The 56,670-nt window shown below is 65.2% G+C and carries 53 protein-coding genes and 1 tRNA gene (2 of these 54 running past the window's edge); 33 read left to right on the plus strand and 21 right to left on the minus strand.

Features of this window, described 5'->3' with window-relative positions; genetic code table 11:
- On the minus strand, positions 1-525 hold the 5' end (the start) of the coding sequence (locus JQ639_RS23795; RefSeq protein WP_211967636.1) for an acyl-CoA dehydrogenase family protein. Its footprint begins 528 nt before the window's first position; 525 of the gene's 1,053 nt are visible here — the first part of the coding sequence; its start codon is at positions 523-525; its stop codon lies off the left edge, out of view.
- Positions 526-789: 264 nt separating this feature from the next.
- Here JQ639_RS23795 and JQ639_RS23800 point away from each other — a divergent pair, with 264 nt between their 5' ends.
- Entirely contained in the window at positions 790-1,572 is a 783-nt protein-coding gene (locus JQ639_RS23800; RefSeq protein WP_211967634.1) for an SDR family NAD(P)-dependent oxidoreductase, read from the plus strand.
- A gap of 48 nt (positions 1,573-1,620) precedes the next feature.
- On the opposite strand, the gene JQ639_RS23805 is transcribed toward JQ639_RS23800, so the two are convergent.
- Together JQ639_RS23805 and JQ639_RS23810 are read right to left on the minus strand one after the other, a co-directional pair.
- Complete coding sequence (locus tag JQ639_RS23805) at positions 1,621-1,902, minus strand: GlsB/YeaQ/YmgE family stress response membrane protein (protein WP_211967632.1); 282 nt, start codon at positions 1,900-1,902, stop codon at positions 1,621-1,623.
- Between the two features lie 100 nt (positions 1,903-2,002).
- Entirely contained in the window at positions 2,003-2,641 is a 639-nt protein-coding gene (locus tag JQ639_RS23810) for a YidB family protein (protein WP_211967631.1), read from the minus strand.
- Positions 2,642-2,849: 208 nt separating this feature from the next.
- Between JQ639_RS23810 and JQ639_RS23815 the strand changes: the two genes are divergently transcribed.
- Complete coding sequence (locus JQ639_RS23815) at positions 2,850-3,857, plus strand: 2-dehydropantoate 2-reductase (protein WP_211967630.1); 1,008 nt, start codon at positions 2,850-2,852, stop codon at positions 3,855-3,857.
- A 10-nt stretch (positions 3,858-3,867) separates the two neighbouring features.
- Here the strand turns inward: JQ639_RS23815 and JQ639_RS23820 are convergent, their stop codons facing one another.
- The 7 genes from JQ639_RS23820 to JQ639_RS23850 all read right to left on the minus strand — a co-directional run bounded on the left by JQ639_RS23820 (position 3,868) and on the right by JQ639_RS23850 (position 13,345).
- Positions 3,868-4,212: a GrlR family regulatory protein gene (locus tag JQ639_RS23820; protein WP_211967959.1), complete on the minus strand. Its 345-nt coding sequence runs from the start codon at positions 4,210-4,212 to the stop codon at positions 3,868-3,870.
- 175 nt (positions 4,213-4,387) lie between these two features.
- Positions 4,388-5,962, minus strand: coding sequence for a GNAT family N-acetyltransferase (locus JQ639_RS23825; protein ID WP_211967629.1), 1,575 nt, complete (start codon positions 5,960-5,962; stop codon positions 4,388-4,390).
- Positions 5,963-5,982: 20 nt separating this feature from the next.
- Complete coding sequence (locus JQ639_RS23830) at positions 5,983-7,365, minus strand: HlyD family type I secretion periplasmic adaptor subunit (protein WP_211967628.1); 1,383 nt, start codon at positions 7,363-7,365, stop codon at positions 5,983-5,985.
- Between the two features lie 26 nt (positions 7,366-7,391).
- Positions 7,392-9,362 (minus strand): type I secretion system permease/ATPase, encoded by a 1,971-nt coding sequence (locus JQ639_RS23835; protein ID WP_371745144.1) that lies wholly within the window; start codon positions 9,360-9,362, stop codon positions 7,392-7,394.
- A gap of 220 nt (positions 9,363-9,582) precedes the next feature.
- Positions 9,583-11,514, minus strand: coding sequence for an autotransporter outer membrane beta-barrel domain-containing protein (locus JQ639_RS23840; RefSeq protein ID WP_211967627.1), 1,932 nt, complete (start codon positions 11,512-11,514; stop codon positions 9,583-9,585).
- Between the two features lie 140 nt (positions 11,515-11,654).
- Positions 11,655-12,497, minus strand: a complete 843-nt coding sequence (locus JQ639_RS23845) for a hypothetical protein (RefSeq protein ID WP_211967626.1) — start codon at positions 12,495-12,497, stop codon at positions 11,655-11,657.
- Positions 12,498-12,793: 296 nt separating this feature from the next.
- The gene (locus JQ639_RS23850) at positions 12,794-13,345 is read right to left on the minus strand and encodes a hypothetical protein (RefSeq protein WP_211967625.1); all 552 of its coding nucleotides are present in this window, start codon (positions 13,343-13,345) and stop codon (positions 12,794-12,796) included.
- A 147-nt stretch (positions 13,346-13,492) separates the two neighbouring features.
- On the opposite strand from JQ639_RS23850, the gene JQ639_RS23855 reads away from it, so the two are divergent.
- Together JQ639_RS23855 and JQ639_RS23860 are read left to right on the plus strand one after the other, a co-directional pair.
- Complete coding sequence (locus JQ639_RS23855) at positions 13,493-14,023, plus strand: hypothetical protein (RefSeq protein ID WP_211967624.1); 531 nt, start codon at positions 13,493-13,495, stop codon at positions 14,021-14,023.
- Positions 14,024-14,308: 285 nt separating this feature from the next.
- Positions 14,309-15,385 carry a LuxR C-terminal-related transcriptional regulator gene (locus JQ639_RS23860; RefSeq protein WP_249123796.1) on the plus strand — a complete coding sequence of 359 codons (1,077 nt, stop codon included), beginning with the start codon at positions 14,309-14,311 and terminating at the stop codon, positions 15,383-15,385.
- Positions 15,386-15,439: 54 nt separating this feature from the next.
- On the opposite strand, the gene JQ639_RS23865 is transcribed toward JQ639_RS23860, so the two are convergent.
- The gene (locus JQ639_RS23865; RefSeq protein WP_211967619.1) at positions 15,440-15,718 is read right to left on the minus strand and encodes a PepSY domain-containing protein; all 279 of its coding nucleotides are present in this window, start codon (positions 15,716-15,718) and stop codon (positions 15,440-15,442) included.
- A gap of 93 nt (positions 15,719-15,811) precedes the next feature.
- A complete protein-coding gene (locus tag JQ639_RS23870; protein WP_211967618.1) occupies positions 15,812-16,237 on the minus strand; it encodes a DUF1810 domain-containing protein in 426 nt (141 codons plus the stop codon).
- A gap of 153 nt (positions 16,238-16,390) precedes the next feature.
- Between JQ639_RS23870 and JQ639_RS23875 the strand changes: the two genes are divergently transcribed.
- On the plus strand, positions 16,391-16,813 hold the full coding sequence (locus JQ639_RS23875) for a CAP domain-containing protein (protein WP_349644565.1): 423 nt from the start codon (positions 16,391-16,393) through the stop codon (positions 16,811-16,813).
- 20 nt (positions 16,814-16,833) lie between these two features.
- Here JQ639_RS23875 and JQ639_RS23880 read toward each other — a convergent pair whose 3' ends face one another.
- Entirely contained in the window at positions 16,834-17,343 is a 510-nt protein-coding gene (locus tag JQ639_RS23880) for a hypothetical protein (protein ID WP_371745143.1), read from the minus strand.
- Between the two features lie 707 nt (positions 17,344-18,050).
- Here JQ639_RS23880 and JQ639_RS23885 point away from each other — a divergent pair.
- The 8 genes from JQ639_RS23885 (at position 18,051) to JQ639_RS23920 (ending at position 23,691) form a co-directional block, all read left to right on the plus strand.
- Complete coding sequence (locus JQ639_RS23885) at positions 18,051-18,884, plus strand: cytochrome c oxidase subunit II (RefSeq protein ID WP_211967617.1); 834 nt, start codon at positions 18,051-18,053, stop codon at positions 18,882-18,884.
- A gap of 78 nt (positions 18,885-18,962) precedes the next feature.
- Positions 18,963-20,738, plus strand: coding sequence for a cytochrome c oxidase subunit I (ctaD, locus tag JQ639_RS23890; RefSeq protein ID WP_211967616.1), 1,776 nt, complete (start codon positions 18,963-18,965; stop codon positions 20,736-20,738).
- Positions 20,735-21,439 (plus strand): cytochrome c oxidase subunit 3, encoded by a 705-nt coding sequence (locus JQ639_RS23895; RefSeq protein ID WP_211967615.1) that lies wholly within the window; start codon positions 20,735-20,737, stop codon positions 21,437-21,439. The genes ctaD and JQ639_RS23895 overlap by 4 nt, the downstream gene beginning before the upstream one ends.
- A gap of 19 nt (positions 21,440-21,458) precedes the next feature.
- Entirely contained in the window at positions 21,459-22,181 is a 723-nt protein-coding gene (locus tag JQ639_RS23900) for a heme-copper oxidase subunit III family protein (protein ID WP_211967614.1), read from the plus strand.
- 9 nt (positions 22,182-22,190) lie between these two features.
- On the plus strand, positions 22,191-22,565 hold the full coding sequence (locus JQ639_RS23905) for a cytochrome C oxidase subunit IV family protein (RefSeq protein ID WP_211967613.1): 375 nt from the start codon (positions 22,191-22,193) through the stop codon (positions 22,563-22,565).
- A gap of 92 nt (positions 22,566-22,657) precedes the next feature.
- Positions 22,658-23,077, plus strand: coding sequence for a c-type cytochrome (locus JQ639_RS23910; protein ID WP_211967612.1), 420 nt, complete (start codon positions 22,658-22,660; stop codon positions 23,075-23,077).
- Positions 23,078-23,138: 61 nt separating this feature from the next.
- On the plus strand, positions 23,139-23,330 hold the full coding sequence (locus JQ639_RS23915) for a hypothetical protein (RefSeq protein ID WP_211967611.1): 192 nt from the start codon (positions 23,139-23,141) through the stop codon (positions 23,328-23,330).
- A gap of 112 nt (positions 23,331-23,442) precedes the next feature.
- Positions 23,443-23,691, plus strand: a complete 249-nt coding sequence (locus JQ639_RS23920) for a hypothetical protein (RefSeq protein ID WP_249123294.1) — start codon at positions 23,443-23,445, stop codon at positions 23,689-23,691.
- A gap of 121 nt (positions 23,692-23,812) precedes the next feature.
- Here the strand turns inward: JQ639_RS23920 and JQ639_RS23925 are convergent, their stop codons facing one another.
- Positions 23,813-24,988 carry a beta-propeller fold lactonase family protein gene (locus JQ639_RS23925; RefSeq protein ID WP_211967610.1) on the minus strand — a complete coding sequence of 392 codons (1,176 nt, stop codon included), beginning with the start codon at positions 24,986-24,988 and terminating at the stop codon, positions 23,813-23,815.
- A gap of 150 nt (positions 24,989-25,138) precedes the next feature.
- On the opposite strand from JQ639_RS23925, the gene JQ639_RS23930 reads away from it, so the two are divergent.
- The 8 genes from JQ639_RS23930 (at position 25,139) to JQ639_RS23965 (ending at position 35,396) form a co-directional block, all read left to right on the plus strand.
- Positions 25,139-26,017, plus strand: a complete 879-nt coding sequence (locus tag JQ639_RS23930; protein ID WP_211967608.1) for an FkbM family methyltransferase — start codon at positions 25,139-25,141, stop codon at positions 26,015-26,017.
- Positions 26,018-26,231: 214 nt separating this feature from the next.
- Entirely contained in the window at positions 26,232-27,470 is a 1,239-nt protein-coding gene (locus JQ639_RS23935; RefSeq protein WP_211967606.1) for a metallophosphoesterase family protein, read from the plus strand.
- 260 nt (positions 27,471-27,730) lie between these two features.
- Positions 27,731-29,518 (plus strand): hypothetical protein, encoded by a 1,788-nt coding sequence (locus JQ639_RS23940; protein ID WP_211967604.1) that lies wholly within the window; start codon positions 27,731-27,733, stop codon positions 29,516-29,518.
- Positions 29,519-29,740: 222 nt separating this feature from the next.
- Positions 29,741-31,381 carry a rhomboid family intramembrane serine protease gene (locus tag JQ639_RS23945; RefSeq protein ID WP_211967602.1) on the plus strand — a complete coding sequence of 547 codons (1,641 nt, stop codon included), beginning with the start codon at positions 29,741-29,743 and terminating at the stop codon, positions 31,379-31,381.
- Between the two features lie 100 nt (positions 31,382-31,481).
- Complete coding sequence (locus JQ639_RS23950; RefSeq protein WP_249123293.1) at positions 31,482-32,195, plus strand: GNAT family N-acetyltransferase; 714 nt, start codon at positions 31,482-31,484, stop codon at positions 32,193-32,195.
- A 204-nt stretch (positions 32,196-32,399) separates the two neighbouring features.
- Positions 32,400-32,996 carry an SH3 domain-containing protein gene (locus JQ639_RS23955; protein ID WP_211967600.1) on the plus strand — a complete coding sequence of 199 codons (597 nt, stop codon included), beginning with the start codon at positions 32,400-32,402 and terminating at the stop codon, positions 32,994-32,996.
- Between the two features lie 278 nt (positions 32,997-33,274).
- A complete protein-coding gene (locus JQ639_RS23960; RefSeq protein WP_211967598.1) occupies positions 33,275-34,579 on the plus strand; it encodes a zinc ribbon domain-containing protein in 1,305 nt (434 codons plus the stop codon).
- Positions 34,580-35,319: 740 nt separating this feature from the next.
- Positions 35,320-35,396 (plus strand) — tRNA-Arg (locus JQ639_RS23965).
- 84 nt (positions 35,397-35,480) lie between these two features.
- Here the strand turns inward: JQ639_RS23965 and JQ639_RS23970 are convergent.
- Complete coding sequence (locus JQ639_RS23970) at positions 35,481-36,179, minus strand: GntR family transcriptional regulator (RefSeq protein WP_211967596.1); 699 nt, start codon at positions 36,177-36,179, stop codon at positions 35,481-35,483.
- A 194-nt stretch (positions 36,180-36,373) separates the two neighbouring features.
- Here JQ639_RS23970 and JQ639_RS23975 point away from each other — a divergent pair, with 194 nt between their 5' ends.
- The 7 genes from JQ639_RS23975 to JQ639_RS24005 all read left to right on the plus strand — a co-directional run bounded on the left by JQ639_RS23975 (position 36,374) and on the right by JQ639_RS24005 (position 46,342).
- Positions 36,374-37,282 carry a dihydrodipicolinate synthase family protein gene (locus JQ639_RS23975; RefSeq protein ID WP_211967594.1) on the plus strand — a complete coding sequence of 303 codons (909 nt, stop codon included), beginning with the start codon at positions 36,374-36,376 and terminating at the stop codon, positions 37,280-37,282.
- A 108-nt stretch (positions 37,283-37,390) separates the two neighbouring features.
- Positions 37,391-38,701 (plus strand): MFS transporter, encoded by a 1,311-nt coding sequence (locus JQ639_RS23980; protein ID WP_211967592.1) that lies wholly within the window; start codon positions 37,391-37,393, stop codon positions 38,699-38,701.
- A 280-nt stretch (positions 38,702-38,981) separates the two neighbouring features.
- Entirely contained in the window at positions 38,982-39,239 is a 258-nt protein-coding gene (locus tag JQ639_RS23985) for a hypothetical protein (protein WP_249123292.1), read from the plus strand.
- Between the two features lie 249 nt (positions 39,240-39,488).
- On the plus strand, positions 39,489-41,813 hold the full coding sequence (locus tag JQ639_RS23990; protein ID WP_211967590.1) for a xanthine dehydrogenase family protein molybdopterin-binding subunit: 2,325 nt from the start codon (positions 39,489-39,491) through the stop codon (positions 41,811-41,813).
- A 189-nt stretch (positions 41,814-42,002) separates the two neighbouring features.
- Complete coding sequence (locus tag JQ639_RS23995) at positions 42,003-42,623, plus strand: hypothetical protein (RefSeq protein WP_211967588.1); 621 nt, start codon at positions 42,003-42,005, stop codon at positions 42,621-42,623.
- 234 nt (positions 42,624-42,857) lie between these two features.
- Positions 42,858-44,480 carry an inorganic phosphate transporter gene (locus JQ639_RS24000; protein ID WP_211967586.1) on the plus strand — a complete coding sequence of 541 codons (1,623 nt, stop codon included), beginning with the start codon at positions 42,858-42,860 and terminating at the stop codon, positions 44,478-44,480.
- A 236-nt stretch (positions 44,481-44,716) separates the two neighbouring features.
- The gene (locus tag JQ639_RS24005; protein WP_211967584.1) at positions 44,717-46,342 is read left to right on the plus strand and encodes an FMN-binding glutamate synthase family protein; all 1,626 of its coding nucleotides are present in this window, start codon (positions 44,717-44,719) and stop codon (positions 46,340-46,342) included.
- Between the two features lie 13 nt (positions 46,343-46,355).
- Here JQ639_RS24005 and JQ639_RS24010 read toward each other — a convergent pair whose 3' ends face one another.
- From JQ639_RS24010 to JQ639_RS24025, 4 genes are all read right to left on the minus strand, one after another.
- Positions 46,356-46,709 (minus strand): VOC family protein, encoded by a 354-nt coding sequence (locus JQ639_RS24010; protein ID WP_211967582.1) that lies wholly within the window; start codon positions 46,707-46,709, stop codon positions 46,356-46,358.
- A gap of 74 nt (positions 46,710-46,783) precedes the next feature.
- Positions 46,784-48,754: a carbohydrate porin gene (locus JQ639_RS24015; RefSeq protein ID WP_211967580.1), complete on the minus strand. Its 1,971-nt coding sequence runs from the start codon at positions 48,752-48,754 to the stop codon at positions 46,784-46,786.
- A 359-nt stretch (positions 48,755-49,113) separates the two neighbouring features.
- Positions 49,114-49,380, minus strand: a complete 267-nt coding sequence (locus JQ639_RS24020) for a hypothetical protein (RefSeq protein WP_211967578.1) — start codon at positions 49,378-49,380, stop codon at positions 49,114-49,116.
- A gap of 147 nt (positions 49,381-49,527) precedes the next feature.
- The gene (locus JQ639_RS24025) at positions 49,528-50,355 is read right to left on the minus strand and encodes a creatininase family protein (protein WP_211967576.1); all 828 of its coding nucleotides are present in this window, start codon (positions 50,353-50,355) and stop codon (positions 49,528-49,530) included.
- A 186-nt stretch (positions 50,356-50,541) separates the two neighbouring features.
- On the opposite strand from JQ639_RS24025, the gene JQ639_RS24030 reads away from it, so the two are divergent.
- The 5 genes from JQ639_RS24030 to JQ639_RS24050 all read left to right on the plus strand — a co-directional run bounded on the left by JQ639_RS24030 (position 50,542) and on the right by JQ639_RS24050 (position 54,908).
- Positions 50,542-51,561, plus strand: coding sequence for an ABC transporter substrate-binding protein (locus JQ639_RS24030; protein WP_211967575.1), 1,020 nt, complete (start codon positions 50,542-50,544; stop codon positions 51,559-51,561).
- A gap of 5 nt (positions 51,562-51,566) precedes the next feature.
- The gene (locus JQ639_RS24035; RefSeq protein WP_211967574.1) at positions 51,567-52,382 is read left to right on the plus strand and encodes an ABC transporter ATP-binding protein; all 816 of its coding nucleotides are present in this window, start codon (positions 51,567-51,569) and stop codon (positions 52,380-52,382) included.
- 71 nt (positions 52,383-52,453) lie between these two features.
- Positions 52,454-53,215: an ABC transporter permease gene (locus JQ639_RS24040; protein ID WP_249123334.1), complete on the plus strand. Its 762-nt coding sequence runs from the start codon at positions 52,454-52,456 to the stop codon at positions 53,213-53,215.
- Positions 53,215-54,186, plus strand: a complete 972-nt coding sequence (locus tag JQ639_RS24045) for a 2-hydroxyacid dehydrogenase (RefSeq protein ID WP_211967572.1) — start codon at positions 53,215-53,217, stop codon at positions 54,184-54,186. The genes JQ639_RS24040 and JQ639_RS24045 overlap by 1 nt, the downstream gene beginning before the upstream one ends.
- A gap of 2 nt (positions 54,187-54,188) precedes the next feature.
- A complete protein-coding gene (locus tag JQ639_RS24050; RefSeq protein WP_211967571.1) occupies positions 54,189-54,908 on the plus strand; it encodes an AprI/Inh family metalloprotease inhibitor in 720 nt (239 codons plus the stop codon).
- Positions 54,909-54,935: 27 nt separating this feature from the next.
- Here JQ639_RS24050 and JQ639_RS24055 read toward each other — a convergent pair whose 3' ends face one another.
- Entirely contained in the window at positions 54,936-55,994 is a 1,059-nt protein-coding gene (locus JQ639_RS24055; RefSeq protein WP_211967570.1) for a class I SAM-dependent methyltransferase, read from the minus strand.
- A 167-nt stretch (positions 55,995-56,161) separates the two neighbouring features.
- Positions 56,162-56,670 carry the 3' end of an MFS transporter gene (locus JQ639_RS24060; RefSeq protein ID WP_211967568.1) on the minus strand. Its footprint extends 952 nt past the window's final position, so 509 of the gene's 1,461 nt are visible here — the last part of the coding sequence; its start codon lies beyond the right edge, outside the window; it ends in the stop codon at positions 56,162-56,164.

Here is a 56,670-nt window from a genome sequence, read left to right on the forward strand (position 1 = left end):
TCCATCGAAGACGACCGTGCTGGATGGCTCGCCGGCGAGATTTTCGCCTTCGGTCACGCGGCAGGCGGATGTCGCGACAAGCGCGATCGCCGGACCGTCGGCCAACACCGCGATATGCCCGGAATCTCGTGCGAACGGCACCCGACGGGCGCGGCCGCTGAGCGTGCCGTCGCGTGCGATGGCGATCCGGTCGCCTGGCGTCGCCGGCGCGACCGTCATGGCACCGGATGGCGATGCGAGCCCAGCCTGCGCGAGCAGCCAGCCGGCAATGAGCGTTTCCGCAAGCGGCACGGCGAGCGCGGCGCGGCCGGCGGCCTGGATCACGCCAAATCCGTCGGCGAGATCGGCACCCGATCCGCCGCAGTTCTCCGGCACCCACGCGAGGGTGAGACCGGCGTCGCTCAGGGCCTGCCACAGCGGCTGCGTCCAGCGCGCATCGCGCGCCTGGATGATGCTCTGCGCATCAGCGAGATCGTTGAAGATGCGTGTCGCCGTATCGACGACGATGTTCTCTGGCTCCGGCACGAATCCTCCGACAGGAGACGTTCATCCGTCCCGTCGGGACGTCGTCTCCATTGTGTTGCCGGCATGATGCGGAAAAGCCCGGGAGCTGACAAGCACGGCGGATCGCAACGCCACCTGCACTGCGGACATGAGCGAATTCCGCGTGCGGGGCATATTCCGCCGAGCGGTTTGGCAAGGGGGCTGTTCCTGCCGCTGTCCGGACGCTAGCCTGGTGTGATCATCACAAGGCGCGTGCGAAGCGCGGGATTTTCGGGAGTTGGGTGAATGTCGACAGACGGATTGCGGGCGATCGTGACGGGCTCGGCATCGGGCCTCGGTGCGGCCTCGGCGCTGAAGCTGGCGCAGACCGGCGCGCGTCTCGTGATCAACTATGCATCGAGCCGCAGCGAGGCGGAGCAGACCGCGGAGGCGTGTCGCGCCGCGGGCGCCGAAGTGGTCGTGGTGCAGGGCGACGTGTCGCGCGACGAGGATTGTGTGCGGATCGCGCAGGCGGCGGCGCCGTGGGGCGGTCTCGATGTGCTGATCAACAATGCGGGCACCACCAAGCATGTCGAACATGCGCTGCTCGATCAGCTGTCGGCGGACGACTTCCAGCGCATCTACGGCGTCAACACCATCGGGCCATTCCAGATGGTGCGGGCCGCGCGGGGGCTGCTGGAAGCCGCAGCGCATGAACGCCAGCGCGCGTCGGCGGTGGTGAACGTGTCGTCGATCGCGGGGCTCACCGGCATCGGTTCGTCGCTGGCCTATGTCGCGAGCAAGGGTGCGCTGAATGCCATGACCCTGTCGCTGGCGCGGGCACTCGCGCCGCTGATCCGCGTCAACGCGGTGTGTCCGGGCTATATCGATACGCCGTGGTTCGAGAAGGGGCGCGGCGCGGAGGGTGCCCAGCGCGTGCGCGACATGGTCAAGCAGAAGGTTCCGCTGCGTGTCGCGTCCAGCCCGCAGGATATCGCCGAACTGGTGTGTTTCCTGGCGGGACCTCAGTCCGGGCATATGACCGGCGAACTGGTGCGCATGGACGCCGGCATGCATCTGGCCACATGACACCAGTCGTGCCGACGCGCCCTGAGGGGCGCGTCGGGCTCGATCGGGTCAGCGCGAACCGGTGCGGTCGGGGATCACGCCCGCGGCGACCAGCCGGTTCCAGATGAACAGCACGACAATGGCGCCGATGGTTGCGGTGATGAAGCCGGCGCCCTGATCGGGGCCATAGTGGCCGATCCACTGGCCGACGGCGGTGGCGAGAAACGCGCCGACGATGCCGAGCACGGTGGTGAGAATGAAGCCCGACGGATTGTTGGGGCCGGGCGACAGCAGCCGCGCGATAATCCCGGCGACGAAGCCGACAATGACGATCCAGATAATGCCGCCCATGGTGATGCCTCTCCTGTCGAGGAAGTCGGGTGCGAAATGGTCTCGGGGAATACGGTAGCCGACCGGCGCTGGCGCAGTTCCTGCGCCGGTCGGCAAGTTGTTACCAGTGCGACGCCTCGTCCGACGTCGGCAGCCGGCCGTTCGGCGTGAGCTGATTGATGACTTCGGGCAGGTGCTGGCTGAGACCCTGAAGCAGGTCTTCGCGAGACAGGCCGGTCTGCGAGCTGAGCTCGCTGATCTGGTCGGCGCCGAGGGCGTTGGCAAGGTCGCCCGGCGAGATCGCCTTGTTGGGGCCTGCGCTCACCCACGAATTTGCGGTGTCGCCGTGGCCATTGTCCTGGAACTGCTTGAGCAGATCGCCGAGACCGCCGCTGAGAACTGTGCCGGCCGCGCCGCCGGCCAGCAGGCCACCGAGACCACCCTTCAACAGGTCGCCGAGACCGCCGCCACTGCCGCCAAGTGCACCGCCGAGCGCACTGCCAAGTCCGCCACCGAGTCCGCCACCGAGTCCGCCCGCGTTACCGCCGGGCAGGGAGGCCGGGGTCGGTGCGGGCGGTGCGCCGGCAGGTGCCGCTGTCGAATGGCCGCCACTGATCGACTTCACGGCCTTGTAGGCCAGAAGGCCGAGAATCGCCATGGTCAGCGGCGACATGCCGCCGCTGCTCTTGCCGGGATCACTGGGGCTGCTGGGGCCGCGAGGGCCATTCTGCATGCCGTTCAGAATGTCGAGTAAGCCCATGATGCTCTCCTGTGTCGGTCATCAGCCCTTGGACCGAAAGAGTAGTAAGCTCGCGTGAAGGTGACAAGACGGGCCGGCGGGGGGATATTTTGCGGCGAATCGGCCGTTGTTTGGCTGGCGTTCAGGTTGGTTCCGAAGCCGTGGCGCCTCCGCCGATCAATGCGGCCGGCGCGGCTGGCGGTCCGGGCGGCAAGGGGAGTTGGGCAGGATGGCGGCTGCAGACGGGATCGTGATCGCCGGCGCGGGCAGCATCGGCTGCTATGTCGGTGGCATGCTGGCGGCGTCTGGGCTCCGGGTCGGACTGCTCGCCCGGCCGCGTCTTGTCGACGAGATCGCGGCGCAGGGGCTCTGGCTGACGAGCTTCGACGGCGGCGACCGGCGGGTCGCCGCGCGCGAGATCAAGGTGTCGGACGATGCCGCGATCCTGCGTGAGGCGGCCATCATTCTGGTGTGCGTCAAGAGTGCGGACACCGCCGGCATGGCGATCACTGTTGCCGCTCATGCGCGGCCGGATGCCGTGGTCGTCAGTCTCCAGAATGGCATCGCCAATACGCCGGTGCTGGCGCAGCGCCTCAAACAGCCCGTGCTCGCGGGCATGGTGCCGTTCAACGTGGTGGCGATGGGCGGGGGGCATTTTCACCGCTCGACGTCCGGCGACATTGTCATCGCGGCGGATGCGGCCGGCACCGCGGCGCGGCTGTCGACGGTGGGCCTGCCGTTTCGCTCCCGTGCAGACATCGTCGGCGTGCAGTGGGGCAAGCTGCTGGTCAATCTCAACAACGCGCTCAATGCGCTGTCCAACCTGCCGTTGCGGGACCAGCTGTCGCAGCGCCCCTGGCGCATGCTGCTGGCCGATCAGATCGCCGAGGCGCTGGTGGTCCTGAAGGCCGCGGGCATTACGGCGGTGTCGACCACGCCGCTGCCGCCGTCATGGACGCCGCCGATACTGCGGCTGCCAGACCGCCTGTTCCGCACCATCGCCGGCGCCATGATCCGGATCGATCCGCAGGCGAGGTCGTCGATGTGGGAGGATCTGCAGCGCGACCGCAAGACCGAGATCGACTATCTGCAAGGCGAGATCATCGCCCTGGCGGAGCATCACGATCTGCCGGTGCCGCTGTCGCGCCGGATCGTGGCGCTGATCCGCGAGGCCGAAGCGCGCCACGAGGGATCGCCCGCCCTGTTGCCCGAGATGATCCGTCAGGGCGAAGTCTGACGCCGCGCGCTCAGTCGAGATCGGCGACGCGGCGCAGCGTCGCCGTGAGGCGGATGCTCTGCTTGCCGAACAGCGCGGTGCCGCCGATGGTCGATTCCGTGTCGCCGATCTTGCCGGAAAAGCCGATGCTCACGGGACGGCCGCCGAACAGCGGCGCGACGTCGTGCGGCTGGGTGTGCTGGTCGACCAGCAGCTCTCCCTTCAGCACCGTGCCGTCGCACGTGTAGCTGCCAGTATAGTACAGGAACGCATCGCCGCCGAGCAACGTGCCGTCGCGCAAAACAAGGACACCGCTGCCTTTGCCGAAATGTCCGTCAAGCGTCTTGACGTGTAGCGAATAGAGACCGTTCTTCATGATCTCGGGCACCCATCCGCTTCAAGTCTTAAGGCAGCTTGGCGGTCCGGCGCAACGGGCGAGCGGTCGTGACATCACGTTCTCGCGTCGTTTTGTTGAGAACGGCAACTGTCGGAGTGCATCGACGTGGCCATGCGCGCTCTGCGCGCATGAGGAGGACATGACGGGGCGCAGATCAGACCGAAAGAAGAGGCGTCGGTGATGCGCTGCCCGGCGATCGCGGTGGCGCGGGAAGATCGGCTGGCCATTGAATACCGTGGTCCGTGACAGGTGCTCGCGCCTCGGCTTCCAGCACATGGTGCGCTTCGTCGACGCGCCCGGCCCTGAACAGCGCACGACCGAGCCGGCCGGCGATGTCCGGGACAGCTGGCTGCAGACGCGCGACCTCGCGATAGGCATCCGCCGCTTCAGCGAACTGCTCGAGCGCTTCGCAGGCCTCGGCGAGCCCGAGCCACGGCTTGTAAACGTCCGGGCGCACTTCGGCGAGGCGTGCAAAGATGCGTTTGGCGGCGGGATGATGGCCGCGGGCGGCGAGCAACTGGCCGTAGCGATGCAGCGCATTGTCGTCGCGTGGCGCGACGTCGAGAATCTGGCGGTAGCCGGTCTCCGCTTCGGCGAGCCTGCCGGCCTGATGCCGTTCGGTCGCGAGCTTGAGTGCATCCGCGAGCGCCCGCGGATCGAGCTTGCCGCCGAGATTGCGATGGTCGCGGGTCGAAACGACATGGCAGTGGAGCCGCTCTTCCCGGACGCCGAACGAATATTTGTAGCGCTCGTTGCCGCGCAGGAAGTCGTAGCAGCGGTAGCCGTTGGCAATGGCGTAGCGAATGCTGTGGCCATGCAGGATGAGGCCGGGCGGGGGACCCTCGAACGTCTCGTCCCGGCCGGTGATGTAAAAGAGGAACGTCTTCTTGCGGGGGTCGACGAGGGTGGCGAGCGCGGCCAGCGGACGGTCGCCGTGCCACAGCACCGGCAGATGCACGAGGCCGCGCTGGAAGCTGCGCGCGAGCATCAGAAAATTGGATTGGACGAGGGTGTCGACAAGATGGCCCTTGCGGGGGCGCCATTTGATCTCCCAGAATTTCAGCAGCATGCGCAGGTCGGCCTGGATCGTGTCGGTTGTCGCATGGGTGATGCGGTACGGGCCACCGGCGTCGGCGAGCTTGAGGAAGCGGCGGATTTTCTGGCGGGTGTTGGCGCTGAGCGTGTCGAGATACATGTCCCAGTCCGGCGGCAGCGACGCATAGGGGCAGATCGTATTGTCGATCTGATCCTGCTTGTTGATGCGATCGAGCGCGGTCGCGGCGAATGACGCCGACGAGAAATGCGCCATCAACTGGCGGACGCGCAGCGCCGAGCCGCGGAAGTTGTCGATGTTGAAGGTCGCCCAGCGCATCTGCTTGATATGGCGCGCGAAGGCGGCAATGGCGCGGGCCTCCACGTCCGGGCGTGCGATCAGCCCTGTGTAGTCCGCAGCATAGCTTCCACCCATCTTCAGCTCGTTGGTCAAGTGGCCTGTCCTGTCGGCCTTGACCTCGATACGCAACGGGAAGAATGCCACGTAGGGGGCCGTGCTGGTGCGATCGTCGCGTGCAGCCAGCACCAGCCAAGGACTTGCAAGATGCGGCAGCCATCCGGCGAGCCAGTCCCACGACAGGAACAGTTGGGCATCCGGATCGGTGTCGTACACCGCATTCCAGTCCTCCTTGAGCCGGAAGAAGGCGTCTACCGTGTCAATGACGTCGATACGCAATGGATCTTCTCCTCGTGGCGTCAGCGCTCCCTGAAGGCGCGGGCGATGCTGTCGTGGATCGGCTTGGTGATGTACTGGAAGAACGTGCGCTCGGCGGTCTTGATGTAGACCTCTGCGGGCATCCCCGGGGTCGGGCTGAAGCCGGAGATCGCCGAGGCCTCGGTCTTGTTCAGACGGACGCGCACGAGATAGATATCGGTCGGCCCCACCTGCATGGATTTGCGTTCGTCGGCCAGCGTGTCGGCCGAGAGATAGACGACATCGCCGGAGATCATCGGCGTGACGCGCTGGCTGAGCGCCGTCAGGCGCACCATGGCGTGCTGGCCATGCTTGACGCTGTCGATGTCCTGGGGGCGCACGCGTGCCTCGATCACCAGTTCCTCCTGCAGCGGCAGCAACTCCATGATCGGCTTCCCCGGCTCGACCACGCCACCCTGGGTGTGGTAGCGCAGCTTCACCACAACGCCCTTGACCGGCGCGGTAATGGTGGTGCGCCCGAGGACGCCGCGTGCCGTCAGCATGCGTTCGTTGACGTCGGCGAGTTCGCCGCGCACCTCGTGCAGTTGCTCGACCGCGGTTTTGATCGCCGTCTTGCGGACGCCGTTGATCTGTTCCTGCGATCTGGCGATGCGTTCCTTGGCGTCGCCGATGTCGCCCATGATGCGGCCGACCTCGCCTTCGAGATTGGCCTGGGTCCGCTGCAGCAACAGCACCTCGGGCTTGCGGACGAGGCCGCTTCTCAGCAGGTATTCCTTCTCGCCGACCTCCTCCTCGACGAACTTGATCTGGCGCTGCACGCCGTCGAGCTGGATTCGCGAGCCGGCGATGCGCTCGTTCAGGGCCTTGATGCCCTCATCGATGCTGGCGATGTCGCTCTTGAGGTTGTTGCGTCGGGCGGTGAAGGTGAGGACTTGGGTGCCGATGATGGCCTTCACCTCGGGATCCTCGGCGGCGATGGTCAGCTCCATCGGAAACCGGATCGCCTCGTCCTCGCGGACTTCGGCCTGCAGGCGGACGTCCATGGCGGTCAGGCGTGTGCTGCGCAGGAACAGGCGGCGCAGTTCGGCCTGGGCCGTCGTCGGATCGAGCTCGAGCAGGGTCTGGCCGGGCTCGACGATGTCGCCCTCATGCACCATGATCTCCTTGATCACGCCGCCTTCGAGATGCTGGATCGTCTTGTTCTGGCCGGTGGCCACGAACACGCCGGACGCGACGACCGCGCCTGCGATCGGTGCGGTGTTGCCCCACACGCCGAAGCCCATCACGGTCGCGGCCATGATGACGATGCCGCCGATGGTCGGCAGCCGGGTGGAGCGCGGCAGCGAGGCGTGCCAGGGCGGCAGATCGGTGGTCGCCGGCGGCTGGGGGGGGCGCGTCCTGCGAAAGGTGATCGGAAGCTTCATGGCGGAATACCTCGCTTGCGGTCCGGTCAGCTGTCGATGATCGGCGGTCCATCGGACGGTCCGCCCGCTGGCTTGCGGCCGCCGAGCAGCGGGATCATCTCGTCGCGATCGCCGAAAGCCTGCACAGCGCCGTTCTGCAGGATCATGATCTTGTCGACGCTGCGCAGCAGGGCCGGGCGCTGCGTCACGGTCACCACCGTCATCCGCTTCTGTTTGGCGCGGATCAGCGCGCGGGCCAGCGCCTGCTCGCCGCTGGCATCGAGATTGGCGTTGGGCTCGTCGAGCACCAGCAGTTTCGGATTGCCGTAAAACGCGCGCGCGAGGCCGATGCGCTGGCGCTGTCCGCCGGATAGCGGACTGCCGTCCATGCCGACGACGGTCTCATAGCCTTGCGAGAATTCCGAGATCATCTGATGAACGTCCGCGGTCTCCGCCGCGTCGAACACGTCTTCGTCGCGGGCGTCCTCGCGCATGCGGGCGATGTTGGCCTTGATCGAGGCGGGGAACAGCTGAACGTCCTGGGGCAGATAGCCGACGCTCTCGCCGAATTGCCGCGGGTCCCAGTTGCGCAGGTCCATCATGTCGAGCCGGACATTGCCCGCGGTCGGCATGATCGAGCCGACCAGCATGCGGGCGAGCATGGTCTTGCCGGTGCCCGATGGGCCGACGATGGCAAGGGATTCGCCCGGTTCGAGCTGGAAGCTGATGCCGTTGAGAATCACTTTTTTCGTCGGCGGCGGGACATAGAGAATGCGCTCGACGCAAAGGTGGCCCTCGGGACGGGGCAGCCGCAGCCGCTCGAGATTGAGCGGCGAGTTCTGCAACAGGGTGCGGATGCGGGCATAGGCCGAGCGGGCCTGGACCAGATGGCGCCAGCCTTCGATGGTGCCTTCGAGCGGCGCCAGCGCGCGGCTCGCGACGATGGAGGCGGCGATGATCATGCCACCGGTCAGCTGGTTGTCGAGCGCAAGCCACGCGCCCCAGCCGAGGATCGCGATCTGGGTGCAAAGCCGCAGGAATTTGGAGATGCCGGTCATCAGGATATTGAGATCCTGTCCGACGACCTGCGCCTTGAGAGATTCGACCGTATCCTGCCCCCAGACCTGGACGCCTTCGGGAATCATGCCCATGGCATTGATGACCTGCGCGTTCCGCGCCATGGCTTCGGCCTGCAGGTTGGCGCGGGTTCCGAATGCATTGGCGCGGATAAACGGCAGCGCAGTGATGCGCTGGTTGATCATCGCGACGATGAACAGCAGGATGCCGGATGCCAGCACGATGAGACCGAGTTGCGGGTGGATCAGGAAGACCACGGCGAGGTAGGCTGGCGCCACCGGCGTGTCGAAAATGGTCAACAGCACCGGTCCCGTGATGAACGAGCGCAGGTGCTGAAGATCGGCGAGGGTCTGGAATTCGCGGCTCGAGCCGTTCTGCGCGGCCTTCGCGGCCGCGCTCAGCACCGGGCCGCCGAGCTTGGCTTCGGTTTCGACGGCGATGCGCATCAGGATATAGCGCCGCATCATGTCCATGAGAACGTGTGCAGCGATTGCGAAGATGACGATGGATGTCAGCACGATCAGCGTGTCGACGCTGCGGCTGGTGAGCACGCGATCCGACATATTGAAGAGATAGATCGGGATCGACAGCACCAGGAGATTGACCGCAACCGAGAACACGCCGACGGTGATCAGGTTGCGGCGCGCGGCCTGCAGGCCGCTGCCGAGAACGTCGCGGAATTCGCTGTCGTTCGAACGGCGGTGCAACTGCGGCGGGCCGCCGCCGTTGCCCTTGCCGCCGCCGCCACCCCCGCTGTTGCCACCGATGGTGCCGCTGCCATGCGAGGTGTCTGCCGTCGGTGACGGAGCAGCCGACGTGCGGGGCGCGTCGGAGCTGCGCTCTGCGGTGGTCGTGGCCTGCGCGGGCGCCGCCTGCTGTGGGGATGACGGTGGTTGCCGCGATGGAGAGCCGATATCGAGGCGCCGTGGCACATCCGACACGGAAGGCGTCGCGGCCGGTTCGGAGGCCGGGATTGTCGAGGTCATTGCCTCGGGCCGCGGTGATCTCAATCCAAACTGTAGAACGTTGGTGGAAGGGTCCAGCCCGCCGCCGTGGCGCGGCACGGACGGGGGCGTCTCGTTCCCCTGCGCGCTCATGTGCAGATCTCCTCAGCCATTCGATCTTGCCCTCCCGATCCGCCCCATGCCGTGGAAGGCATCGTCAATGAGTCATGCTTGCCAGCGGATCTTCATGAATCGGAATGGTGGTTACCGGCTGCGCCGTCGTGGCGGGCGTGGTCGCTTCAGTCTCGCCAATGAAGGCGATCAGCTCCGGTACCAGTGTCTGGGGGGTGACCTGCGTCACGTGATCGCTGCTCAGGGAGACGAGATTCGCCTGGATCAGGATTGTGTCGCCGTAAACCTGCCCGGCGACGCTGGCCTTCGTCGGGCCGACATTGATGATCGCGGCGTCGTTGGCCAGCACGTCGTTGCCGGTCGAAACGGACTGGTTTTCCGCTCCCGTGTTGTAGAACGATAGCGGTCCCGACGACGCTGGATCCAGCAGTTGCAGGGCCACGTTGGCGTTCGAAATTACATTGGTCTGCCACAGCGCGTTGATGTCGTAGTAGTTGCCCGTGACGTACAGCACGCGGAACGTGCCGCCATCGCCGGAGATGAGGCTGCCCAGCGAGGGGTCGAGCTGGCTTGCGCCCGACTGCACGGTATTGACGATGCTCTGGAGCGACGCGCCGTAAGGCTCGAAATTGTTGCCGCCGTAATTTTCGATGGTGGCGCTGTTGGTGAGATGGTTGCCGCCGGTATCGACGGTCTGGGTCGAGTTGGCGCCGTCGCTTGCCATCTTGATGATGTCGTTGTTCAGCAGAATGTTGTTCTGGAAGATCACATTCATGCTGTTGTAACCGCCATTGACGATGATCAGGTCATAGTTGAAACCGCCATTGGTGATCTGGGCGAGGTTCTCCTGTTGATTGCCGCCCGCCCGGACCTCGTACTGGGTATCCGAGCTCTGCTGGATGGTGATGTTGTTGTTGGAGAGATAGTTGGTCTGAACCAGCGTATTGACGTTGTAGAAGTCGCCGTTGACGACGGTGACGTTCCAGTGCGGGCCGGCATAATAGCTCGGCAGTGACGCGTAGACGCCGTCGTGCTGGACAAAGTCCGCGATATTCGTTGCGATGTTGCCGCCGGTGGTGATCGACGTCGACAGTCCGCCGGCGAGAGTGATGTGGTCGTTGTTAATATAGGAATTGGTCTGGAAGATCGCGTCGGTGCTGTAATAGTTGCCGAGCACGATCATGGTGTGCGCTGAAGTGGCGAGATCGACGATGCTCGCGGCGTTGATGCTGGTGTTGCCACCGTCGAAAGCCCATTGTCCGAGCGTATGAGGCAATGTCGGCAGTGACGCCGGGGTCGGCAGCGGCGCCTCGTCGGGAGGAGGAAGTGACGGGTCCTGCGCGACGCCGTTCAGATAGTATCCCGCCTTGACGGCATGTGCGTCAGCGTGGCCGCCGCTCTGGCTCCAGGCCTGGTCATGGGCGGCGGCGAACGCGGCTGCGGCGGTCGTGTCCTGTGGCACGTTCCAGGCCGCGGGCAGCGCCTCGTCGACGCCGGCGATCATGGCGTCCAAGGCGTTGCCCATTTCGTGCGACAGCATTGCAACGAGTTCGGGGTTCGACGAGGACACGGACAGGGTGCCGTCGTTGTCCATGACGTTGACCTGGTGAATTTCGGCGAGTCCCTGATCGCCACCTGTCTGGTGGGTCACGGAAATCACGAAGCTCGAGCCACCGGCTATGCCTGCCGCAGAGGAGAGCAGCGGCTGATAGGGAAAGAGGTGCGGCAGCGGGGATGTCTCGGGGTCGGCATCCTCCGGGGCGTGAAAGTGCTTGATCGGGGCGCCATGATGGATCTCCGGGTCCTCAGGCAGGCCTTGCGGAGGGTGGACCGGCGCCGTCGAAAGCTCATCCTCGACCGGCGTGCCGTCGAAATAGGACAGCTTGATGGTGTAGTCGTCGGCGGCATTGCGCAGGGCGCCGTCGTCGAGCTGCGCCCTCTCGCGGGCGATGTCCGTGAACAGATGGATGTATCCGGAGAAGTGCCAGATCGCTTCGGTAATGCCGCCGGGCACCATGGCAACCTCCTGGGTCGGACGCACCTGCCGTGCCGCCCGTTCAGGTTATTCCCGGCGCACGTCCGGAGATGACATGCGCAACACGTCGAGAAAGGGGGTGACCTGCGCGGCGGAGGCCGCGCAGGTCCGATGTTGAGGGGTCAGCTTGCGTTGTGGCTGTCAGTGAAGTCGTGGCCCGCGTTGCTCACGGTGAGGCTGTTGAACTGGATGTTCGCCCCGAGCGTAATGGTCTGCACGAAGGCCTCCTGGGTCAGCGTCGCTGCCGCAGAAGCGGTAATGCCGGAGGCGTTGGCGCCCGCGACGTCGCCGGTGTGAGAGCTGTCGACCTTGGCTTCGCCGCCGGTGATCTTGGCGTCCATGTGGAAGCCGGAGCTCGGAATACAGGGATCACCGGAGCCGGTGTACGAGACGGACGGATCGGTCACGGTGCCGTTGTTGACCAGGTTGTTGATCTGGTCGATGTTGAACATGCCGCCGTCACCGTTGAGCGTCTGCGTCACGGATTGCGGCATCACCAGCGAGTCGCTGAAGTCGTGCATGCCGTGCAAGTCGTTGACGGGGGCGCTCAGGCCGCTCGCGCTGATGCCGATATCGATCTTGACGTCGACGCAGGTATTGACGGTGTTGTCGACCTTGTTGTCGACGGTGTTGTGAATGCCGTTGTCGAGCTTGTTGTCGACGCCGTTGCTGAGCTTGTTGTCGGCACTGTTGCTGTTCTTGTTGTCGTTGGCGTTCAGGTTGCCATTGAAGTTGCCGTTGCCGTTGAGATTGCCGTTCCCGTTGGCGTTGCCGTTCCAGTTATCGCTGCTGGACTGCAGCGACTGGGCGGCGGTCTGGGCTTCGGACTGACCCTGGCCCTGTCCCTGGCCTTGCCCCTGCAGATTGAGCTGGCCCTGTCCCTGGCCCTGCAACTGGCCCTGCAGATTGGCCTGCGCCTGATCCTGATTCTGGGTCGGATCGTACTTGTTCTTCGGCTTACCCATGATGGGCTCCTGTCGGTTGGAGCACCGTCAGCCGTCACAAGCACGCTGATCTTCTGCGTCTGCGGGCTTCTGCGGACAACGATGCGGCTGCTGCCGGGATTCCCGGCTGCGGGCGCCGTCCGGAATGGCCGGGCTCGCGGATGAAAGCCTCTCGCATACGGTGTGGCGCCGATAGCTGCCCGTGCGGACGTTGGCGTGTGGCAATCGGAGGAATGGCGATCCTTCCGATTGCGAGGTTTTGATGGAAGAGTACTGCGGAAGGCGTAGGCCTCTAACTCCGTCGACAGGGGGGAGCGTCAACGCAGGTGAGACTCGAGACGCGGCAGGAAGTCCCAGATGTCGCGGTTGATGCGCTCCATCTCGTGCGCAGCGTTGGTCATTTCCTTGATGCGAACATCGTCGACGGCCTTTGTCTCGCCGAATTTCAGATCGCGTCGCGTCTGTATGATGCGCATCGACTGTGTCTGGACGATTTCTCCGAGACCGTCGAAGACGTACATGCAGTGGTTGAGTTCGTTGCGTATCTGTGTCCCCTCGTTGAAGCGGTCGATCAGCTGATCCAGTTGCTTCGCCAGCAGCTTGTCCTTGATTTTGATCCTGGATAGCCGCTGAATGAGATCGAGCCGCGCGCGGGTCGTGTTGAGCGTAGCGAATACGAGTGCCGCGGATGCCTGGTCTGTGCCAAGCAGCAGCATCAGCACGTAAATGAAGAGGCTTTCGTTGTTGGACCAGTTGGCGACGAGGTTGCCGATCAGCGACAGCACGAGGGTTCGACGGTCGGCAGTCCGCGGTGCCGCCGCCTCGAGGGCCGCGAAGTCGGGCTTGGGTGGCAACCGGCTCGCGGCCATCGAGATGCTCCTCGCCTGTTCGGGCACGGACCGGCACGGCCGGTGATGCCGCGGGGCAGGCCGTATGCTCGCGCAGCGGGAGCCGGAACACAAGGTCAGTGGCGTTGTCGATTACGCCAGTGAGTCGCCAGTGAAAGGAGGCAGCACATGTTGCGTCGCGCCTTTTCCGCCGCGGCGATCCGCACAGCTCGCAAGGCCGCGGTGACCGCGCTCGCGCCGCTGGTCGAGGGCAGCCGCACGCGCCTGAACGGAATCCCCGACAGCGCGTGGCTCGATCCCTATCTCGTCGGCTTCATGGTGATGCTGATCACGATCACCGCCAGGCGCAAGGTTGTGTGGTTGCAGAACGAGGCTCTTTGCAGCGTCCAGTCGCAGGCCTGGCACGAGATCACGGGAGTGGCGCATGTCCCCGTCGGAGAAGAAACGCTTCTGCTGGATACGGCGCGACACAGGCAGTTCGAACTCGGGCAGCAGCACGCGCTCGTGCTTGACCGGCATCTGTTCGGCGGTGCGGCAGTAAATGGCGAGGAATGGCACGGTATGGTCGGCGTCGATGATGTCGTATCCGGCGACGATGTCGCCGGGCAGATCGATCGCCGCGTTGCGGTTACTGCGATATGGAGCGATACGTTCGACGCATATGTAGCGCAACTTCCGCTGGCAAAGCCGTATCCCTGATATCGCAATCGTTGTTCGCGCGCACGCGACGTTCGAAACGCGCCAATGCGTTTCGCCGGAGATCGCTTTGGTATAGTCTGTCATATGTAATCTAATAAAATGCGCTATTCGGAGAAGTGGTCTGCCGAGCCGAGGCGATGGCTGAGAAGACATAAGAGCGCGAGCCGTCACAAGCCTGAATCGGACCACGGCAGCAGGGAGGTGAATCGAGGGACGGATGCACGGCGAAGATGGGTGTCGAGGCGCAGCCGTGTTCATGTGTGTCTGTGTGTGAGGGGGTGCCGCATGAGTATCGCTGATAACAAGGCCATTCAATCGCGCGCGTTCGATTGCGCGGCCGCGGGAAGGATCGAGCCGTCCGAACCTCTGCGCACGCTGCCGCAGCTCAACGAAATCAGACCGAAGGCGTCTGTGCTCGCTTCACCGCATCTCCGACAGGGCGCCGCCGCGGCCCGTTCAGGTCCCTCGCCACGCAGCATGGTCAATCAGGATGCCGGACGGCGCATCCATGCCGCCGGCGTCGCTCATGTCGACGCCGGCGCATACGGACAGGGTAATGCGCGTTTGCCGGGAGCGCTCGCGCATGTGCGTGCGACTCGTCCGCCCTCGCCAGGTCCACAGGAAGCGGCGGACGCCGAACTTCTGGCCGCCCGACTCGATGAACTGGTCGCACGCCGACGCGGGCAGGATGAAGAGAGTTTGCCGCCGACGATCGTGGTGATCGGCGAACGCGTGCTGGTGCGCGATTGTCTGGTGCAGGGACTGCAGCTTGCCTACGCGCATCATGCGGTTCTGGCGTTCCCCACTCTCGCAACCTGGCTGGATCGCCACGGCGATGGTCCGCTGCCGTCGGTCGTCCTGCTCTTCATGCAGGGGCGCCGGCGCAACGGCAATCATTCCTTCGACGAGGTCGATATGCTCGGCCGCATCTCGGTGGCCGTTCCGGTGATCGTTGTTTCAGATGTCGAGGACGGCGATCGCATCATGCAGGCCCTGGAAAAGGGCGTTCGCGGCTATATTCCAACCAGCATGGCGTTCAGCGTGGCGATCGAGGCGGTGCGCCTGGTCGAGGCCGGCGGCACGTTCGTCCCCGTCTCGAGCCTGCTGGCTTCGCGTCGGGATTCCGCGGCTAATGGCAACAGCATGTTCACGGCGCGACAGATCATGGTGGTCGAGGCCTTGCATCGCGGCAAGGCCAACAAGCAGATCGCCTACGAGCTCAACATGCGCGAGAGCACCGTCAAGGTTCACATCCGCCACATCATGAAGAAGCTGAACGCGCGCAATCGCACCGAAGTCGCTGTGATGACCAGCAGCCTGTTCGACGATCATCTTGACGAGGCGGACGGTTCGGCGACGTAACCGCGCCGTCCACGTTGCGGCGCCGCCTGCATTCGTCCGTGCCAGCCGGTTATCCTACCAGCGGTCCACCCGCACGATCTGTCCCGTCCGGCCATCGATGTCGACGGTGAGGCTGCGGCCATAGGGATCACGCCCCTCGATATCCCACTTGCCATCGTCGAACTGGATTTCGTTGACGCTGACGAGCCCGATGTCGTTGGCGATCATCACCGCGCGCTGCATCGAGATGAGCGATCCGCCGAAGTCGTCCGCGCGAGCCGTGTTCGACATGCTGGAGACGCCACCCAGCAGGCAGGATGCTGTTACCGCTGCTGTCATGATCATTCGTCGCATTGCCATCTCCGATGTCTGTCCGATGTCTTGCCAGCCCGCGGCTGAACGCATCACCGCGGCGATGGTTTCATCGTCGTCGGGTTCCAGCGGGCATCACAGACGTTCGCGCGTCGCGGCATCGAGCGCGCCGGCAAAGTATTTGTCGATGACCCGGCGGAACAGGTCATCGGCCTCGTCCCCGGCGGCAAGCGCGAACAGGGTCATCGACGAGTGCAATTTGAGGTCGTCCGGGGTGCCGAAGATCTGGGTCGCCGAGCGGCCCTCCACGGCGAGGACCAGTTGTGTGCATGTCCTCAGTCGCGTTCCGAGAATCGGATGGCGGAGATAGGACGTCGCTTCGAGCTCTGAGGAAATTGCATAGCGCCGTGCCATCGGGCTATGGCCAAGGCCGGCGATCTGGGGGAACACGAACCACATCCAGTGGGTCCGCTTGGCGCCCGCCCGAAGTTCGGCAAGTACTTCATTCCAAACGGGATCCTGGGCCTCGACAAAGCGCTGCAGCGGACCATGGTCGTCCATGACGGATCCTGTTGTTGTCCCTGCTGGCAGGGATGGGCCGACGGCGGCGCAAGCGCCGTCCGGGGAGGATTGCGCCGGTAGCGTGGCGCCTGCAACAGACGTATGCGAAAGCGGGGATATCAGAACCGAACGCGACCGAAAGGGAGCCCACACGTGATCAGGAGCCTGCTGGCGGCTGTCCTCATGGCGGCCATGACACACGCCGCCGCTGCGGCGGATATCGCTGCGCAGGTCACGGCCTATCGCCGCGCCCACGGCCTGACGGCCGTCCGGATGGACGGCGCGCTCGTGGCGCTCGCCCGCCAGCAGGCGGCCGCGATGGCCGCGAAGGAGACGGTCAGCCATGGCGCCGGGGGTGATTTTCGGCTTCGCGTCGCCGGTCTGCATCGCCGCCTTGTCGCGGAAAACATCGCTGCCGGGTTCCTGACGTTTCCGGAAGTCCTGGCCCAGTGGGATGCCAGCGCCGGCCATCGCGAGAACCTGCTGATGGTCGGCGCACGCCGGATCGGGGTCGCCGCGGTATCGAAGCCGTCGTCACCCTATCGCAGGTTCTGGGCGATGATCATTTCCGACTGATCGCCGGCGCGGCGCCGGGATCAGGAGCGGGCGAGCGTGATGGTCACCCCGGAGAACTCGGTGCCCTGGGAGGTGATCTTCACGGTCTGGCTGTTGCCGCGGGTGTTGAGATTGAGATTGGCGGTGAAGGCCGGCGATGACACCAGGACCTCGAATACGCCGGCGCGTGCGTTGCCCTGGAGATCGCCGCTGACGCCGCGCGTCGCTTCGCTCCAGGTGCCGGAGATTCGTCCGTTGGCATTGCGGACGTTGCTGCTCAGCTCGAACTTGTAGCTGTCGCTGGCGCAACGCAGGGTTTGCTGCAGGCCGTTGCCATTGTCGCCGACGGCGTAGGTCGCGCGGCATTTGATGCGCTCGTGGCTGCCGCTGGCGAGTGAGATCGAGCCGGTGCCGGACCAGACGCCAGCGAGACCTGCGAACGGGGCGGACTGCGCCTGGCTCGCGGCGGGCACGATGGCGACCGAGCCTGCGGCGAGCGAGCCCATGACGATGGCGGCCGCCGCATGGCGGGAGAAAAGACGCTGAATCATCAAGATTTTCATCCTTCAAACAATCCGCTGACAACCACGGCGGGTGGAACTAGTTCCCTTGAAAAGAGGCGCAATTTGGGTGGCAGCTCGTCGCGCGCGTGCGCGGTGTCGCCAGCTCGCTCTTGGCGGCAAGGCACCCATTCCCGGCATGCTGGCGGCCTTTCGCATCGTCCTGATGACACTATTTAGGTGCGCCTCGATGTGGCCGTGGTTGCGCTGACCGGCGAGGCCGTAACGGCGCGATGGAGGCGGCAAGCTGTCGACGTTTCGCGTCCGCCGCCTGAGACAATGGATGCCGCCGCTGCGGGTCGATGCCAGCGGCGCCTCAGGGGGCGCAGGTGATCAGCAGCGCGGCCGCATCTACGCGTCTTCCTCGCGCGTGACCATTCGCCGAGTGTGCATTCGCACAAACATTCATTCGCATTGCGGCGGTCGCCGGATCGCCGTGGGCGTGCACGGGCGATCTATTGACAACTGCGCCTTTCGGGGAACATCCTGCCTCACAGGCCTGAAGCTCAGTGAGTGTGCTCGAGAGACTGACGGTCGTTACGTGTCCTCTTAATTCTCTTTTGAATTGACGTCGCGGCCGATGGGAATGGGCGTGGCAAGAGACACACCGATGGTGGGCCGGTAGCCCCCACCGATGCAGATAGCAAAGCCATGCCTGAGTTCGTGTCCAAGCCGCCCCAGGCAAGGATGAACGAGGAATGCCCGTTGCACTTGTTCTGCTTCTGGTCGCGATTGCCTCGGTGGTGTTCCACTTCCTGAGCCCGTGGTGGTGGACGCCGATCGCCTCGAACTGGCAATACATCGACCACACCATCATCATCACCTTCTGGATCACCGGCTTCGTGTTCGTCGCGGTGACCGGCTTCATGGCGTATTGTGTGTTTCGCTTCCGCCATCGCGACGGGCAACGGGCGCATTATGAGCCCGAGAACAACAAGCTCGAATCCTGGCTGACCATCGGAACCGCCGTTGGCGTCGCAGCGATGCTCGCGCCCGGGCTTGTGGTGTGGCACCAGTTCGTCTCTGTTCCCGCCGACGCGACCGATGTCGAGATCATGGGGCAGCAGTGGCGCTGGAGCTATCGCCTTCCCGGCAAGGACGGCAAGCTCGGCACCACCAGCGCCCGCAACATCAGCGCCGACAATCCGCTCGGCCTCAACCCGGACGATCCGAACGGCAAGGACGACGTCATCATCGATGGCGGTGATCTGCATCTGCCGATCGGCAAGCCGGTCAAGGTGCTGTTGCGTTCGATCGATGTGCTGCACGATTTCTACGTGCCCGAGTTCCGCGCCAAGATGGATATGGTGCCGGGATCGGTGACGTATTTCTGGCTGACCCCGACCCGCACCGGCACGTTCGAGGTCCTGTGTGCCGAGCTCTGCGGGCTGGCGCACGCGCAGATGCGCGGGACCGTGATCGTTCAGGAAGCGGGCGAATATCACGCCTGGCTGGAGCAGCAGCGCACCTTCGCCGAGATGTCGGGGCAGGGTCTGCTCAAGAAGGCGGCCTACCGTTCCGACGGCAAGTGAGATGCGAGCGCGCGATCCGGTGCCGTGCGCGGTCCGGACGATGCAGAGCGAAGGACAAGAGACGAGAAGGGCGCTGCGATGGTCGATATCCCGTCCGATTCAGTTGTCGTCATTCCGCCGGCGGAAGTGCCGGAAGCCGATCTCTACCATCCGCACAGCTGGTGGACGCGGTACGTCTTCTCGCAGGACGCCAAGGTCATCGCGATCCAGTATTCTTGCACAGCGGTGGCGATCGGCCTGGTCGCGCTGGTGCTGTCCTGGCTGATGCGCCTGCAACTCGGCTTTCCCGGCACGTTCTCGTTCATCGATGCCAACCAGTACCTGCAGTTCATCACCATGCACGGCATGATCATGGTGATCTACCTGCTCACCGCGCTGTTTCTCGGCGGCTTCGGCAATTACCTGATCCCGCTGATGGTCGGCGCGCGGGACATGGTGTTCCCGTATGTCAACATGCTCAGCTACTGGATCTATCTGCTCGCCGTGCTGGTGCTGGCATCGACGTTTTTCGTGCCCGGCGGCCCGACGGGCGCGGGCTGGACGCTCTATCCGCCGCAAGCCATTCTATCGGGAAGCCCCGGCCAGGAAGCGGGCATCATCCTGATGCTGGTGTCGCTGATCCTGTTCATCATTGGCTTCACCATGGGTGGCCTCAACTATGTCGTGACGGTGCTGCAGGGGCGCACCCGCGGCATGACGTTGATGCGCCTGCCGCTGACGGTGTGGGGCATTTTCACGGCGACGGTGATGGCGCTGCTGGCATTCCCCGCGCTGTTCGTCGCCTGCGTGATGATGCTGCTCGACCGCGTGCTCGGCACCAGCTTCTTCATGCCCGCGCTGGTGGAGATGGGGCAGCAGACCAAGTATGGCGGCGGCAGCCCGTTGCTGTTCCAGCACCTCTTCTGGTTCTTCGGCCACCCGGAAGTCTATATCGTCGCCCTGCCGGCGTTCGGCATCGTCTCGGACCTGATCAGCACCCATGCCCGCAAGAACATCTTCGGCTATCGAATGATGGTGTGGGCGATTGTCGGTATCGGCGCGCTGAGCTTCGTGGTGTGGGCGCATCACATGTATGTCAGCGGCATGAATCCGTCGTTCGGATTCTTCTTCGCCACGACCACGCTGATCATCGCGGTGCCGACCGCGATCAAGGTCTACAACTGGGTGCTGACGCTGTGGCGCGGCGATATCCATTTGCGCGTGCCGATGCTGTTCGCGCTCGCCTTCATCGTCACGTTTCTCAATGGCGGCCTCACCGGGCTGTTTCTCGGCAATGTGGTGGTGGACGTGCCGCTATCCGACACCATGTTCGTGGTGGCGCATTTCCACATGGTGATGGGCGTCGCGCCGATCCTGGTGGTGATGGGCGCGATCTATCACTGGTACCCGAAGATCACCGGCCGGATGTACCATGACGGGCTCGGCAAGTTTCATTTCTGGGTGACGTTCCTCGGCGCTTACGCCATCTTCTTCCCGATGCACTATCTCGGCCTGCTCGGCATGCCGCGCCGCTACCATGACATCGGCGAGACCGCGTTCGTGCCGGCCTCGGCCCATGATCTCAATGCGTTCATCAGCGTCATGGCCCTGATCGTCGGCTTCGCGCAGATGGTGTTCCTGTTCAACCTGATCTGGAGCCTGCGGCACGGCAAGGAAGCCGGCGGCAATCCATGGGGCGCCACGACGCTGGAGTGGCAGACGCCGGAAACGCCCCCGGGCCACGGCAATTTCGGCAAGGAGCTGCCGGTGGTCTACCGCTGGGCCTATGACTACAGCGTGCCCGGATCCAACCACGACTATGTGCCGCAGAACCAGCCGTCGATCCGCTGGGACGCACAGGAGGGCCCCGCGTGAGCGTCATCGTCCTCTTCATGGTCGGGCTCGTGGCGGTCGCCGCCTGGTGGTTGTCGCACCAGCGACTGATGGCCAAGCCCTGGCTGGAAGAGGGCGTGGTCGGCGATTTTCCCGGTGGCGGCCGCCTGTCGTCCCCGACCGCGAAGGTCGGTCTCGGCGTGTTCCTGGCCGTCGTCGGATCGCTGTTCGCACTGATCGTCAGTGCCTATGTGATGCGCATGGCGCTGCTGGACTGGCGGCCGGTGCCGATCCCGCGCCTTGTCTGGTTCAATACGGCCGTGCTCGTGCTCAGCAGCGCGGTGCTGCAATGGACGCAGCGCGCGGCGCGGCGCGGCGATCGCGATGGCGTCACCACCGGGCTGCTGGTCGCCGCAGTGGCGTCGATCGTGTTCCTTCTCGGCCAATGGCTGGCGTGGCGGCAACTGCTCGTGGCAGGCTATGGCGTTGCTGGCAATCCGGCCAACTCGTTCTTCTTCCTTGTCACGGCGCTGCATGGTCTGCATCTCGCCGGCGGCATCGTGGCGCTGGCGCGGCCCGTTGCCGCTGTCCTGCGTGGCGCGGACCCACGGCGCCTGCAGCTCAGTGTCGAACTATGCACGATCTACTGGCATTTCCTGCTGCTGGTGTGGCTGATCCTGCTGGCGCTGCTGAGCGGCTGGACGGTGGCCTTCTTCGACATCTGCCGCAACCTGGTGTCCTGAACGGAGAGGCGATGCGCCCATGGCCGAGACCGCGATGACGACTTCCACAGCGTCCCGGGCCCCGCTGTCCGGCTGGCGCAGCTTCGCCGCCGACTGGCGCTCGGATCAGCGCGCGTTCAAGGGGGTGTCATGGGGGAAGGCCATGATGTGGATCTTCCTCCTCAGCGACACCTTCATCTTCGGCTGCTTCCTGCTGTCCTACATGACGGCGCGATCCTCGACGACGGTGCCGTGGCCGAACCCGAGCACGGTGTTCGCACTGCGGTTCGGCGACACCGAAATCCCGCTGATCTTGATCGCCATCATGACCTTCGTTCTGATCAGCAGCAGCGGCACCATGGCCATGGCGGTGAACTACGGCTACCGGCACGACCGCAGGAAGACCGCGATCCTGATGCTGGCGACAGCGGCGTTCGGCGCGACGTTCGTCGGCATGCAGGCGTTCGAGTGGACCAAGCTGATCATGGAGGGCGTGCGTCCGTGGGGCAATCCATGGGGCGCCGAGCAGTTCGGAGCCTGCTTCTTCATGATCACGGGCTTCCACGGCACCCATGTGACCATCGGCGTGATCTTCCTGCTGATCATCGCGCGCAAGGTGTGGCGCGGCGATTTCGACACCGGACAGCGCGGATTCTTCACAAGCCGCCGCGGCAATTACGAGATTGTCGAAATCACCGGGCTGTACTGGCATTTCGTCGATCTGGTGTGGGTGTTCATTTTCGCCTTCTTTTACCTGTGGTGAGGCACGATCATGGCCGAAGTCACGCTGCACGCCGCCCCCGATGTCCACGCCGTGAGTCCGGCGAGCCATGCCGACGGGCAGCAGCATCCGATCAAGCTCTATCTCGTGGTCTGGGGCTGGCTGTTCGTTCTCAGCGCCTGCTCGTATCTCGTCGATTATTTCGGCCTGCATGGCTATGTGCGCTGGACCCTGATCCTGCTGTTCATGGTTCTGAAGGCCGGCCTCATCGTCGCCGTCTTCATGCACATGGCCTGGGAACGGCTCGCGCTGGCCTACGCCATCCTGGTGCCACCGGTGTTCGTGCTGGTGTTCACCGTGCTGATGCTGTTCGAGGCCCATTACACGCTGCTCAGCCGGCTCACCTTCTTCGGCGCCGGTCACTGAGACCGGGTCGACGCGACGGCGTCCGGTCGCCATGGCTGCGGCGATGCCGGGCGGACGACGAATCTGAACCGATCAACACCGGAGACTGTCGCATGCGTCTGTTCATGGTTGTGCTGGGTGCTGCATGGGTGGTGGCCGTACCGGCGGCCGCGCAGGATGCGGCTGCGGGCGAGAAGGTCTTCGTTCAATGCAAGGCCTGCCACCAGATTGGCGAGACCGCGAAGAATGCGGTCGGCCCGATGCTGAATGGCGTGATCGGCCGCAAGGCGGGCAGTGTCGAGGGCTTCAGCTACTCCGCAGCCAACAAGAATTCGGGCATCACCTGGGACGAGGCGACGTTCCGTGAATACATCAAGGATCCGCGCGCCAAGGTGCCGGGCACCAAGATGGCGTTCGGCGGCGTCAAGGATCCCAAGCAGATCGAGGATCTGTTGGCCTATCTCAAGCAGTTCGATGCCGCAGGAAAGAAGGCGGAACTCGGTTTGGTCGGGCGGAGGCTCGCGGGGATGTAGCGGCGCCGATCGGGCCGTGGCCGACAGGCGGGGCGGACTTTCTCACAGGAGGAGGCGCGCGATGCATTTCACCATCGGCTTCAAGATCGACGGCAAGGCGGAACGAATCACGGTCGAGGCGGATGATGCGCTGATCGCGGCGCTCAAGGCCAAGGCGGAATGGCCCGAGGCGATGATCATCTATGTCCGGCCGCAGAACCGGCGCGGCGACGCCCGGCATCCGTCCCTGCCGCTGTCCGGCGCGACGCACTGAACCTGCCTCGCCCCGCCGCCATCGCTGCCAGCGTCGCTGGCGTGGCGACGGCGGCCGCGGAACAAAGCGTCGACGTCGGCATTGTCCGGACGAAACGCCCGGAGACATCAGCATGACTTCCCGTATCGTGATTTCGACCTCTGTCGTGGCAACGGTCCTGTTCGGCGCGCTGGTCGCCGCTCCGGCGCCGGCGTCCGCCAAGGGCTGCATCAAGGGCGCCATCGTCGGTGGCGTTGCCGGTCATTATGCTGGCCACCATGGGGTGATGGGCGCCATCGCCGGCTGCGCGGTCGGGCGTCATGAGGCCAACAAGCATGCCCGTCAGCAACAGCAGGACGGCAGCAACACCGCCACGCACTGAACCGCCGGCGCGCGCCAGACGCCAGGCGCCGGCGAGGCAATGACAGTTCCAGTCGACGAAAACGCCGCCGGCCCGGCAGGGACGGCGGCGTCGGTCTTTCGCAGCCGCGGGCGAGGAGATCCTATTGCCGGCTCATGCGGGCGGACGCCGGATGCCCGGGCAGCTTGAAGCGCTTGCCGGTGTCAGTGACCTTGCCGCCGGACACCTTGAGAATCGAGATGTCGCTGTCGAGATAGTTGCCGACCAGCAGATATTTGCCGTCCGGCGTGAAGGCTGCGGCCTCGGGCAGGCCGCCGACCTCGACGTCCTGGGTCTTGGTGACCTTTTTGCCGTTGATCCGCAGCACCGAGATGCTGCCGTTCCTGTTGTAGAAATAGCTGTTCTTCATGTTGGAGCCGCGCAGGATCGCCGCGGCGGCAAGATCCCCCTTCGGGCTGATGGCGAGGCCTTCCGGGCCATCGCCGACCACGACGCGATCGATGATCCGCGGCGGATTGGCTTCGAGATCGACCACGCTCACCGTATCGACGCTGCCGTCGGACGAGCCCGCGCCGCCATTGTCGGCGGTGAGCGCGAACTTGCCCTTGGGGTCGACCACGACATTGTAGGGCCACAGCCCCGTCGCCAGGTCGAGCTTGTTGTAGGTCACCTTGTCGCCGGCGATGTCGAGCACCGCCAGCTTGTGCGCCGGAAACTTGGTGGCGAGCGCACGCTTACCGTCGGGCGTGAACACGACCTGAGAGACGCTGTCACCCATCGCGACGGTGTCGACCACCTTGACATCGGTGCCGCTCACCGCGAGCACCGAGATCGAATTGTCGCCGCGGTTGGCGACCAGCGCCATCTTGCCCGACGGGCTGAAGCTGAGGCCGGACGGCTGCTTGCCGCCGGTCACCGTGCCGACGAGCTTCGCCGGGCTGGCCTTGAGATCGATGACATAAATCTTGTTGTCCAGCGTCTGCTTGAGGGCCTCGCCGTCCTTGACGACGTCGACGGAGTCCGCAACCAGGGCGATCGATCCGGTCGGATCAATATCGATATTGACGGGCGGGCCGACCACGGAGTTCTTCAGCGGCAGCGTTGCGACGATCTTCGGACTTTCGGGCCGGGCGAGATCGATGACCAGCACGGCGTCCTTGCCAGCCGGCGACAGCACGACCTTGCCGTCGGCATCCCATAGCGCCTTCTCGTCGAGGCCGACGACCAGGAACGGCGCTGCCATTGCGGTTACGGTTGTGGCGATGCTCAGCAGCGCGGCCGCGCCGAGCGCAGCTGCGATATGGCGACGAAGCGACATTTCTACGGTCCTCCCCATATGTTTGTTGTCAGGTATCGTTGTTGGCCGTATCGCGGCATGTTAGTCGCTGCCCTGTGATCGCGCTAGAGTGGCGGGACGGCCGCCGCGGTGCTGCTGCAGCGCGGCGCAGACAGATGAAAGAGCTTGGCGATGGCGCACGACAGCCGTGATGAACTGACCGAACTGCTGAAGCCGTCGCGGTTGACCAGCATCGTCGACGTCGGCGCCAATCCAATCGACGGCGATCCGCCCTACAAGCCGATGCTGCAGCAGCGGCTGTGCCGGCTGGTCGGATTTGATCCATTTCCCGACGTGCTGAAGCCGCTCGAAGCCGCCAAGAGCGAGCTCGAGACCTATCTTCCCTATGCGGTCGGCGATGGCGGCCGCCACACCCTCAAGCTCTGTCGCGGCATCGGCTTCGCCAGCCTGCTGCAGCCGGACGAGGTGGCTCTGCGCCATTTCCCGCGCTTCACCGAACTCGGCACGATCGTTCGCGGGCTCGAGGTCGCGACCAGACGGCTGGATGACATCGCCGAGATCACCGCGATGGACATGCTGAAGATCGACATCCAGGGCTCGGAGCTGTCGGTGTTCCAGAATGGCCGCACGCGCCTTCGCCAGGCGGTCGCGGTGCAAACGGAGGTGTCGTTCATCCCGCTCTATAAGGGCCAGCCGGTGTTCGGCGACATCGATCTCGAGCTGCGCAGCCTCGGCTTCGTGCCGCACATGTTCGCGGCGATCAACAAGAAGATGATCGCGCCGATGCAGGGGCCGAATCCCGCGGCGGCCCTCAACCAGCTGGTGGAGGCGGATGCGGTCTACGTCCGCGATTTCATGCGGCCGGAAGCCATGGACGTGGAACAGCTCAAGCACCTCGCCCTGGTCGCACACCACTGCTACGGCTCGTTCGATCTGGCGATGAACTGTCTGCATCATCTCACCGGCCGCGGCGCGGTCGCGCAGGATGCGCGCGCGCGCTACATCGCCATCGTGCAGGCGGGCCAGTCGCGGGCCGCCCCGCCGCGCTGATCGGCGTTCCCTGCTTGCCGGCTTTTTGAATGGCGCATCGCGGCGCGCGGATGCTAGTTTAGGGTGTCCGCGGCGGCCATGTCGCGAATATGTTTCTGTTTATTTAAATCAAAGTCGATCACTGGCGCAGATCACGACGCTGTCGTCTGCCCGGTGCATTTTTCTGCTCTTCGCATTTCCCATCACGTCATTTGGTCGACCGGAGGATTGCTCCATGGCCCATCCAGCAAAGCCCAGAACCCCGACCCGCAGTGCAAGCCAAAGCACCGGCAGCGGCACGCGCCCCGGCGCGACCGCGCGCCCCGCCATCCGCCCGGGCGAAGTGCGCCCGCGCCCGTTGCCGAAGCATTCGCAGGCCCATCCCGGCGTCAGTCCGCTGCATCCCGTCAGCCACCGCAATGTCAGCTTCCAGCCGCTGCCGCGTCCGCTCGGCTTGCCGCCCTATCACTACGATCTCGGCGACAATTTCCCCGACATCGCCGCGGCCATCGCGCAGGACAAGGCGATGGTCTTTCATGTCGTCGGCGACACCGGCGGCGTGCAGGACGGTGAATTCCAGAGCAATGTCGCGGAGCAGATGCTCGCGCATCTGTCGAGCGGCAAGGGGCCGTCGCCGCACTTCTGCTATCATGTCGGCGATGTCGTCTACTTCACCGGCATGAAGGACGACTACTACGCCCAGTTCTATGAGCCCTACAGCCACTACGACGTGCCGATCTTCGCCATTCCCGGCAATCACGACGGCGAGGTCGACGATCCCACCGCGCAGACCTCGCTCGACGGCTGGGTGCAATACTTCATGCAGGCGCATCCGGACGTCGATCCGATCTCCAAGGACGCGCCGCGGGTGCAGCTCAATCTGCCCAATGTGTACTGGACGCTGGTGACGCCGCTGGCGACCATCATCGGTATCTACACCAACGTGCCGGAGGGCGGATCGATCGATTCGGTGCAGCAGCAGTGGCTGACAAACGAGTTCGCGACGGCGCCGATCGATCGCGCCCTGATCTTCGCGCTTCATCATCCGATCTACTCGTTCGACGTCTATCACAGCGGCAGCTCGAAAATGGCGGACGTGCTCGAGAATGCGATTCGCGACACCGGGCGGGTACCGAACCTCGTGCTGTCGGGCCATGTTCACGACTATCAGCGGATCGAGCAGAAGATCGCCCCCGGTGGTCCGACGCCGTTCATCGTCACGGGCAATGGCGGCTATCACAATCTGCATGCGGTGCATTCGGCGCCGGGCGACAGGTCGCCGGATACGGGAGCGGTATTGAAGTATGCCGCGGCGACGTCGTGGGGCTTCATGACGCTCAACATCGATCAGGACAAGATCTCGGGAACGTCCATCGAGGTCGATCGCACCGGCAAGGCCAGAGCCGGCGACAGCTTCAGCTATTCGGCCAAGCCGATCATCCTCAAGGATCCCAAATCGGTCCCGACGCTGTAAAAGACGGCGCGCGGCGGCTCAGGGCGTCAGTGGTCGCCGCGCGGCTCTGCCCTCGCGTGATATCAGGAGACTCTGGTCGCTGCGGCAAGTGTCGCTGCGATCGGCAGCGGTATCCGGCTCCGATCATGTGTGGTGATGGCGCGCCGCGCCGTCGCGTTTCTTAAGGTTTGTCTGCTTCAGTGCGGGGGCGGCGCCAGCGCAGGTTCGGCCGCGTTTCGTCGTCTGCGAGATCGTCCGTGCCGCCTGATGTTCGAGAGGATATGAGCCGCTCCACCGCCGGCCTGCTGTGCGGCGCGACCTTCGTCGTTTTCCTCATCATGTTCATGCCGCTGCTGCCGACGGCCGCCGGCACGCTCGGACACGATTACGGCTTCAACTTTCCCGCGTTGCTCGCCGGCTACTACTGGATCCTGCAGAACGGCATCTCGCAGTTGCCGTGGTTCTCGCCGGCGCAGTGCGGCGGTTTTCCATTCTTCGCCGATCCGAGCATCGCCTACATTTCGCTGCCCCAGGCGCTGGTCGTCGTGATGTCGCCGATGCGTGCGGTTCAGGTCACGTTCGTCGTGTTCGCGCTGCTCGGCCTGTGCGGTGCCTACGCCTTGATGCGTCGCGGCTTCCAGTCTTCGCGTGCCGCGGCCGTGCTGGCGGCCGCGCTGTTCGTCTTCAACGGCTTCTACGTCTACCGTGTCCTGATCGGACATCTGCCGTTTCACGGCTTCGCGCTGGCGCCGCTGATGATCCTGCTGCTGCTGCCGCGCGGTGGCGATTCGACGCTGTCCCGTCTCGGCAGCGTCGGTGCCGCGGCGCTGTGCCTGTCGTACATGTTTCAGGTCGGCATGATCCATGTCATCCCGCCACTGTTGCTGGCGACGGCGATCATTCTGCTGGTTCATGCCTTCTGCTTCGGCTGGCGTTGGGAGCCGTGGCTGCGTCTGGTCGCGGTGGGCGCGGTGTCGCTGCTGCTGTGTGCGGGCAAGCTCGTGGCGGAACTGGCGCTGCTGGCGAACTTTCCACGTGACCTCTACCCGCTTCCCGGCATTCCCGGGATTGGCCAACTGCTGTCGCTGGTCGCGCAGGCGCTGTTCGTGTCGGCGCCGGCCGATGCGACTGCGCATCTGGCCAATGCGCAATGGCCGCAGGAGCGCAACGAGTGGGAGTATGGCGTCTCCATCGTGCCCGCCCTGCTGCTGGCCGCGGCCGTGGTCACCTCAATCAGTCGCCGGCGCGATCGGCCGCCCGCGACGCCGGCGCAACTGCTGATCCTGGTGGCGATCGTGGCGCTGCTGGTATGCCCGCTGCTGCTGAACTGGTATCAGCCCGGCTGGAATCGCGTGTTGAAGTCGCTGCCCTATTTCTCCAGCGTCAGCAGCCTGCTGCGCTTCCTGTGCGCCTATATTCCGGTCGTCATCGTGCTGGCCTGTCTCGCGCTCGATCGCCTGCCGTGGCCGGCGGATCGCGCGGCGCGGATGCGCACGTCCGTGGCCGTGTTCTGCCTCGGTGTGATCGCTGCGCAGAACGCCCTGACCAATCGCGATTACTACGCCGGGCAGCCCTATCGGACAGCGCCGGTGGAGGAGGCCTACGCGCGGGCGCGGGCGAGCGGCGTCGTGACGCCGATCGAGGCGATCGTGGATACTGGCGGCATGACGGTGATGGCGAACGATGCGATGATCGCCGGCGGTTCACAGCTGGATTGCTACCAGCCTTTGATGGGCTACCGGCGCGAGAAATTTCCGGTCGCGCCGCTGCGGCTCGGCCGTGTCGACGAGCGGATCGGCACAGTGCTGAACCTGAAAAATCCCGCCTGCTATCTTTTCCCGGCCGAGAACCACTGCCGGCCCGGTGATCACTTTACCCTGGAGCAGGCTGCCGCCGCCGATGCGTTCCGGCGGTACCAGCCGTTTGCCTTCGTCCAGCCGCAGCGCCAGCGTGTCGCGACGGCGATCAGCGGCGTCGCGGCCATCGTGACCTTCGCGATCGTGCTGGCGTGGGCGTTTGCGGCAGGACGACGGCGCGTGTTGCACGGCTCGGCGCCATTTCCTGCCTGACGTGCGTGGACGTTGCGCCATGCGGCGACCGGTGCCGATCGAACACCGCGTTCTGCAGCGCGGATGATGGATCGATGGCGCATTCATGACAGGTTGAGCGGCGCAGCCGCGCGATATCAGGCTTTCCGCGTCGCGCGTTTGGTGTAATCTGCCGCATATTCAATTTTGTGCTGACTGCGATGCTCCCGTGCGGGCGTCGCCATTTTCATCGGGATGTTTTTGATGTCGGACAGTGATGGACCGGAGCTTCACGTGGAAAGCCCGGTGATGGTGGCGGACACGTTCTGCACATATCTCGCCAGGCAGCTTGTCGCGAAGAAGGGCTACCAGATCGCGCATGTGCCGGAGGCCACCGGGCTGGTGCTGGCCAGCGACGTCGTGCTGACCATGTCGGATGGATTGACGCTGAACATCGTCTGTCTCATCGATCGGCAGGCGCATCCGGGCCGGGAGTTCGCGCTGTCTGTCGAGGATGTCCGTGAGATCGGCAACGGCTGCCTGCACTACACCGGCCGCATCAACGGCGCGAAGATGCCGCTGTCGATCACGATCGTCGAGGTCGGGCCGCCATCGCCGGGGCAGGAGCAGCGGCTGCGGGCCTTCAAGCGGAAGTGGCGGGCGAAGGTCATTCCCGCCGCGATAGCGGTCGATCCGGCGTCCGGGCGCGTCTGGTGCTCGCATCGTCCGCTGATCAGGTCGGTCGGGCTCGCCGGCTTCATCGAGCGTCTGCTGTCGTCGCCGCGCGAAGCGGATGCCGACCTCGTGCCGCGCACGGTGGAGACGGCGCCGAAGGCGTTTCCCGTCCTGACGGTTGCGATTCTGGCCGTGCTGGCCGCGATTTTCGCCGCCGAAATCAAGTTCGGGTTGGGCCCTCTGACTGGACCGCTGCAGCCATCGATCGCGACCCTGGTGGCGATGGGCGGATTGGCGCGATCGCTGGTCTTCGCAGGCGACTGGTATCGGATGCTCTCCGCGCCATTCCTGCACATCGATATCACGCATCTCCTGCTCAATGGCCTCGCCCTGTTCGTGGCGGGGCGCCGATACGAACATCTGGTCGGGCGGCTCTGGTTCGGACTGGTCTACGCCGCTGGAGCGGTGTGTGGATCGGTGGGATCTTTGCTGTTCAATGACGCCATGATCGTCTCGGTCGGCGCATCCGGCGCGATCACCGGGCTGTTCGCCGCCATGCTGGTGACCAGCCGGCATTTTCCGGCGGGGCCGCTGCGAACGGCGCTGCAGATGACTGCGATCTATGTGTTGATTCCGGCGTTGCTGCCGCTCACCGGCGTGCTGAATGGCAAGAAGGTCGACTATGGCGCTCATTTCGGCGGTGCCATCGGCGGCGTGGCGGTCGGGCTGTTGATTCTGGCCGTCTGGTCGTCGGCCTCGCCGCTGCCGGGCGGCCGCAGGATCGCCGCGGCGATCGCCTCCGCGTGCGTGCTGGTGTTGGCCTATCCAGTGATCGGCGTTGCGCGCAACTACCAGCGCGCTGCCCTGGTGACGCAGTTCATTCCTGTTGAGCGATATCCAAAGAACGCCGCGGAAGTCGCTGCGAGAGCGCAGGACCTTGCGCAACAGTATCCGCGCGATCCGCGCGCGCATCTGATGCTGGCCGGGCGCCTGTTCGATCTCAACGATCGTGCCGGCGCCGAGCGGGAGGCGCGTGCCGGGCTGGCGGAAGAGGATGTCTGGCGGCCCTATCTGCCGATGGTCGCGGTCCCGCTCAGGGCGATGCTGGCAGCCTCGCTCGACGAGGCCCGCCGCGGCGAGGCGCTGACGCTGGCGAGGCCGGTGTGCGATGAGGCCCATGATGGTCCCGTTCGCCGTCTGCTCGACACGCGGCATCTGTGTGGCAGCTAGAACGCGATCGTTCGATCGCAGCGCGGAGCCTGACTCTATTTCCAATCGTTTCCTGTTGTCGCTTTTTAGTGTCCGTTGATTGCTGTGCTCCGCGCTTCGCTTGGCGCTGAACCGTCGGCTCCGTACGCTTCGATTCGCCCAGCCGTTCGGCAGGGTGAACGTGGACAGCATGCCGACGATGATCTCCGAACGTGCGCGCGCGAGAGCGCGCACGGCACCGCCCGATGTGAAGCCTTGCGCGATCCGGCAAGCGACGGCTGACGATGTTCGCACGATCGCGAAGCTGACATATCTTGCTGGTGGCGAGACGTTTTTGTTTCTGCTGCGCGAGCTCGATCCTGTGGCCGAGCCGCTGCGCGTCTATCGCGACATGATCGCGGCGCCGACCGGCATGATGTCGTATCGCAATTGCGTGGTGGCGGTGTCGCGCGGGCAGGTCGTCGGCGCGGCGAATGCATTTCCGGCGGGCGTGATCGCCGAGGGCATTGACCGGGAAACCCTGACCGAGCGCGAGATGTTGTTGTGGCCGCGCACCGCACTCAATGATCCCGACAGCTATTTTCTCAACGACATCGCGGTCGCCCGCAGCCACCGGCGACACGGCATCGGCGCGGCCCTGCTCCGGGCCGTCGTCGACGACGCGCGGCGTCAGGCGTTTCCATCGGTGACGCTGCATGTCTGGGCCGACAATGCCGGCGCGATCGCGCTCTATCGCCGCTTTGGCTTCACCGAGGTCGGCCGGGCCGAGATTCCCTGGCACGCGGAATTGCCGCACACCGGCGGCAGCCTGCTGCTCAGATTGTCCTGTTCTTAGCGGTCGCACCGGTTCGCCGGACTGGATCGCTGGACGCTTCTCGTTCCGTTCAGGGGCAGGGCGCTTCGGCAGCGAAGCCGGCTGCGCGCGGCATCGCTCATCGATGCGCCATCATCCGGCGAGATGCCATGTGAACGAATCCCTCCGTTCGAACGACAGTCTCTTGCGCGGCGCCCGGTTGCAGGCACGGCAAGAGGAGGCACCATGCGTGCGAGACTGTTCGAAGCGATGGCCGTGGGGTTCGCCGTCGGCTGCGGCGCCGGGATGGCGCGCGCAGAGCCGACGGTCGAGACCGCGGGCGTGACCGCTTGCGCCATTACCGGCTGGTCGAGCGACAGCGATCCGGCCGGCCTCAATGTGCGGGCGGCGCCGCGCGCGGATGCGGCGATCATCGGCCGCCTGCCGCCGCCGGAGCGGCAAGGCGACGACGTCTACGCGGCGGAGTTTCGCATCATCGGCAGTCGCGCCGGCTGGCTGCTGGTCAAGGATGCCAGGGTTGTCGACTATGGCAGCGGCAACGGGGATCGACCGGTGTTCGCCGGACCGGGCTGGGTATTCGGCGACAAGGTGCGTTTCACGATCAACCGGCCCGAACTGCGCGGGGCGCCGAAGGTGGAGGCCGCGGTATCCGGCAAGCTCCAGTCGCGCGACGGGACGGGCGGCCCGGACTCCGCCATCATCGACCACGTCCACGGCTGCTCCGGGGCTTATGCCGACGTGACGGCGCACATGGAGCACGAGCCATCGCGCCGCGGCTGGGTGACGGGGATCTGCAGCAACCAGGTCACGACATGTCCGTGACAGCGCCGTCGCGCGGGTAGCGTTAGGCTTCCGGTTCGTCGACGGTTGCTCGATGCCTGTTTTGCGTACGACGTTTCTCCGTTTCTCTTCGGGGCATCGGGAGGAGGCCGAGAAGACGGAAGGTAAGAACTGCGATTTTGGTGTCCTGGTGGTAATCAGACGATGGTGGTCGTGCGCTTGTCTCCTCTCAAATCTCAAAGAGGAGCCCGCATTGAGCTGGAAATTTCTGCAATTTATCCTTATAGGTTGAGTATCCTGGCACGATCAAAGTGGCCCTGATGACCGATAGTCAGCGCGCTGTTGTTGAGGCTTCGCGGCAGGTCGACTGCCCGCATTGTGATGCGAAAATAAGTCCCGTTGCTCGCTTCTGCGATAGCTGTGGGCTTGCAATACCGACCGAGGCGTCCCGAATTGACGATTTTGTCGAGCAGCTTCTCGACAAGAAATTGAAGAAACATCTGAAAGATCGAAATGTTGTAGAAAACGAAGTATCTGAGCATGTTTCTGCACGCCTGATGGGGTGGGTAGATCGCGTTCAAAAAATATCTAAAATTTCTCTCGCGGTGATTGTTGCCGTCTTCTTGGCCGCCTTCGGCGCTTTAGGGATTGGATGGGGAAGTTTCCATCAAGCGATCGCCGACGGACGCAAAGAGCTGGATGCATCTCTCCAAAAGGCCGGAACATTTAATAGAGATGTAGCTCAGGCTCTCAGTCAATTTGGAAAGATCGAGACTCGTCTCGGAGAAATGGACACTCGTCTCGGAGAAATGGAAGCTCGTCGCGATAATCTTGCGGCAAAGATGGATGCCTTTGAAGGACAGATAGGCGTCTTCGAAGCTAGGTTCAAGTCGATCTCAGATCGCTTGGCCATCGCCGAGGAGCAGCAAGAGACGCTCGATAAGAAATTGCGGGAAATGTCTTTTTCGGACGTCCTGCCACGCTATGCCAGATATCTGGACAGGATTGGTTTTAAGAACATCGAACAGGATATCAGGCCAGTTTACTACTCTGAAGATAACCCGCTTCCCAAGACTGTAGGGCCGTCCAGCGAAGTGAATGCGTTCTACAGCGATCACACCCTTTATATTCATAAGAACCTGAGGGCCGACCAACCGATCGTGGTGCGCGAATATACGGAACATGCACTGCTGGCGACGCTGCCGGATGGCGGGCATCGCTCTGAAGTAGAATCGGCTCTGGCCGATTATTTTTCCGCGAGCTTTTTCAATGATCCTCGTATTGGAGGGGCTGTATCCGGGAGAGAGTTCAAGCGTTCGACGCCGTATCTCCGGACGCTGACCGACGACAACAGAAGCGACGCCAAGAAACGGTCCCCCCAATCTGGAAGATCCGAGAGAGGAGAGGTGTGGGGCCGGGCATTCTGGCAGTGCCGCGGCTACAAGGACGCGGGTGTCGCAGACAATATCCTGTTCGAGGCATGGAAGGTTGCGGCGCCCGTGAACGACGATGACGCTCCGTTGAAGAGTTTTGCGGGCAAGGTGATCGAGCTTGCGCACAAGCACGACGCGCGACTGGCCGAGTGCTTCACAGTGCAGTTTCGGAGGCGCAGTCTACCCCTGTAGCAGTGGTCTTCATTGCGATAAGATTCAGTCTAATGATTGTGGGACGTCGTAAGATATGGCGAAAGCACTTGTCTCAGTGCGTTTGTCCTTGCACTTGGCTTCGCCGAATTGACGTGAGACGATAGAACGCAATTTGTCGTATTCCGGTTTGTGAGCCGATTGATCACGTTCTCAAAAAGATTGTTGCGCTTCGTGATTGTCATGATTTTTGGGGAATAAGCATGCGCGGGTCCGTTTTTCTGATGGTCGTTGTGACGCTCGGCAGCTGGTTTGGAGCTCCCGTATACGCTCAAATCGTAGACCCGACACCGATCGAGCCGCCAGTTGGAAGTCACGTGACTGGGCCAGAGAACTATGGCCACAAGGGAGGGCCGAGGCCCAAGCCGAGGAAACACCAGGCGCGCCCATCTGCACTCGAACTCTCGTATAGAAAACCATATGGAATTGCTGCGGGTCTTCTTCCCTACGGGGAGGTTAGAACCATCGACACGCCGTACGGCCAGGTTACTTGTCGAGGCGGTAATACTCTTCCGCTGGGTGGGGGAGCTGGCTCTGGTACTGGTAATACGCCGCGCAGGTGTGCATTTGGCTCGGTTGCACCGTTTTGAATGTGGCCCCGGGAACGAGCTTCAGGGCAGTCATCGCCGTTCCAATCTACACCGATCGCGAAGGGCTGGTGGGGGTGCGAGCCTTCTGCTAGAAGGGCGCGCTTGGCGGGCATCTGTCGCCTGTCGCGCGCCGGTCCCGTAGCTCAGCCGGATAGAGCGACGGTTTCCTAAACCGTAGGTCGGAAGTTCGAGTCTTCCCGGGATCGCCATCTCTCCATTTTCAGGACTGATCGCGCCAGTCGTTGTCCGCCCCTTGGGGGCCCCGGCTGCGATGCCGTCTGGCGGCCGCTTCGCTAGGCCGCGTCGGCGGCGTGACGGTCCTTAATCGCGGCCAGCAGGTTGCGGCCGGCGGACAGGATGTGGCGCCGGAGGTAGGGTACCGCACGCTCCGCGTCGCGTTCCTCGCACAGCCGCAGGATCTCGCGGTGCTCGACCTCGGCGTCCGCCACCGCGCCGGTCAGCAGCAGCTGCAGGCGGATGTAGCGATCGGTCTGCAGGTTGATGCCCTGCACCACCGCCAGCGTCTGCACCCGGTTGGCCGGCAGATACAGGCTGCGGTGAAACTCCCAGTTCAGCCGGCCCCATGAACCGACATCCTCGCGGTGATAGGCCTCCTCGAGCTGCGCGAGCACCGACCGTGACAGCGCCAGATCGTCCGCAGTGGTGTTCGGCAGCGCGCGCCCCAGCAGGTCGCATTCCAGCGCGGCGCGCAGGTCGAACAGCTCGCTGATCTGCTCGCTCGGCAGCGAGGTGACCACCGCGCCCTTGTGGGTCGTCAGCTTGACCAGGCCAGAGGCTTCGAGCTGGCGCAGCGCTTCGCGCACCGGCATGCGGCTGACGTCGTATTCGGCCGCGATCGTCTCCTGCACCAGCGGGTCGCCCTCCCTGAACTCGCCATTGAGAATGCGCTCGCGAAGGGATTCCGCGAGCGAGTCCGGCAGGCTCTGGCGTTTGATCCGGTGTGCTTTCGGGGTGGGCAGTCGGGGCGACATTTCTGTCCATCTGATCGGTCGGGCCGCCGACGTGGCGGGGTAACGGCCTGGAATTGCAGCGATATTCTCAAACCAAATTCTATCACGGCGGCGCCCGCAATTGAAGCTGGACATCGGATTTTGTTCGATTGTAGATTGGATCCAATCATAAAGCGGACACAAAGTGGGTCCGCACGAGGAAAGGATGCTGCGCGATGACTGTCTGGAAGGGCGTTTTCCCTGCCGTCACCACCAAGATGCGGGAAGACGGCACCGTCGACCTGAAAGCGACGCAAGCCAGCATCGGCAGGCTGATCGACAGCGGCGTCTCCGGCGTGATCGTGCTGCCGATGCTCGGCGAGAACGCCTCGCTCCGCCCCGAGGAACGCGAGAGCGTCATCCGTGCCGCGGCGGAAGTCGTCGCCGGCCGGGTGCCGCTGCTGTCCGGCCTTGCCGAGATCTCGCTGGACGCGGCGACCGCATCCGCCCGCGCCTATGAACGGTTCGGCGCCGAGGGGCTGATGGTGTTTCCGAGCCTCGGCTACAAGACCGACCCGCGCGAGACCGCGGCCTGGTACAAGGCGATCGCGGCGTCGATGGCGCTGCCGATCATGATCTACAACAATCCCATCGCCTACGGCGTCGACGTCACGCCGGCGATCCTCAAGGAGCTCGCCGACACGCCCTCGATCATCTGCATCAAGGAGGAGACCGGCGACATTCGCCGCGTCACCGACATGTATGTCGAGCTCGGCAACCGCTTCCAGATCTTCTGCGGTGTCGACGACCTGATCGTCGAGAGCATGGTGCTCGGCGTCACTGGCTGGGTCTCCGGCATGACCAATGCATGGCCGCGGGAATGCGTCGCCATCTTCAATCTCTGCGCCCAGGGCCGCTTCGCCGAAGCACTCGGGCTCTACCGTCTGATGACGCCGGCCTTTCACCTCGATACCCACGTCAAGCTCGTGCAGTACATCAAGTTCGCCGAGCATCTCGTCTATGGCGCGCCGGAATGGACGCGTGCGCCGCGCCTGCCGCTGGTCGGCGAGGAGCGGACGCAGGTTTCGGCGGTCATCACCCGCACCATCGCGGATCTGCAGGCCTACGCGCGCCGCGCGGCCTGACGTCGCCGCGCGTGGCGACCAACGATCCGACGCCAGTTGCGGAGGGACGCACCGCGCCCCTCCGGCCATCAAGGATCGGGAAAAGATCAGACAATCGGGGGAATGAACATGAGCAGCACGACCAATGTGGAGGCGGCCGTCGTGTCGTCCTCCGTCGGAGACGGACTGAAAGCGAAGGTCCTGTTCGCGACCCTGACCGGCAGCGCGATCGAATGGTTCGACTACTTTCTCTACGGCACGGTCGCCGGTCTCGTGTTCAATCGGCTGTTCTTTCCGAACTATGATCCGGTGGTCGCGCTGCTGCTGGCCTATCTGTCGTTTTCGCTGCCGTTCTTCGTGCGTCCGTTCGGCGGCTTCGTGTTCGCTCACATCGGCGATCGCATCGGCCGCAAGAAGACCCTGGTGCTGACGCTGTCCTGCATGGGGATTGCGACCTTCTTGATCGGTCTCCTGCCGGGGTATGACAGCATCGGCGTCTGGGCGCCGATCCTGCTGGTGACGCTGCGGGTGATTCAGGGGCTCGGCATCTCCGGCGAGTGGGGCGGCGCTTTGTTGCTCGCCTACGAGTATGCGCCCGAGAACCGGCGCGGCTTCGCCGGCAGCATCCCGCAGATGGGCGTGCCGCTCGGCATGCTGCTGGCGACGCTGGCGATGACGCTGATGTCGATCCTGCCGGACGCCGAGTTCATCGCCTGGGGCTGGCGCGTGCCGTTCCTGCTGAGCGCCGTGCTGGTGTTCCTGGGGCTGTGGATCCGCAACGGGATCGACGAGACGCCGGATTTCCAGAAGACCAAGCAGACCGGCAACGTGGCGAAGATTCCGCTGGTCGACACCGTGCGCTATCACTGGCGCGAGGTGCTGATCGCGACCGGGGCGAAGGTGGTCGAGACGGCGCCGTTCTACGTCTTCACGACCTTTGTCGTCGGCTACGCCACCGGGACGCTGAAGTTCGAGAAGGTCACCGTGCTCAACGCGATCACCGTCGCGTCACTGGTCACGGTGTGCATGATCCCGATCATGGGCGGGCTGTCGGATCGTATCGGCCGCAAGAAAGTCTTCCTCGCCGGCACCGTGCTGATGGCGGCGTTCGCATTTCCCTACTTCTATCTTCTCGACATGCGCCAGCCCTGGAGCATCACCCTCGCCACCATCGTCACCGTCGGGCTGATCTGGGCGCCGATCGTCGCGACCCTCGGCACGTTGATGTCCGAGATCTTCTCAACGCGGGTGCGCTACACCGGTATCACGCTGGGCTCGCAGATCGGCGCGGCGGTGGCCGGCGGCACGGCGCCGCTGGTCGCCACCTGGCTGCTCGGCGCGTTCAACGGCAACTGGGCGGCGATCGCGATCTACATCATGCTGTGCTCGGTGGTGTCGTTCATCGCGGTGTCCTGCGTCGACCGGCGCAGGGCGAACTAGCCGCGCACGGACGGTCTTTCGGCAAAAGGGTCCGGCGATGCCGGGCCCTTTTTTTGTCAGGTGCGCGCGTGCGGGACAGGTCGCCGGGCGGCGGGATGTTCAGGTGATACAACCGGGCACAACCTGCGGGCGAAGTGCGGCGCAAAAAATCCATGCTTTGGCCAGTTTCGGGCGGTTCTGTCGGGAGATGGCGACCGTCGGACCGCCCGCTCCGGGTACCCACCCGTGGGGCCATCGGGTAGGATGACGGTCTTCATCACCTGTGATTTTGAGGATCTTCATGACGCATTCATCGCCGTCGTCCGTTCGCCTCGCCGCTCTGCTCGCCGTCACACTGTCCTTTGCCGCCGTGTTCGCGGCTGCGCCGGCCGGCGCGCAGGACGATACCCGCAAGGCCCAGGAGCGCGCCTGCTCGCGTGACGTCTCACGTCACTGCCGCAAGGTGATGAACGACGGCGACATGGCCATCCATCAGTGCCTGATCGAAAGCCGAGACAAGCTCAGCCCCGCCTGTCGCAAGGTCGTGGAAGGGCACTGAATCCCCGCCCGGTCTCCACCGGTTACGGCGCGGTGACCTCGATCCCGCTCGTCCCGGAGCAGACTTGCCGGTTGCGTTCACGCAGCCGTCGCAATACATCGACGCGACCCGGTTCTGACCGGCGTCGCCGTCGCTGTGTGGCCAAATTTCGCCAGATGGCATGCGGCGCCATCCGCCGTGATCCGCATCGTGAAAACGGGCGGGCCGACGGGCCGCGGGCGCGGCCCGGCTTGCGAGAGGAATGATGCGATGAATATTCTGCCGAAGGAGTTGCGGTTCGGGGCCGGCCAGCCGGTTCGCCGGGTCGAGGATCAGCGCCTCGTCACCGGGCATGGCCGCTACGTCGACGACATCGCGCATGCCGACGCGCTGTGGCTGGTGCTGCTGCGCTCGCCGCACGCCCACGCCCGCATCGTTGCGATCGACACCACCGCCGCCCGCGCCATGCCGGGCGTGGAGGCGATCTATACCGGCGCAGATCTCGTCGCCGACGACATTGGCGCGCTGCCGACGCTGCCGGTGTTCAAACGGCCCGACGGTTCGCCGATGACCTTCCCCGAGCGCCGCCTGCTCGCCCACGAGGTGGTGCGTTTCACCGGTGAGGCCGTCGCCGCTGTCGTCGCCACCTCGCGCGCGGCGGCGCAGTCCGCCGCGGAGGCGATCGCCGTCGACTATGACGTGCTGCCCGCCGTCACCGACCCGCAGGCTGCGATCGCGCCGGGGGCGCCGGCCGTGTGGCCGCAGGCGCCGGACAATATCGTTGCCGCCACCAGCTATGGCGATGCCGCGGCGGTCGAGGCGGCCTTCAAGGCGGCGGCCCATGTGGTGTCGCTCGACGTCGTCAGCCAGCGTCTGGCGCCGGCCGCGATGGAGCCACGCTCGACCATCGCGGAGGTCGATGCCAAGACCGGCCGCCTGACGCTGCACATGCAGACGCAGACGCCGACCACCACGCGCGACACACTGGCGGACGCCGTGCTGAAGCGCCCGAAGGAGAGCGTGCACGTTCTCGTCGGCGACATCGGCGGTGGCTTCGGCCAGAAAACCGGCGTCTACCCGGAAGACGGCGTCGTCGCCTATGCGGCCGTCAAGCTCAAGCGCAAGGTGCGCTGGCGCGGCGACCGCACCGACGAATTCCTCGGCGGCACCCATGGGCGCGACCTGACGTCGACCGCCGAATTCGCGCTCGACGCCAAGGGCCGTGTGCAGGCGTTCCGCGTGCGCTCGATCGGTGGCACCGGCGCCTATCTCAGCGGCACCGGGGTGCTGATCCCGCTCATCCTCGGACCGTTCGTCGCCACCGGCACCTACGACCTTCCGCTCATCCACATCGACGTCAAGGCGGTGATGACCAACACCGCGCCGGTCGGCGCCTATCGCGGCGCGGGGCGTCCGGAGGCGGTGTACATCGTCGAGCGGCTGATGGACGCCGCCGCGCGGCAGATCGGCATGGATCCGCGCAAGCTGCGCAAGATCAACTTCGTCAAGCCCGGCCAGATGCCCTACCGCACGGCGACCGGCCAGACCTACGACAGCGGCGCGTTCGCCCACATGCTCGACCGCGCCTCCGATCTCGCCGACTGGGACGGCTTCGCCGCGCGCAAGCGCGCCGCCAAGGCCAGGGGTCTGCTCTATGGCCGCGGTCTTGCCAGCTACATCGAATGGACCGGCGGCACCGTGCACAACGAAAAGGTCAGCCTGCACGCCACGGCCGACGGCCATGTGGTGCTGCATTCTGGCACCCAGGCGATGGGCCAGGGCCTGGAGACCGCCTATTCGCAGATGGTCAGTGCCGCGCTCGGCATTCCCATGGACAAGATCCGGGTCGTGCAGGGCGATACCGACCTCGCGCAGGGGTTCGGCAGCGTCGGCTCGCGCTCGCTGTTCGTCGGCGGCACCGCGGCCGTGGTGTCGGCGACCGATCTGATCACCAAGGCGCGTGAGAACGCGGCCAACGTGCTGGAGGCCGGCGTCGGCGATATCGAATACAGCGGTGGCTGGCTGACCGTCGCGGGCACCGATCGCCGCATCAGCCTGTTCGAACTCGCCAGGCGCGAGAGCGGCGGCCGTCTCAGTGTCGACAGCGAAGGCAAGGTCGACGGTCCCAGCTGGCCGAACGGCAGCCATATCTGCGAGGTCGAGATCGATCCGCAGACCGGCATCACCCGCGTCGCGCGCTACACCACGGTCGACGACGTCGGCGTTGCCGTCAATCCGATGCTGGTCGGCGGCCAGATCCATGGTGGCGTCGCCCAGGGCATCGGCCAGGCGCTGTACGAGGGCGTGGTCTACGATTCCGATGGCCAGCTGCTGACCGCGACCTATCAGGACTACTGCATTCCCCGCGCCGACGACGTACCCAACATTCAGGTCACGCTGGACGAATCCGCGCCATGCCGCACCAATCCGCTGGGATCGAAGGGGTGCGGCGAGTCCGGCGCGATCGGTGGTCCGCCGTGCGTCGTCAATGCAGTGATGGATGCGCTGAGCGCGGCGGGGGTGGCGAATCTTCATGCGCCGCTGACGCCAATGAAGGTGTGGTCCGCACTGCAGGCGGCCGCTTCGCAGGGGTAGGATCGGTTGCGCATCTCCGGCCGTGGCTCGCCGCGGCCGGACACGCATGGTGCGGCGGCATGATCACTTGCTTCTCAACGCAGGCGAATCATCTATAGCTGTCGCCTGCGCGTTGCGCGCCATTGACATTTGCTGCACAAGCCAAGCTTTCCTGCCTCCGATTTCAGATCCTGGGCGCCGATTAGCCGCATGCAAGTCCAGACATCGCACATCAGCATCGTTCGTTCGATTCGTCAGGTCAGCCTGGTGCGCGACTGGTTTCGTGCACGCGCAGGCGCAGCGCTGCCGGCCATCACAAGCTTCGAGCCGAACGAGCGCGCGGGTGATGCGCTGGATCTTCTGCTGTGCGGCGTGACCGCCGATGGCGAGAGGATCGATATCCACTGTCTGAAAGGCGGCGAACGGGTCGGCGTCATCTATGATGCGGTGCTGGCGGGCCGCCCGCTTCGGGATTGTCTCGATCCGGCGATGGCGAGCGCCGCGCTGCCGATCTGGAATGCCTGCGTCGTCGCGAGGTTGCCGGTCTACACCATCGTAGCCGTTGCCGATGCCGATGGCTGCCCGGTGACCATCGAGCAGGTGTTGTTGCCCTATGCGGGGAGCGGGAACACGGCGGAGTTCATCGTCGCCTCGACCCATGCCTGCAGCACCGAGGGGCGGTTCTCGCCGCGGGGGCTGATGCGGGTGAAGGACCGGGCGCCGCCACATTGGGCGGTGATGATCGATCCGGCGGCCGCGGCCGTGTCACGCCCGGCCGCGGCCGGGCCCGGATCCGCTGCTGTCGAGCAGATTGACATGGACGTCATCTAGGGCGGCTCAGCCGAAGCGGCCGGCGCTGACGGACGACTATCGCTTGGGGGGACGACGCCTGGCGAGGCTACGTGTGGCGTTGCATCGGCCGTCAGAAACGTTCAGACATCAAATTGTCCTGTGCAGCGCAACCGCTTGAATCCGTGCGCCGCGGCGGCTTTTTTCCGTTTCTGTCATCGAGGTTTCAACAGCACCGGTCAAGTTTCCCCCAGTACCATTAACTGGGGCCTCACCATGAGCGATGTTGCGTTACCCGGCTCGATCGAGCCTGCCTTGCAGAAAGGGCCGGATCTCGATCGCGGCTTCCACCCGCTGACCGGCGTCATCTATCTCGGAGTGGTCGCTGCCGCGCTCCTGTTCGTGGCCTACAGCATCTATGCCGACGTCGACGCGACCGGCGTGAAGGTCTCGAGCCTGCTGCCCTACATCATGCTGTTCGTCGCGCTGCTGATCGCGCTCGGCTTCGAGTTCGTCAACGGCTTCCACGACACCGCCAACGCGGTGGCGACCGTGATCTACACTCGCTCGATGCCGGCGCATGTCGCCGTGGTGTGGTCGGGCATGTTCAATCTGCTCGGCGTGCTGCTGTCCTCCGGCGCGGTCGCGTTCGGCATCGTGTCGCTGCTGCCCGTCGAGCTGATCCTGCAGGTCGGCAGCGGCGCGGGCTTCGCCATGGTGTTCGCGCTGCTGATCGCCGCGATCGCGTGGAACGTCGGCACCTGGTATTTCGGCCTCCCGGCGTCGAGCTCGCACACGCTGATTGGCTCGATCATCGGCGTCGGCATTGCCAACGCGCTGATGCATGGCCGCAGCGGCACGTCTGGCGTGGACTGGTCGCAGGCCACCAACATCGGCAAGGCGCTGCTGATGTCGCCGCTGTTCGGCTTCGCGCTGGCGGCGGTCCTGCTGCTGATCCTGCGCACGGTGCTGCTGCGCGCGACCCCGGCTCTGTTCGCCGAGCCGAAGGGCAACGAGCCGCCGCCGATCTGGATTCGCGGCATCCTCGTCCTGACCTGCACGCTGGTGTCGTTCTTTCACGGCTCCAACGACGGTCAGAAGGGCATGGGCCTGATCATGCTGATCCTGATCGGCACCGTGCCGACCGCCTACGCCCTCAACCGTGCGCTGCCGGCGAGCCAGACCGGGCAGTTCGTGCAGACGTCGGCCGCGGCGAGCAAGGTGATCGAGGGCAAGGCTGCCGGCTACAATGTGCTCGGCAACCCGCGTCCTGCCGTCACCAACTATGTCGCCGCCCACCAGATCAACGAAGGCACGTATCCTTCGCTGGCGGTGCTGGTGCGTGACATCAGCCAGCAGGTCAGCCAGTACGGCTCGTTTGCGAAGGTGCCGGCCGATGCGGTGGGCAACACCCGCAACGACATGTACCTCGCCTCCGAAGCGGTCCGCTTCCTGATGAAGGACAAGGAGAGCGAACTCAGCGCTGCCGACGTCGCCGTGCTCAACACTTACAAGGGCGAACTCGACGCCGCGACCAAGTTCATCCCGACCTGGGTGAAGATCGCCGTGGCGATCGCGCTCGGCCTCGGGACTATGGTTGGCTGGAAGCGCATCGTGGTGACTGTCGGCGAAAAGATCGGCAAGACCCACCTGACCTACGCCCAGGGCGCCTGCGCCGAGATCACGGCGGCGGCGACGATCGCGGCTGCGGACGGCTACGGCCTGCCGGTCTCGACCACCCACGTGCTGTCGTCCGGCATCGCCGGCACCATGGCGGCCAACGGCTCTGGCCTGCAGTGGGCGACGATCCGCAACATCGCGCTGGCCTGGGTGCTGACGCTGCCGGCTGCGATGCTGCTGTCGGGCAGCCTCTACTACGTGCTGTATCACGTGCTCTGACCGGCGCTTCGGCGTGAACACCGGAAAGCCGCGCAGTCGCTGCGCGGCTTTCTGCATTTCAGCGGCGGCGGGCGGCAAGCAGGTTTGATGCAGTGCGTCACGGACCGGCGTCCTGCCGGGCCGCATCATGGTGTATAAGTTTCATCCCGGTTCGAGAGCGGGCGGCCGCAAGGCCGGGGCTTGAGGGTATCCGCCGCAATGGCGGGCCTCCGGCCAAGCCAGGAGACGAGGTTGTCATGGATACACTGATGCTGCCGTTCACGCCGCGCTTCATCATCCTCACGATCTGTTCGGTCGTGACGGCGCTGCTGCTCGGCATCGGCCTGTTCGATCACAAAGCGTTCGATGTCGTGCTGCTGCCGCTGGTCGTATTCGGCGCGCTGACGGCGCTCGGCGTCCGCGACCTGATCCAGAAGCGGCATGCAGTGCTGCGCAACTATCCGATCTCGGCCCATATGCGCTTCCTGCTGGAGGAAATCCGGCCGGAGATGCGGCAGTACTTCTTCGAGAGCGAGAAGGACGGCAAGCCGTTCAGCCGCGACATCCGCGCCGTGGTCTATCAGCGCGCCAAGATGGATCTCGACAAGCGGCCATTCGGTACCCAGAATGACGTCTATCAGGAAGGCTACGAGTGGATGCACCATTCTGTGGCGCCGAAGCCGATGGCGTCGGAGAAGTTTCGCATCACCATTGGCGGCCCCGACTGCACCCAGCCCTATTCGGCCTCGATCTTCAACGTCTCGGCGATGAGTTTTGGCGCGCTCAGCCCCAATGCGGTGCGGGCGCTGAATGGCGGCGCCAGGAAGGGCGGCTTCGCCCAGGACACCGGTGAGGGCGGTTTCAGTCCCTATCACCGTGAGATGGGCGGCGATATCATCTGGGAGATCGGCTCCGGCTATTTCGGCTGCCGCACCGCCGACGGCAATTTCGACCCGGACAAGTTCCAGAAGCTCGCGACCATCGACCAGATCAAGATGGTCGAGCTGAAAATGAGCCAGGGTGCCAAGCCCGGCCATGGCGGTGTTCTGCCGGCGGCCAAGGTGTCGCAGGAAATTTCCGAGATTCGCGGCGTGCCCATGGGACAGGACTGCATTTCGCCGCCCTATCACAAGGCGTTTTCGACGCCGATCGGCCTGATGCAGTTCATCGCCGAGATGCGCCGCCTGTCAGGCGGCAAGCCCGCCGGCTTCAAGCTGTGCATCGGACATCCCTGGGAGTTTCTGTCGATCTGCAAGGCGATGCTGGAGACCGGAATCTATCCCGACTTCATCGTCGTCGACGGCAACGAGGGCGGCACCGGCGCCGCGCCGCTGGAGTTCATGGACAACCTCGGCATGCCGATGCGCGAGGGCGTCAACTTCGTGCACAATGCGCTGATCGGTATCAACGCGCGCGACCGCATCAAGATCGGGGCAGCCGGCAAGATCGCTACCGCTTTCGACATCGCCCGTGCCATGGCCATCGGTGCCGACTGGTGCAATGCCGCGCGGGCCTTCATGTTCTCGATCGGCTGCATCCAGTCGCTGAGCTGCCATACCGATCGCTGTCCGACCGGCGTGACCTCGCAGGACCCGACGCGCAACCGCGCGCTCGTGGTGCCGGACAAGCTGGAGCGCGTCTACAACTATCACCACGCCACACTGCATGCGCTTGCCGAGCTCACCGCGGCCGGCGGCTTTGCCCATCCGCAGGAAATGCTGCCGATGCATTTCTCGCGCCGGGTGTCGGGCGTCGAGGTGATGTCGTTTGATCATCTCTACCCGTCGCTGCGGCCGGGCGAGCTGATCAACGGCACCGATGATGCCCGCTTCAAGCGCGCCTGGGCGATGGCGCGGGCGGAGACCTTCGCGGCGGCGAATTGAGGGCGCTCGCCGGTCAGCCGGCGTGGGCAAGGATGTTGACGAGGCGGCCAAACGGGTCGCGGACATAGAACCGGCGGACGCCCCAGGGCTCGTCCGCCGGGCCGTATTCCAGCGGCAGGCCTGCGGCCATGACGCGCGCCAGGGCGGCGTCGAGATCGTCGACCTCGATCGACAGGTCGGGTACCGCGGTGCCGGAGCCGCCCTCGCTGGCGACGCTGACCTGCACGGTCATGGCCTGAGCCGAGCCGTAGGTCGCGATCCAGCCATGGTCCATCAACAGGTCGAGGCCGAGCACGTCATGGTAGAACGCGCGCGCCCGGGCGACGTCGGGCGTGCCGATATTGGCGACGATGCGTTTGACGCGCATGGCAGGCTTCCTGTCACGAGAGAACCGGATGGCTTCCGTTTAGGATGCGAGGCTGCCGCGCTCAAGCGCGCCGGTCAGAACTCGGCGTGCACACGCCCTGAAAAGATCGAGGCCGGGCCGCGATCGGCGTTGTAGGCGGGATTGACCACCAGCTGATAGTCCGCCGTCAGGGTCACGCTCTTGTTGAGCGCGTAGGCGTAGTAGGCCTCGACGATCTGCTCGGGCCGGTAGTTGAGCGCGCCGTCGCCGATCAGCAGGCCATTGCCGCCGGCGGCGAGGAAGTCGCGGTGGGCCCGCGACAGGCCATTGATGGCGCCGCCGATGCCGACGGTATCGGCGCTGCGGCCCCAGTAGCTGCCCTTGATCGAAACACCGCCGGACAGGCTCTGGTCGATGTCGGTGAACGACAGGATCTCGTTCTGGCCATCGTTCCAGCTCAGGCGGGCGAACACGCCGATGTCGGTCGCGACCTGCTGCTCGCCATTGATGTAGAAGCCGTACTTCCAGCGCTCCTGACGAATGCTGAGCATTGCGTCGTTGATGGCAATCGTCGGGTCGGCCGCGGTGATCGCCATCGCCTGGTTGTAGTTGCCGGTGGTGCCGCGATTGGCGAACACGCCGAGCCGCAGTTTGCCCGGCTGGCCGAAGATCGTGTGCCGCTCCTCGAATTCGGCGACGGTGCCGGCGCCGTTGAAGGTCAGGCTGTCGCTGTTGGGCGCGGCCGGGACCTGGAACACACCGGCGCGCAGTGCCCAGTCCTTGCGATTGAGCTCGACCACGGCGCCGCGGGTGAAGCCGGGCAGGTCGGCCGGGAAGTCGTAGGCGGCGGAGGCCCACATCGCCCAGTTCATGAAATCGGCGCGCGGGTCCTTGGCGTAGGAGTTGCCGTCGAAATAATCGCCGACCGCGAAGCGGCCGACGGTCACCGTGATGCGGTCGATATCGCGCTTGCCGGCGAGCTGCATCGGGCCGTCGGAGACGTCCTCCTGTTCGCCGCCGAGGCCGAAAGTCTGACGGAAAAAGTAGCGCTGCGGTCGGAACTTGGGATATTCGGCGCCGCCCTTTTGCGCCTCGCCATTGGAGAAGCCGGCGATGCCGAGCGTGCTGCCGATGCCGAAGCCCTGTGCCAGTTCCGGATTGAAATAGAGCTCGCCGCCGTCCCACAGCCGCCAGCCGAGGAACGCGTCGGCGGTCCAGGTGTCGCGGCCAAGGCCGCCGCCGGGCAGGCTGTTGCTGCCCTGGTAGGGCGAGCGAAACGCAGGATAGCCCTGCATGATGCCGGTGGTCTGGCCGTGGATCGTCCAGTTGTCGTTGTCGGGCAGCGCGCCGGCGGTGCGGGTCGGGGCCCACAGCGGTCCGTCCCACAGGCGGTAGTTCAGGCCGACCTTGACCATCTGCAGCTTCGGGTCGACCCGCGTCGCGGGGATGCCATCGAAGCTGTAGGTCTTGGCGCCGAGATCGATGTAGCTGTACTCGACCTTGCCGCTCCAGTTGCCGGACAGCGCCACTTCGATGCCGGCGCCGGCAGTCCAGCCGTACTGCTGGTGCGCCCTGCGGTCGACGCCATCGCCGTTGGCGTCGTTGATCGAGACGACCGTGCGCCCCCAGGCGAGGCCGGCGGTCAGATAGGGCAGCCATGTGCCGTAGGCGTAGCCGACGCGGCCGCGAACAGTGCCGATATGATCGAGCGTGGTGTTGAACGGCGCCGGTGTGAGCTTGGTGTGGTCGATCGGGGCCACGAACGAGATATCGGCTTCCGCGCCCAGCACGATGCGGTTGGGAAGCTGCAGGTTGCCGCCGACCTGGAAGCCGCCAGTCATGCCGGTGGTGCTGTGGGGAAAGAACACGGCCTGCAGCGGCACGGCGTTGGTTCCAGCACCAAGGCTGCCGCCGCCATAGCCGACCTGGCCGCCGACATAGAGGCCCGTCCAGTCGAAGACACGCGCCACCGGGGTCGACTTCACGGGCATGGAGCCGAGGTCAGCGGCCGTGGCGGCCTCGAGGGACAGGGCCGAAAGCGCGATGCCGGCAAGCAGGGTCTTCATCGTCTCTCGGGGCCGTCGGTTCAGCTTGGTCGCGGGGTCGTCAGGCTCTCCTCTGGCACAGACCACCCCCTCACGCCATCGAGGCCGGAAGGCGTCACAGCGGAATTTCGTGGGGTGAGCCATGCCCGCAACAGCACCGGACCGGTGGAGGCGGCCGCCTGGCCGTCGCGGGCATCAGGCCGGAAGGCCGGAGGAGAGCCGCTCCCGACATGCCATGGATTTGCGACAGGTATGTAACAGCGATGGCGGCGACGGGCGCCCGAAAAAGGATGACCCGCCCGGGGGGACAACCGGGCGGGTCGGGTACGACACGGGGTGGATGAGGCGCCCGTGCCGGACGCAGATCCACCGAAAATCCGTCAGCCGCAGGTGCGGACGCGGCCGATGTAGTTGCCGTAAGCGTCGTACTGGCGGACCCAGCCGCAGCGGCGATAACCGTAATAACCGTCGTAGTAGGGGCCGTTGGCGACGGCCGCGCCGACCGCTGCGGCACCGATCACGCCGGCGGCGATGCCGAGGCCGAGCCCGAGACCGCGGGCTTCGGCAGGCCGCGAGGTGGCGGCGATGCCGCCGGTCAGGGTGAGAGCGGTGAGGGCGAGGGCGGCAATTTTGGTCTTGAGCGACATGATGATCTCCATCCGGTGTTGGGGGCGCCCCCGTGGGGGTGCATGCCCGTTCGTCGGACACCCGGTGCTTCGGGTTCGACCTTGCGGATGAAGAAAATTGCTGTCGATCGATCGAACCGAAGTTGGGCCTCGAACGACGCTGAAGGCTCAGAGCAGCGGTTGGGGCACGTTGCGCAGCGCGGCCATGTCGAAGCGGGCGACGTCGGCGAGCAGCTCGCAGAACGCGCGCGCGCCATGCTCGATCAGCTGCGCGCCCTTGTCGGCGGACGCCTGCGTGGCGTCGCCCGCCGCGCCGCAGGGATTGAGATCCTGGGCCTGCCAGGCGAACGGCGCGGGCCGGTGTGTCGACAGCCAGCGGTAGCGTGCCTCGAAGTCGAGGCTGGCGGGGCGGAAGTCGGCGATGCGCTCGCGGCGCACCTGGTCCGGGTAGGCGGCGAGCATGATCGAGGTCTCGATGGCGCCGCCATGCACGCCATGGCGCACCTCCGCCTCGCTGAACAGCCCTGCGGGCTGACCGAAGCGATGCCATCCGGTGGTGACCGCGAGCAGGCCGTGCTGCGCGCGCAGGTCCTGCGCCACTACGGACATCGCGGCGCTGTTGCCGCCATGGCTTGTCACCATCACCAGCTTGCGCAGGCCGGCAGCGGCGATGCCGGCGCCGAGCTCCATCCATGAGCGCAGCGCCGCGGTGGTCGACAGCGACACGGTCTGCGGAAAGTCGATGTGTTCGGTCGACAGGCCGACCGCCTGTACCGGGATGAAGGTCGCGGGAATCTCCGCCGGCAGCAGTGCACGGACACGGGCGAGGAACGCCTCGGCGATCAGCGTGTCGGTCTCGATCGGCAGGTGCGGGCCGTGCTGTTCGGTGGCCGCGAGCGGCAGCACCGCGATCCAGTCGGCCGTCGCGCCGGCCGGCAGCTCCCCCCAGCGGATGGCAGTCCAGTCATGGGGCGGCAGATGGGCGGGGCTGGTCACGGTCGCGGTCCGGTGTTGTCTGGGCGTTGGTGCTTTCTACACGAAGGTGGCCCCGAGGGGGACACCGTCGTGGGCCGGCGGCGCTCCGGGCCGGCTATTTCTTTGGACCGCATTGCAGGGTAGCTTGCGGGCCGTCATCGGCCACGCCATGGCCATTCCTCGAAGACCCGCCCACGGAGCCCACTGATGAGACTTGCTGCGCTGTTTCGTGCCCTGACTGTTGGTCTTGCGGTCCTGGCCTCGCCGGCGCTGGCGCAGACGCCGGCCAAGCTCGACAAGGTGTCGTTCGGAACCAACTGGGTGGCCGAGGCCGAGCATGGCGGGTTCTTTCAGGCGGTGGCCGACGGCACCTATGCCAGCTATGGCCTCGATGTCACCATCGTCTCCGGCGGTCCCAACATCAACAACCGCATCCTGCTGGCGTCCGGCAAACTCGACTTCTTCATGAGCGCCAATTCGCTGCAGTCGTTCGACGCGGTCGCCAACAACGTGCCGGTCATCGCGGTGGCGGCGATGTTCCAGAAGGATCCGCAGGTGTTCCTGGCGCATCCTGACGCCAAGGTCAGCAAGATCGAGGATCTCAAGCCGCTGACGCTGTTCGTCTCCAAGGAAGGCATGCAGACCTACTTCCAGTGGATGAAGTCCGAATACGGCTTCAGCGAGGGCAACGTGAAGCCCTACACTTTCAACGCCCAGCCGTTCCTCGCCGACAGGAAGAGCGCGATGGAGGGCTATGTCACGTCCGAGCCGTTCGCGGTCGAGAAGCAGGCCGGCTTCAAGCCGACGGTGATCGAGCTCGCCGACTACGGCTTCAATACTTACTCGACGCTGATCGAGACCCGGCGCGATCTCGCCGAGAACAAGCAGGATCTGGTGCAGCGCTTCGTCGATGCCTCGATCGTTGGCTGGTACAACTATCTCTATGGCAACAATCGCCCGGGCAACGAGCTGATCAAGAAGTTCAATCCCGACATGACCGACGAACTGCTGGCCTATTCCGTCGCCAGGATGAAGGAATACGGCATCGTCGATTCCGGCGACACGCTGAAGGATGGCGTCGGCGCGATGAGCGATGCGCGCATGGCGAGCTTCTTCGACAAGATGGTGCGTGCCGGCGTGGTCAAGCCGGATCTCGACTTCAAGAAGTCCTACACGCTGCGCTTCGTCAACAAGGGCGTCGGCCTCGACCGTCGTCCCAGGAACTGACCGGCGTGGCATCCGATCCGGCGGCCGGCGGCGCCGCAGGCGAAGGCGGCCTGCCGGCGGAGATCGCGGTGCGCTTGCGTGGGGCGGCCAAGGTCTACGACAACGGCGTGCAGGCGCTGTCGGCGCTCGACCTCGACATTCGCCGCGGCGAGTTCGTGTCGCTGCTCGGGCCGTCGGGCTGCGGCAAATCCACCGCGCTGCGCCTGATCGCAGGCTTGAGCCGGCCGAGCGGCGGCATCGTGCAGGTGGCTCGCCGGGCGAATACCGGGAGCCATGCCATCGGCTTTGTCTTCCAGGAGCCGACGCTGATGCCTTGGGCCAGCGTCGCCGACAATGTCCGTCTGCCGCTGCGCCTCGCGCGGCTGCCGCGCGCGGACACCGAAGCCCGGGCGCGCGAAGCGCTGGCGCGGGTCGGGCTCGCTGATTTCGCCGATGTCTATCCGCGCGAGCTGTCGGGCGGCATGAAGATGCGGGTGTCGCTGGCGCGCGCGCTGGTCACCGATCCGGACATCCTGCTGATGGACGAGCCGTTCGCCGCGCTCGACGAGATCACGCGCTTTCGCCTCAACAACGATCTGATGGCGCTGTGGCGCAGCCTGCGCAAGACCGTGGTGTTCGTCACCCACTCGGTGTTCGAGTCGGTGTACCTGTCGCAGCGGGTCGTGGTGATGACATCGCGTCCGGGTCGGATCAGCGCCGAGTTTCGCATCGTGGCGCCGGAGCCGCGGCTCGAGGAGTTCCGCACATCGGCGAGCTATGCCGCGCAGTGCCGCGAGGTGTCGGCCGCGCTGGCACGCGCCAGCAATGAGGGCGGCGCATGAGCGCGCACGATCGTTCATCGGCGGCGGGCGCCGGGGTGGCAGGGCCAGGGCATGCCGGCCGCGCGCTGCGCATGCTGCTGCCCGTGCTGATGCTGGCCGTCGTGGTCGGCCTGTGGGAGGCGGTGGTGCGGATCAACGCCATTCCGCCCTATGTGCTGCCCAGTCCCGTCAACGTCGTCACGACGCTGATCCAGGACTGGAACCTGCTGTTCGGCTCACTGCTGGTGACGCTGGTGACGACGCTGGAGGGCTTCGTCGCCGCGGCGGTCGGCGGCATCCTGCTGGCGCTGCTGTTCAGCCGCTCCAGCTGGCTGGAATACGCGCTGCTGCCCTATGCGGTGGTGCTGCAGGTCACACCGGTGATCGCGATCGCGCCATTGCTGCTGATCTATCTGCCGCAGCCAGTCGCGGTGGTCGCCTGCGCCTGGATCGTGGCGTTCTTTCCGGTGCTGTCCAACACCATGCTGGGCCTGAAGTCGGTGGATCGCAATCTGGCGGGGCTGTTCGCGCTTTATGGCGCCTCGCCGTTGCAGACCCTCGGCCTGCTGCGGCTGCCGTCGGCGCTGCCCTACATGCTGGGCGGCCTGCGCATCGCCGGGGGGCTGTCGCTGATCGGCGCGGTGGTGGCCGAAATCGCGGCAGGGTCGGCGGGCGCCGGCTCGGGGCTTGCCTACCGCATCGCAGAATCGAGCTATCGCCTCAACATTCCGCGGATGTTTGCCGCACTTTTGCTGCTCTCGGTCGCCGGCATTGTGATCTATATGATGCTCTCGCTGGCCTCGTATCTTGTGCTACGACGCTGGCACGAAAGCGCGCTAGGAAAGGATAGCTGATGACCGCCGCGAAGACCGACGTCCTGATATATGGGCAGCCCAAGAAACTCGTCACGGAAGGCTTGAGCGAGTCGTTCACGGTGCATGCCGCGGAAAGCCACGGCGATCTCGGCCGCATCTCTCCGGCGGTCGCCGAGCGTATCAAGGCCGTCGCGGTGACCGGCCTCGTCAGCGCCGACCGGGCGATGATGGACAAGTTTCCCAAGCTCGAGATCATCTCCAGCTTCGGCGTCGGCTACGATCATGTCGACTGGGCCCATGCCCGCGATCACAACATCGTGGTCACCAACACGCCGGACGTGCTGACCGAGGAGGTCGCCGACGTCGCCATGGGCCTGCTGCTCGCGACCCTGCGCGAGTTCATCCGTGCCGACCGCTTCGTGCGTGCCGGCCAGTGGGCGACGCAGAATTATCCGCTAACCGTCGGCTCGCTGCGCGGCCGCACCGTCGGCATGGTCGGCATGGGCCGCATCGGCCAGGCGATCGCGCGCCGCCTCGAGGCGTCGCTGGTGCCGGTGGTGTATCACTCGCGCAACCCGGCGCCGGGCGTCAGCAACAAGCACTATCCCAATCTCGTGGAGATGGCGAAGGCGGTCGATACGCTTGTTGTCATCACCCCCGGCGGGGCGTCCACCGCCAAGATCGTCAACGCCGAGGTGATCGACGCCCTTGGTCCCAACGGCGTCATTGTCAACGTCGCGCGCGGTTCGGTGATCGACGAGCCGGCGCTGATCGCGGCGCTGAAGGCGGGCAAGATTCTCGGCGCTGGCCTCGACGTGTTTGCCAACGAACCGAATGTGCCGGACGAGCTGCGCGCGCTGCAGAACACCGTGCTGCTGCCGCATGTCGGCTCGGCCTCGATCGTCACCCGCAATGCCATGGACAAGCTGGTGGTCGACAATCTCAAGCTCTGGTTCGACGGCAAGCCGCCGCTGACCCCGATTCCGGAAACCCCGGTCAAGGGCCGCTGAGCATGGCGCAGGCCGCGACGCGGGCGATCCGGTGGCAGCGGCCGTTGGCTGGTGCACTGGTGCTGCTTGCGCTCGCGGCTGCGCCGGTGCGTGCGGAGGATGCGCAGGGGCTTGCGCACGACATGGTCGGCCAATGGGAACTGGCGACCGCGGAGCGCAGCAAGACCTGTGTCGTGACCCTCAAGCCCGATGCGGCAAGCGGCGGCGCGATGAAGCTCGACCTCGAGAAGGGCTGCGCCGAAGCGCTGCCCTTCACCCGCGAGATCGTCGCCTGGAGCATCAAGGGCCTTGACATCGTCCGCCTGCAGGATGCCAGGGGACAGCCGGTGATCGATGTCACCGAGGTCGAGAGCGGCATCTTCGAGGGCCAGCGCACCGGAGAGGGCGTCTATCTCCTGCAGAACCTCGCCGCGGCGCGGGCGCTCTCCAAGTCCACGGACCAGTTGATCGGCGACTGGTCGATGGTGCGCGGCAACGACCGCGCGATCTGCAGCCTGACCCTGACCAACACCGAGATTACGCCGGACAATTTCGCTGTTTTCCTCAAGCCGCGCTGCGATTCCGCCGTCGCGGCCTTCGCGCCGGTGAGCTGGCGGCTGGAGCGCGGTGAGCTGCAGCTGATCTCGGCCAAGGGCGAGGTCTGGCGTTTCGAGGCCGACGACAACGCACAGTGGCGCCGCGTGCCGGACAGCGTCGACCCGCTCGTCCTGATCAGGCAGTAGAGCCGGCGATCGCCGTTGCAGCGCGCCTCAGGCGCGGGCCTCGAACACCATGTTGAACGGTGTTTCCGCGGCGCGCCGAAAATGCGTGAAGCCTCCGGCGGTGACCACCTGCCGCAGCCGCACCTCGCCGGCCTGGGCGCCGAGACCCATCCCGATTTCCTGGGCCAGCGAGGCCGGCGTGCAGATCATGGTGGACGCGGCGTAGTACACACGCCCGACCGGATTGAGGTTGGAGGCAAGATGATCATGGGCGAACGGCTCCACGATCATCCAGCGCCCCCCTGGCGTCAGCGCCTCGTGCACATGGCGGGCCGCGCCGATCGGGTCGCCCATGTCATGGAGGCAATCGAAGAACGCGACGAGGTCGTAGTGGCCGGGAAACGTCTTGGCGGTGGCGATGTCGAAACGGGTATTGCCGGCGACGCCGGCCTCGGCGGCGGACTGGCGCGCGCGCTCCACCGATGGCGGATGATAGTCGAAGCCGGTGAAGCGGGATTTCGGGAACGCCCGCGCCATCACGATGGTCGATGCGCCGTGGCCGCAGCCGACGTCGGCGACCTCCGCGCCCCGCTGCAGCCTGTCGACGACGCCATCGAGCGCGGGCAGCCAGGACGACACCAGATTGGCGTTGTATCCGGGCCGGAAGAAGCGCTCGGTGCCGCGGAACAGGCAGGCGCTGTGATCGTGCCAAGGCAGGCCGCGGCCGCTGCGGAAAGCTTCGGCGACCTTGGACTCGTCGAGCCACAGCGATGCCAGCACCTCGAAGGCGCCGGCCATGAAGGCCGGGCTGTCGTCGTCGGCGAACACGGTCGCCTGCTCGGGATTCAGCGCGAACGTGTCGGCGTCGCGGTCGTAGTCGACATAGCCAGCGGCGGCCTGGGCCGCGAGCCATTCGCGGACGTTGCGCTCATAGGTGCCGGTGCGTTCGGCGAGCTGCCTGGAGGTCATGGGACCTGCGTCCTGCATGGCCTTGTAGAAGCCGAGACGATCGCCCAGCACCACGAGGGCGCCGGTGGCGATGCTGCCGAGATCGCCGATCATGCGACCGAGAAAAGCGTCGAGCCTGGTTGGATCCGGGGGCTGCATTGCGTTCTCCATGGCGAGGTGGAAACACGATCGTGAGTCCGGCCGCGCGCATGGGAGGTTCGCAGTTCGTCCGACGGATGGGCTCCGTCTTTCGGTGGTGGCAGCGGGGCAGGTCGGGGCCAGTTAAGTCAGGTCAGCTGACCTGCAGCCTCGCCCCCTCCGCGTTGTCACAGCAGTCGGCGTACCCGCCGCGTCAGCCCAACCGCCAGCGCAATGCACAGCGCCGGGGTGATGCAGAACACCACGAACAGCGCGAACGCCGCGCGGCTCGTGCCGGCCAGTCCGCCGGGATCGACCAGGCCGGCGGTGTTGGCCACCAGTCCCGCCACCGCCGCGCCGACGGCGGTCGCATAGAGCTGCACGGTGGTGATCGAGGCGGAGGCGCGGTCCTGCTCGCCGGGCGCGGCCAGCGTCAGCACCCAGGTCAGCAGATGCGGCCACGCCATGCCGACCCCGAGGCCGAGGCTGAACAGGCCGACGGCCAGCACAGTGAGACGCATCGTATCGCCAGTGCCCGGCGTCGGCATCAACGCCAGCAGGATCAGGCTGCCGACAAGCGAGACGCATGGCGCGATCACGACGATGCGCTGCACGGTGCGGCCGCTGAAATTCGAGCTGGAGACCGAGCCGACGGTCCAGCCACCGGCCATCAGCGCCGACAGGTAACCGGCGATCA

The sequence above is a fragment of the Bradyrhizobium sp. U87765 SZCCT0048 genome (assembly GCF_018131225.1).
Lineage (GTDB): Bacteria > Pseudomonadota > Alphaproteobacteria > Rhizobiales > Xanthobacteraceae > Bradyrhizobium_A.

Coding starts and splice junctions, on each gene's coding strand:
- JQ639_RS23960 (WP_211967598.1), top strand. CDS start 33,275: ATGACCGATAGTCAGCGCGCTGTTGTTGAGGCTTCGCGGCAGGTCGAC.
- JQ639_RS23850 (WP_211967625.1), bottom strand. CDS start 13,345: ATGGCCGCGAGCCGGTTGCCACCCAAGCCCGACTTCGCGGCCCTCGAG.
- JQ639_RS23975 (WP_211967594.1), top strand. CDS start 36,374: ATGACTGTCTGGAAGGGCGTTTTCCCTGCCGTCACCACCAAGATGCGG.
- JQ639_RS23985 (WP_249123292.1), top strand. CDS start 38,982: ATGACGCATTCATCGCCGTCGTCCGTTCGCCTCGCCGCTCTGCTCGCC.
- JQ639_RS24040 (WP_249123334.1), top strand. CDS start 52,454: ATGCTGCTGCCCGTGCTGATGCTGGCCGTCGTGGTCGGCCTGTGGGAG.
- JQ639_RS23845 (WP_211967626.1), bottom strand. CDS start 12,497: ATGGGTAAGCCGAAGAACAAGTACGATCCGACCCAGAATCAGGATCAG.
- JQ639_RS23945 (WP_211967602.1), top strand. CDS start 29,741: ATGTCGGACAGTGATGGACCGGAGCTTCACGTGGAAAGCCCGGTGATG.
- JQ639_RS24045 (WP_211967572.1), top strand. CDS start 53,215: ATGACCGCCGCGAAGACCGACGTCCTGATATATGGGCAGCCCAAGAAA.
- JQ639_RS23840 (WP_211967627.1), bottom strand. CDS start 11,514: ATGGTGCCCGGCGGCATTACCGAAGCGATCTGGCACTTCTCCGGATAC.
- JQ639_RS24050 (WP_211967571.1), top strand. CDS start 54,189: ATGGCGCAGGCCGCGACGCGGGCGATCCGGTGGCAGCGGCCGTTGGCT.
- JQ639_RS24015 (WP_211967580.1), bottom strand. CDS start 48,754: ATGAAGACCCTGCTTGCCGGCATCGCGCTTTCGGCCCTGTCCCTCGAG.
- JQ639_RS23860 (WP_249123796.1), top strand. CDS start 14,309: ATGAGTATCGCTGATAACAAGGCCATTCAATCGCGCGCGTTCGATTGC.
- JQ639_RS23980 (WP_211967592.1), top strand. CDS start 37,391: ATGAGCAGCACGACCAATGTGGAGGCGGCCGTCGTGTCGTCCTCCGTC.
- JQ639_RS24030 (WP_211967575.1), top strand. CDS start 50,542: ATGAGACTTGCTGCGCTGTTTCGTGCCCTGACTGTTGGTCTTGCGGTC.
- JQ639_RS23925 (WP_211967610.1), bottom strand. CDS start 24,988: ATGTCGCTTCGTCGCCATATCGCAGCTGCGCTCGGCGCGGCCGCGCTG.
- JQ639_RS23990 (WP_211967590.1), top strand. CDS start 39,489: ATGAATATTCTGCCGAAGGAGTTGCGGTTCGGGGCCGGCCAGCCGGTT.
- JQ639_RS23815 (WP_211967630.1), top strand. CDS start 2,850: ATGGCGGCTGCAGACGGGATCGTGATCGCCGGCGCGGGCAGCATCGGC.
- JQ639_RS24020 (WP_211967578.1), bottom strand. CDS start 49,380: ATGTCGCTCAAGACCAAAATTGCCGCCCTCGCCCTCACCGCTCTCACC.
- JQ639_RS23930 (WP_211967608.1), top strand. CDS start 25,139: ATGGCGCACGACAGCCGTGATGAACTGACCGAACTGCTGAAGCCGTCG.
- JQ639_RS23830 (WP_211967628.1), bottom strand. CDS start 7,365: ATGAAGCTTCCGATCACCTTTCGCAGGACGCGCCCCCCCCAGCCGCCG.
- JQ639_RS23995 (WP_211967588.1), top strand. CDS start 42,003: ATGCAAGTCCAGACATCGCACATCAGCATCGTTCGTTCGATTCGTCAG.
- JQ639_RS23905 (WP_211967613.1), top strand. CDS start 22,191: ATGGCCGAAGTCACGCTGCACGCCGCCCCCGATGTCCACGCCGTGAGT.
- JQ639_RS24005 (WP_211967584.1), top strand. CDS start 44,717: ATGGATACACTGATGCTGCCGTTCACGCCGCGCTTCATCATCCTCACG.
- JQ639_RS24055 (WP_211967570.1), bottom strand. CDS start 55,994: ATGCAGCCCCCGGATCCAACCAGGCTCGACGCTTTTCTCGGTCGCATG.
- JQ639_RS23920 (WP_249123294.1), top strand. CDS start 23,443: ATGACTTCCCGTATCGTGATTTCGACCTCTGTCGTGGCAACGGTCCTG.
- JQ639_RS23885 (WP_211967617.1), top strand. CDS start 18,051: ATGCCCGTTGCACTTGTTCTGCTTCTGGTCGCGATTGCCTCGGTGGTG.
- JQ639_RS23880 (WP_371745143.1), bottom strand. CDS start 17,343: ATGATTCAGCGTCTTTTCTCCCGCCATGCGGCGGCCGCCATCGTCATG.
- JQ639_RS24000 (WP_211967586.1), top strand. CDS start 42,858: ATGAGCGATGTTGCGTTACCCGGCTCGATCGAGCCTGCCTTGCAGAAA.
- JQ639_RS23820 (WP_211967959.1), bottom strand. CDS start 4,212: ATGAAGAACGGTCTCTATTCGCTACACGTCAAGACGCTTGACGGACAT.
- JQ639_RS23915 (WP_211967611.1), top strand. CDS start 23,139: ATGCATTTCACCATCGGCTTCAAGATCGACGGCAAGGCGGAACGAATC.
- JQ639_RS23900 (WP_211967614.1), top strand. CDS start 21,459: ATGGCCGAGACCGCGATGACGACTTCCACAGCGTCCCGGGCCCCGCTG.
- JQ639_RS23935 (WP_211967606.1), top strand. CDS start 26,232: ATGGCCCATCCAGCAAAGCCCAGAACCCCGACCCGCAGTGCAAGCCAA.
- JQ639_RS23800 (WP_211967634.1), top strand. CDS start 790: ATGTCGACAGACGGATTGCGGGCGATCGTGACGGGCTCGGCATCGGGC.
- ctaD (WP_211967616.1), top strand. CDS start 18,963: ATGGTCGATATCCCGTCCGATTCAGTTGTCGTCATTCCGCCGGCGGAA.
- JQ639_RS24010 (WP_211967582.1), bottom strand. CDS start 46,709: ATGCGCGTCAAACGCATCGTCGCCAATATCGGCACGCCCGACGTCGCC.
- JQ639_RS23865 (WP_211967619.1), bottom strand. CDS start 15,718: ATGCGACGAATGATCATGACAGCAGCGGTAACAGCATCCTGCCTGCTG.
- JQ639_RS23855 (WP_211967624.1), top strand. CDS start 13,493: ATGTTGCGTCGCGCCTTTTCCGCCGCGGCGATCCGCACAGCTCGCAAG.
- JQ639_RS23940 (WP_211967604.1), top strand. CDS start 27,731: ATGAGCCGCTCCACCGCCGGCCTGCTGTGCGGCGCGACCTTCGTCGTT.
- JQ639_RS23805 (WP_211967632.1), bottom strand. CDS start 1,902: ATGGGCGGCATTATCTGGATCGTCATTGTCGGCTTCGTCGCCGGGATT.
- JQ639_RS23910 (WP_211967612.1), top strand. CDS start 22,658: ATGCGTCTGTTCATGGTTGTGCTGGGTGCTGCATGGGTGGTGGCCGTA.
- JQ639_RS23810 (WP_211967631.1), bottom strand. CDS start 2,641: ATGGGCTTACTCGACATTCTGAACGGCATGCAGAATGGCCCTCGCGGC.
- JQ639_RS23955 (WP_211967600.1), top strand. CDS start 32,400: ATGCGTGCGAGACTGTTCGAAGCGATGGCCGTGGGGTTCGCCGTCGGC.
- JQ639_RS23970 (WP_211967596.1), bottom strand. CDS start 36,179: ATGTCGCCCCGACTGCCCACCCCGAAAGCACACCGGATCAAACGCCAG.
- JQ639_RS23870 (WP_211967618.1), bottom strand. CDS start 16,237: ATGGACGACCATGGTCCGCTGCAGCGCTTTGTCGAGGCCCAGGATCCC.